Below are 54,388 nucleotides of genomic sequence, written 5' to 3'. Positions count from 1 at the left end.
TCGCCATGGCGCTGATGGGCAACCCCTCGCTGCTGATCCTGGACGAGCCCACCACGGCGCTGGACGTGCGGGTACAGGCCGGCATCCTCGAGCTCCTGGCCGAGCTGCGCCAGCGCCTGGGTCTCGCCATGCTGTTCATCAGCCACGACCTCGGCACGGTCGCCACGGTCTGCGACCGGGTGGGGGTGATGCTGCGCGGCCGGCTGGTCGAGACCGGCCCCTGCGCGGACGTATTCACCCGGCCGCGGCACGACTATACCCGCCGCCTGATCGGCAGCATCCCGAAGCTGAGCGACCCCATCATTGAGCGGCCGGCCCCGGACGGGCCGCCGGCGGTCGAGGTCAGCGACCTGTCCAAGACCTACATTCAGGGTGGCGGCCTGGCGCTGGCATCGGGCGGCGGCACCAGGGTCCAGGCCCTGTCCGACGTCAGCTTCGCCGCCAGCCGCGGCCGCACGCTCGCGATCGTCGGCGAGAGCGGTTCCGGCAAGTCGACCTTCGCCAAGATCATGCTCGGCATCGAGACCACCCCGGACGGCAAGGTGGCGCTGGACGACGGCTATGTGCTGAGCACGGCCAGCGTGACCGCTAGGCCCAAGGAGGTGCTGGCCCGGCTGCAGATGGTGTTCCAGAACCCGGACGCGACCCTCAATCCCAGCCACACGGTAGGCTACGCCATCGGCCGGCCGCTCAAGCTGCTGCGCAAGGCCAGGGGCGACATCAAGGGGGAAGTCCACCGGCTGCTGGCGGCGGTCCGCCTCCCGCCCGAGTTCGCCGACCGCTATCCCTACCAGCTCTCCGGCGGGCAGAAACAGCGCATCGCGATCGCGCGTGCGATTGCCAGCGAGCCGGACATCGTGATCGCCGACGAGCCCACCGCGTCGCTCGACGTCTCGGTGCAGGCCCGCGTCGTCCAGCTCCTGCGCGACATCCAGCGAGACCGCGAGCTGACCCTGGTGTTCATCAGCCACGATTTGGCCCTGGTGCGCAGCTTCGCCGACGACGTGGCGGTGATCTACCAGGGCAAGGTGGTCGACTACGGCCCGGTGTCGAAAGTCTTCACCCCACCGCACCACCCCTACACGGCGGAGCTGATCAGCGCGGTGCCCCAGGTGCCGGTGGCGGCCTGACCACTCCGCCCGCGCAGGATTGCCGCGCGGGCGCTTCGTGCTGCGGCTGCCGGGTCCGCGAGCCGAACCCATGGGTGAAGGCGACGCCGATGAGGCAGATCGCGAACCCGGCCATGCTCATAAGAGTGAGCGGCTCCCCGAACATGGCCCAGGCCCAGATCATCGTCACCGGCGGCGTCAGGTAGATCAGGCTGCCGACCCTGGTTGCGGTCGTCCTGCGCAGGCACAGCCAGTAGAGGCCGTATCCGCCCACCGTCGCGAAGACGATGAACCACGCCACGGCGGCAGCGAAGCCCAGGTCGAGGTCGGGCAGGATCCCGCCATCCCACAGGGCCAGGGGCGCGAACAGGATCGCCGTCGCCAGGCTCTGGATGGCGAGCGATGGCGGGAGCGGCGTCGAATCCGGCACCTTCTTCGCGAGAAGGGTCGCGGTGACCAAGCTCGTCGTCGAGATCGCCGACAGCCCATAGGCCCAGATCGGCGCATGGCCCAGCGCCCCGCCCACCGCGAGCAGAACGCCGCCCAGCCCCAGGGCCAGGCCCAGCCATTGGCGCCGGTCGACCTGCTCATGCAGCACGGGGCCGACGAGTGCCGCGGTGGCCAGCGGCTGGAGTGCGGAGACCAGCGCTGCCGTTCCGGCCGGCACGCCGAGCTCGATCGCCTTCACCCCCGGTGCCAGGTAGCCGAACATGGCGAAGATGCCGAGCAGGGTCTGCAGCAGCAGCGATCTGACGGTCAGGCCCCGCCGCACCGCGCGCCAGAGGAGCGGTGCGAGCAGCAGCGCCACGATCACGAACCGCCAGAACAGGACGAGAAAGACCGAGGACGCATCGGCCGCCAGGCGGGCGCCGATGAAGCCGGAGCTCCAGGCGATGATGAGCCCGGCCTCCAGCAGGACGAGCGGCGCCGCCGTCAGCCTCATGACGCGCCCGGCTGTGCCAGCAGGATCGCAGCCGCATGGCGGGCGCCTGCCACCGCCGCCGCGTCCCCGAGCGTGAACGCGGCGGCCACCGCTCCTTCCAGGAGCAGGAAGATGACGGGCGCCAGCTCTTCCGCCCGCTCGGCCCGCCATCCGCCCTGGAGAAGACGCTGCTCGACCAGCGCCAGGTAGCGCCGCTTGTGGTCCACGGCTGCCTGCCGGATCCGCTCGTCATGGGGATGGTCCGCTGCCGCACGTAGGAACAGGCAGCCATTCCCGCCGCGGCCCTGGCTCCAGTTGCCCAGCGCATCGAACAGCTGCAGCACGCAGTCCGCACCTTCGCCCGCCCGGGCACGCTCCTCCAGATAGGCCAGGAATTCACCGTGCCGATGCTCCAGTGCGGCCACGATGACCTGCGTACGATCCCCGAAATGCCGGTAGAGGGTGCCAAGCGCGACATTGGCTTCATCCACCAGCCGATCGATGCCGACAGCCGCGAACCCTTCCCGATAGAAGACCCGGTTAGCCGCCTCGGCGATGTCACGTCGCTTGCTGCTCATGCCCCAAAGTAGAACGTTCGTTCTATCTTGTGAAGGACCAAGTCGCTGCCAGCGGGCCGACGACCGGTTAGGAATATCGAGCCATTCATGCTATCCTGTGACGTCTGCCCAGGCTGCAGAATCCTGCCGTGTCCCGACCGTCATGCCGTACCATGTTCTGCACAAACGAACCCGAGAAGGGCTGGTGTATCAAACGGTTGCAAGCTTTCGACCCGCAGGACCCGGCGGAGGTGGGCGGTACGGCAGCCGCAGCAACCCTTCCCCTCGCCCGGCCAGACAGATCTGCACGAACGAACCCGAGGACCATCGTCCCCGGGCTCGCCTTGTCAGCTCAGACCGCGATCCTGCCCCCACCCTGCCGGGTGATCACCACCACGGACGGCCGCACCGGCATGTTTGGGTCGAAGTCCGGCCAGCGCGTCGAGAGGTCCTCGTAGTACGACAGCCGGCCGAAACCCTCCCAGTCTTCGCCGCCGTCGCCCGGATGCTGGACCGCCACGAACATGGTCTGGTCGTCCGGTGTGAACAGCGGGCCGCACATCTCCGCGCCCACCGGCACCCGGAAGAACAGCTTGGAGGTGGCCCGCGCCTCCCCTTCCGTGTCCACCGCCCACACCCCGTCGGTACGCCCGGTGGCCTTGGGCGAGTTGCCGTCGGTCGTGACCCAGAGCCGCCCGGCCGAATCGACCGCGCAGTTGTCGGGCATCCCGAACCAGCCGTTCTCCGTGGTCGCGGTCGAGAAGGACGCGCCGACCTCGGCCACGCTCGGGTCGCCGCATTTGAGCAGCACCTCCCAGCGCCCCTCGGTCGCGGCGAAGTCGCCATCCGCTTCCAGAATCTCGATGATGTGGCCGAACGCGTTGGCCGCGCGCGGGTTGGCCCCGTCGACCTGCTCCTCGCCGCGTTTGGTGTTGTTGGTGAGCATGACATAGACCTTGCCGGTCCGCTCATCCGGCTCGACGTCCTCCGGCCGGTCCATCTTGGTGGCGCCCAGCAGGTCGGCGGCCCGCCGGGTCTCGATCACTACGTCCGCTTGGCCGGCAAAGCCGTTCTCGGCGGTGAGCGGCCCCTGCCCATGCACCAGCGGCAGCCATTTCATGCTGCCGTCCGCGTCGAAGCGCGCCACGTAGAGCGTGCCCTCGTCCAGCAGGTCCATGTTGGCCGCCCGGTCGTCCGGGTCGAACCTGCCGGCGGTGACGAACTTGTAGACATAGTCGAACCGCTCGTCGTCGCCGAGATAGAACACCACCCGGCCGTCCTTCGCGACGATCGATTCCGCACCCTCGTGCTTGGTCCTGCCCAGTGCCGTGCGCTTCTTCGGCGTGGATTGCGGATCGAACGGGTCGACCTCGACGATCCAGCCGAACCGGTTCGGCTCGTTCGGCTCCTTCGCCAGGTCGAAGCGCTCGTGGAACCTGAACCACTCATAGGTGGTGTCCGGCACGCCCATGCGCGCATAGTTCGCCGTCTCGGGGTGCCCCTCGGGCAGCTCGCCGCCGAAATAGCCGTGGAAGTTCTCCTCGGCCATGATGTAGGTGCCCCAGGGCGTGACACCGCCGGCACAGTTGTTGATCGTGCCCAGCACGTTGCAGCCGGTCGCATCGGCCACCGTCTTCAGCCGCTCATGCCCGGCCGCAGGGCCGGTGATCAGCATCGGCGTGTCGGCGGTGATCCGGCGGTTGTAGCTTCCGTCCCGCACCACCTGCCAATTGCCCTCGACCTTGCGGATCTCGACGATCGTGCCGCCATGGGCCGCCATCTCGATGTCGACCCGCCGCTGGTCGGCGGGCGCAACCTGGATCTGGAGCTCCTTCTCGACGACCGCCGGGAGGTTCTTCTCCGGGTCGGCCGGCTTCACCTCCTTCTCGACCTCGACGATCTCGACGATGCCCGGGAACATCAGGTGCTCGTTGGTGTACTCGTGGTTGACCACGAGCAGCCCGTGCGCCGACGGATCCTCGGCACCCGGCATCGGGATGTAGCCGACATAGTCGTTGTTGTAGCCGAACTGCCGGGCCTGCGCCTCGGGCGACTGGTTCTCCGGGTCGAAGGGCGGCGAATCCGGAAAGAGCGGGTCCCCCCAGCGCAGCAGCACCTCGGCATCGTAGCCCGGGGCCACGTGATGGCGCTCGTCCACGCCCGCGGCGATCTCCTCGAAGCTGAAGGCCGAAGCGGACGCGGCCTGGGCCTCCCCCGCCGCCAGCAGCGCCGCCGGGCCCACCGTCGCCGAGATCGCCGAGACGGCGAGCGAGCCCTTCAGCATGGCGCGCCGGGAAAAGCGGCTGGCGATGATCTCGCCCATGGTGGGGTTGGCGGTGGGGTTGTGCCCCTCGCCCATCGCATCCTCGAGCTGCGAGGTGCGGAACGTGCGTGCGTCGTGCGTCTCGGCCATGTCGATCCCGTCGCCATCGGTTGCCCGGTTCCCTGGAACCAGTCGAGAGCGGCACTAACCCCCGTCCACGGCTACGGCGTGACGGTGATGTGGCAGGACGGTGATCGCGTTAGGCCGGCATTAACCGGCAGGTGGCATGCTGGGCCACGGGCCCGCACGAGCGCGGGCGCTGGAGTGCCCGATGTTCCAATGGCTCGTCGCCCTGCTGCTCTCGGTCTTCCCCGGCGGCACCCCTGCCGCGGCAGCCGCCCCGGATCTGCCGGACCTGCCGTGCACCGGCTACGCGCAGATCCAGGGCGAGTTGGCCAGCACCTATGCCGAGGCGCCCGTCTCGATCGGGCTGCAGTCGAACGGCCACCTGCTCCAATTGTTCGCCTCATCCGGCAACGACACCTGGACGATGGTGAGCCTGGCCCCGGACGGCCAGGCCTGCGTGGTCGCGGCCGGCTCCGACTGGCAGAGCCTGAAGCCGGCACGGCCGGCACCGGCCGTGCCCGAGGAAGGTGCCTGACCGCTCAGACCGTGGCGAGGTCCACCCAGGCCGCCGATGCATCCGAGCGGTAGGCCGCCTCGACCAGGGCAAACGTCTTCTCGTTGTCCCGTGCCGAGGTCGCAGCCTCCTGCCCGCTCTGCACCGCCTGGACGAAATGGGCCTGGGTGTTGAGCACGCTTTCCTGGACCATGGCCCAGACCGGGTCGCCCCAGTCGGGTGCCACGGGCGCGATCGAGCGGCGCTCGGTGCCGGCCGCGGTGCGGATGGCGAGCGCATAGTCGTGCCCGACCTCCAGATGCCCCTGCGTCCCGTCGATCCGGATCAGGGTCTGCGGGAATGGGTCGGGATCGATCCTCGTGTGGTACGAGCCCAGCACCTCGCAGATCGTGCCGTTCTCGTGCTGGAGCAGGCAGACCGCCCCGTCCTCCCCGGCGATCCCCTGGCGCACCCGCTGGGTCCTGGCCAGGATCCGGGCGACGTCGCCGAACAGGAAGCGGGCGAGGTCGAACAGGTGGATCACCAGGTCGAGCAGGACCAGCCGCTCCACCCGGGCCAGATAGGGCTGGCCCTTGAACACGTCGAAGCCGCACCGCCAGGACAGGCGTGCCGCGAGCGGGGTGCCGATCCGGCCCTCGTCCAGGCAGCGCCGGACCGCCATCATCGGCCCCTGGAAGCGGAAGTTCTCGTGGATCATCAAGGCAATGCCGGCCGCCTCGGCTTTGGTCACGATCCGGCGGACAGTGGCGAGATCGGGGGCGAACGGCTTCTGGCAGATCGTGGCTACACCGGCCTCGGCACAGATCCCGACCAGCGCCTCGTGGCTCTCCATCGTGGTCACCACGTCCACCAGGTCCGGGCGCAGTTCGGCCAGCATGGCGGCGAGGTCGGTGTGGACGGCCGGGCGGCGGCCGCCCTGTTCCTCGATGAGATCGGCGAACGCCTCGGCGCGGCCCCGGTCCAGGTCGCACACGCCCTCCAGATCCACGTCCGGCAGATGATGCCAGGCCAGCAGATGGTTGCGGGCGAAGAACCCGCAGCCGACCATCGCCACCCGGAGCCTGCCCCCAGCCTGCCTTGCCATCGTCGCCGACTTCCCTGCCGCCTGCTGCAGCCGGCAGGGGTGCGGCCCCCTGTCCTGGCCCGGGCGGTTCTGCTAGACGCTGCAATAAGGGGCACGGCAACGCGGCGCCAGCAGGCGTGTGCCGCAACCGGCCCGCCTCGAGTGAAGTTCTGGCGTCAGAAGGACGCCTCAAGGAGGCCAGCTGGATGATCGAACGCCGCATGTTCCTGCTCGCGGCCACGGGAGCACTGCTCCTTCCGGACCGGAGCCGGGCGGACGTCGTGTTCGAGAACGCCACGTTCCGGGTCATGCGCAAGGGCGACGACATCGGCCGGCACCAGATCCGCTTCGAGCCCGACGGCGACCTGGTCAAGGTCACCACGGCGATCGACATCAAGGTCAAGCTGGCCTTCATCACCGTGGCGTCGTTCAAGCAGGACGCGGTCGAGCGCTGGCAGGGCGGCACGCTGGTCGAGGGCCGCTCGCGCATCGTCGATGACGGCGACATCTTCGACGTGAGCTTCGAGGCGAAGGACGAGCAGCTCGTGGTGCAGGGGCCCAAGGGCCGGGTCCGCGTGCCGCTCGGCACGATGACCGACATCGCCTTCTGGAACCAGGAGATCGTCCACGAGACCACCCTGCTCGACAGCAAGACCACCGAGTTGATCAAGACCACCACGACCCCTGGCGTGCCGGATATGGTCGATCTCGGCGATGGCCGGAAAGTGGCCGCGACCCGCTACGAGATGAGCGGCACGCAGGGCCGCACCGGGTCCATCTGGTACGATGAGAGCGGCCGGTTCGTGCGCACCAGCTTCGTCACCCGCGGCGAGCGGCTGGACTACTACCCGATCGGCTGAGCCCCGGCGGCGCTGGCCACCAGCACCGCCTCCTGCCCGTGGAAATGCCAGCTGTCACGGCAGCGCGTGGGTGCGGCCAGGCGCAGGTCCGGGCAGCGCCGGAACAGGGTCGTCAGCGCCACCTGGAGCTCCAGCCGCGCCAGTGCTGCGCCGAGGCAGGCATGGATGCCCGCCCCGAACGCCACGTGCCGCCGGTCCGCCCGTCCGGGATCGAACCGGTCAGGATCGGCGAACCGGCGGGGATCGCGGCCGGCAGCGCCCAGGAGCAGCCCGATCCGTTCGCCCGGCCGCAACTTCACGCCCGCCAGCTCGACCTCGGCCAGCGCATGGCGGCAGAACAGGTGGAGCGGCGGAACGAAGCGCAGCACCTCCTCGACCGTGGCGGCCGCCGCTTCGGGCGTGGCGAAGCGGTCCGCGGGATCGCCCGGCTGCGCCAGCAGCACGGCAACGGCATTGCCCAGTGCGTGGACGGTGGCCTCGTGACCCGCGTTCAGCAGCAGGATGCAGGTCGAGACCAGCTCGTCCTCGCTCAATCCCCCTTCTGCCGGGTCCTGGCCGGCGAGCTGGCTGATCAGGTCGTCCCCTGGCCGGTGTCGCCGCTCCCGGATCAGCGCCTTCAGCCAGGCCACGAAGGCCAGGGTGGCCGCGACAGCCGCGTCCTCGTCGGCCCGGCTGCGCCCCGGCCGGTACATCGCCACCATCCGGTGCGACCAGTCCAGCAGGTCCGGCGCCATCGCCGCCGGCACGCCCAGGAGCAGGCAGATCGTCTCCACCGGGATCGGCGTGCAGTAGGCCGGCAGCAGGTCGAACGGCCGCCCCGCCGGGAAGGCGTCGACCAGCCGGTCGGCCAGTGTCTGCACCTGGTCCCGCAGCGCCTCGATCCGCCTTGGCACGAAGGCCCGGCTCACCTGGCTGCGCAGCCGGGTATGCAGAGGCGGCTCCCGCTCCAGCATGGAGCAGGCCTCGACCGCATAGAATGGCGCCAGGCGACCCGGGATCTCGGGCAGCACCCGCCCGGCGCAGGCCGCCGCCTGCCAGGCGTCGCGGCCAAAGCGCCGGTCGCGCATGACCGCATCCACCTCCGCCAACCCGGCCAGGCACCAGTGGCCGAGTTCCTCCCAGAAGAACACCGGGCAGTGCGCATGGATCGCCCGGTAGGTCGGGTAGGGGTCCAGGAAGAAGTCCGGGTCGCGCGGGTCGAGCCGGACCCGCCTCGTGGCGGGATCGAAGGTGAGCGGCCCTTCCCTCACCGGGGTGCTGGCCTCACCTGCCGCCGGACACGTTGAAGGTGGTGGCGCTGACGTAGCTGGCCTGGTCGGACAGGAGCCAGACCACCGCCTCGGCCACCTCGTCGGCCGTGCCCGCCCGGCCCATCGGCACGGTCGGGCCGAACCGTTCCAGCCGGTTCTCGATCCCGGTGTCGTTCTGCATCTCGGTGTCGATCAGGCCCGGCCGGATCCCGCAGACCCGGATCCCGTCACCGCCCACGTCCTTACCCAGCCCCTCGGTGAGCGCGTCGACGCCGAGCTTGGCGATGCCGTAGGGCGCAAAGCCGCCCGCCCCGCAGAACACCGCCGCCATCGACGAGATGTTGACGATCACCCCGCCCTGGCCGCCGCGCGAGCGGCCCATCCGCCGCACCGCCTCGCGCGCCGTCCAGATCGCCCCCAGCAGGTCGACCTCGATCACCCGGCGGATCACGTCGACCGGCATGTCGGCCAGCGGGCCCGCCTTGTTGACGATCCCGGCATTGGCCACCACCCCGGTGACCTTGCCCAGCGCCGCCTCGGCCTCGTCGAACATCCGCACGACCGCCTCCTGATCGGCGACATCACCGGCGATCGTCACCGCCCGGCGCCCGGCAGCGCGCACCGCCTCCGCGACCTCCTCCGCTGGCCCCGGCTTTGCGGCATAGTTGATCGCGACGTCCCAGCCGTCGCGCGCCGCCAGCCGGCAGATCGCCGCCCCGATGCCACGCCCGCCGCCGGTGACCAGCAGCACCTTGTCCGTCATTCGACCGTCTCCACCAAGCTGGACGCAGCGGCCTTCGCCAGCGCGTCGTTCAGGATCGCCACCCGCCCCGGCGACGCGTCCGGCAGCGCAATGCCAGACGGATCCAGGACCTGGCCGGCACGACTGAGCCGCAGCACGCCGTCTTCCGCCTCCAGGGTCGCCGCCGCACCTTCCAGCTTCCAGCGTGGCTTCAGCTCCGCCGGCCGCGGCCCTACCAGATGGACCATCGCCACCCGGTCATCTTGATACCCGGCCGAGACCACCGTCGCCCGCAGGCCCTCCAGCGCCCGCACTGCGACGCCCACGTTCCGGCAGGGGCCCAGCCACGGCTCGAAGCGGGCCAGCCAGCCCGCCGCCTGCCGCAACGGGTCCGGCCCCGCCGCCTCGTCGACCTCGGCATAGACCGTCCGGCCGAGCTGCTCCGGGATCGCCTGCATCATGTGCCTCACCTGCACCGGCATTTCCTGCCCTTGCCGCAACCGATGGACGGCACCGGCCAGTTCGGTCAAGCATGCTCGGCAAGCGCTGCCACGGCAGCAAGAACCATCGGAGGCTATGCGGATGATCTCGAGGCGCCTTCTCCTGGGCTCGGCGGCGGCAGGCAGCGCGCTGTTCGGCAGCCGGCTCCAGGCTGCGGACTATGTCACCGTGCTGACCGGCGGCACGTCGGGGGTCTACTACCCCCTGGGCGTGGCGCTGGCGAAGATCTACGGCGACACCATCCCGGATGCGCGTACCTCCGCCCAGGCGACCAAGGCCTCGGTCGAGAACCTGAACCTGCTCCAGCAGGGCAAGGGCGAGATCGCCTTCACGCTGGGCGACAGCCTGATCGATGCCTGGAACGGTCGCGAGGAGGCGGGCTTCCCGAAGAAGCTCGACAAGCTGCGCGGGGTGGCGGCGATCTACTCGAACTACATCCAGGTGGTGGCATCCAAGGAGAGCGGCATCGCGTCCATCGCCGACCTGAAGGGCAAGGCGCTCTCGGTGGGTGCCCCCAAGTCCGGCACCGAGCTGAATGCCCGCGCCGTGCTGGCGGCCGCCGGCATGTCCTATGACGATCTCGGCAAGATCGAGTACCTGCCGTTCGCCGAATCGGTCGAGCTGATGAAGAACCGCCAGCTCGACGCCACCTTGCAGTCGGCCGGCCTGGGCGTGGCCTCGATCCGCGACCTCGCCACCTCCGTGCCGATCACGGTGGTGCCGATCGAGGCCGCGCTGATCGAGCAGATCGGCCAGCCCTTCTATGCCGCGACCGTCCCGGCCGGCACCTATGACGGCCAGGACAGCGACGTGCCGACCGCGGCGGTGCCCAACTACCTCGTCACCCACAGCGACGTGCCCGACGAGACCGCCTACCAGATGACCGCCCAGCTGTTCGGCCACCTGGACCAGCTGGCCTCGGCCCACGCTGCCGCCAAGGCGATCCGGCTTGAGGATGCCCTGAACGGCATGCCGCTGCCGCTGCACCCGGGTGCCGAGCGCTTCTACGATGAAAAGGGCATGAAGCGTTGAGCGGTCTGGCAGCAGGCGACGATCCCGGCGCGCTGGCCTTCGGCAAGGGCCGCGCGGGCGCCGCGATCATGGCGATCGCGCTGGCGTTCTCGGCCTTCCAGCTCTGGACCGCCGCCCTCTCGCCGCTGCCGTCCATGGTGGTGCGCAGCGTCCATGTCGGATTTCTCCTGCTGCTGTGCTTCACCCTGCTGGCCGAGCGCGGTCCCGGGCGGTCCCGCCTCGTCGGCTGGGCTCTGGGTGTCGGCGGCTTCGCGCTGGGCCTCTATCACTGGGTGTTCCACGACGCGCTGATCCTGCGCGCGGGCGATCCCACCACCGTCGATCTGGTGGTGGGCGTGCTCGTCATCCTGCTGGTGTTCGAGGCCTCGCGCCGGCTGCTGGGCCTGGCCCTGCCGATCATCTGCACGGTGTTCCTGCTCTACGCCCTGTTCGGCGAATACGCGCCCCGGCCGCTCGACCACCGCCCCTACGACTTCGCCCAGGTGGTCGACCAGATGTTCCTCGGCACCGAGGGCATCTACGGCACCGCGATCTATGTGAGCTCGTCCTTCATCTTCCTGTTCATCCTGTTCGGCGCCTTCTTGGAGCGCGCCGGGATGATCCGGCTGTTCAACGACATCGCCATGGGCACGGTCGGCCACAGTCAGGGCGGGCCGGCCAAGGTCTCGGTGATCTCGTCTGGCCTCATGGGCACGATCAACGGCAGTGGTGTCGCCAACGTCGTCACCACCGGCCAGTTCACCATCCCGCTGATGAAGCGGTTCGGCTACCGCCCGGCCTTCGCCGGCGCGGTCGAGGCCACGGCGTCGATGGGCGGGCAGATCATGCCGCCGGTGATGGGGGCGGTCGCCTTCATCATGGCCGAGACCATCGACGTGCCTTACGTCGAGATCGCGATCGCGGCGACCATCCCCGCGATCCTCTACTTCGGCACCGCCTTCTGGGTGGTCCACCTGGAGGCCGGCAGGCATGGCCTGGTGGGCCTGCCGAAGAGCGAATGCCCGAGTGCGCTGGCAGCCCTGCGGCGCGACTGGTACCTGATCCTGCCGCTGGCGGCCCTGGTCTGGCTGCTGTTCGCCGGCTACACGCCGATGTTCGCCGGCACGATCGGCCTGGCGCTCACTGCGCTGGTGGTCCTGGGCACGCCGGTCAGCCGGGCCATCCCGCAGCACGCCCTGCGCATCCTGTTCTGGATCGCGATCGGCCTGGGTGCTGCCGCGTTCGGCCGCTACGGGATCGGGGTGATCGCGCTCCTGATCGTCCTGCTGGTCCTGGCCTGCCTGGTCGTGAAGGGCGGCCGTGCCACCCTCCTGCTCTGCCGCGATGCCCTGGCCGACGGTGCGCGCCACGCCTTGCCGGTGGGCATCGCCTGCGCGCTGGTCGGCACGATCGTCGGTACGCTCACGCTGACCGGCATGGCGTCGAACTTCGCCGGCTGGATCGTCGACATCGGCCAGAACTCGCTGCTGCTCTCGCTCCTGCTCACCATGCTGGCCTGCCTGGTGCTGGGCACCGGCATCCCGACCATCCCCAACTACATCATCACCTCCTCGATCGCGGGGCCGGCCCTGGCCGAGCTGGGCGTGCCGCTGCTCGTCAGCCACATGTTCGTGTTCTATTTCGGAATCATGGCCGACCTGACCCCGCCCGTGGCGCTGGCGGCCCTGGCCGCCTCGCCGATTGCCGGCGCCTCGCACATGCGGATCGGCTTCACCGCCACGCGCATCGCGATCGCCGGCTACGTGGTCCCGTTCATGGCGGTCTATTCCCCGGCCCTGATGCTGCAGGGCGGCGATTATCTCGCCACGGCCTATGTGGTGCTCAAGGCGCTGGTCTCGATCGGCCTGTGGGGCGGTGCCACGGTCGGCTGGCTGCTGGGTCCGCTGAACTGGCCGGAGCGGGTGTTCGCCGCGGTTGCCGCGACCCTGCTGGTGCTGGCCCTGCCGGTCACCGACGAACTGGGCTTCGGCCTGTCCCTTTTGTTCCTGGGCTGGCACTGGTGGCGGACCCGCTCACGATCTGCCTCGCGCTTGGCGGCCTGATCCTGGATCTGGGCAGCGCCACGATCGAGCTCCGCTGGACCCACAGCGTCCAGCGGAGCCAGTGGACCGAGCAGTGGCAGGCGACGCCCGACGGCCTGGTGGCGCTGGAAGCCACGATCGAGGGCAGCGGTGCCGGCATGGATCCGCCCGAAGGTGCCAGCCGCACCGCTTCCGGCTGGTCGTGGCGCCCGGACCTGCCGCCGCTTCCCTTCCTGGATCTCGCCCGCAGCGACGCCACGGCCGACTGGACCATCTGCCGTGCCGGCCGCTGCGCCACCGTCACCGGGCTCACCGGCCGCCCGGCCGACGGCGAGCCTGCCAGGCTCTCGCCCTGCGAGGGTCACACTACGGACGGGTAGCGGCCCCCATCCATCGCGATCGTGACGCCGGTGAGGTAGCTCGCGCGCGCCGAGGCGAGAAAGGCGACCGCGGCCGCGATCTCCTCGGGCTGCGCCATCCGGCCCAGCGGGATGCCCGCCACCGCCCTACGCCCGGCCTCGTCGGGATCGATGCCGGCCAGCCGTGCTTCTGCCGCGAGCCCTTCTGCCGCCCGATCGGTCGCGGTCAGGCCCGGGTTGACGCCCACCACCCGCACGCCCTGCCCCGCATAGGCAGTGGCGAGCCCGGCGGTCGCCAGCATGAGCGCGGCATTGGCGGCACCACCCGGCAGATGGGTGGGTGCCGCGACCTTGCCGCCGGCACCGATGACGTTGACGATCACCCCGCTGCCGCGCGCCGCCATCCGCTTGATCACCGGGTCGATGACATGGATGTAGGTGAAGTACTTGGCCTCCATGGCGGCCCGCCAGATGGCCGGGGTGAGCTCGTCCGGAGGCGTGCGCCTGGCCGCACCGGCGCTGTTGACCAGGATGTCGAGCGGCCCCAGGCGCTCCTCGGCCGACCGTGCCATATCCAAGGCGGCCTCGGCGTCGGTGAGGTCGGCGCAGAGCCCGATCGCCCCCGGCAGTTCGGTGAGGGCCCGGTCGAGATGGGCCGGCGTACGCGCGCAGATCGCGACCTTGGCCCCTTCCGCCGCGAGCAGGCGCGCGCAGGCCAGGCCGATGCCCCTGGCCCCGCCGGTCACCAGTGCGGTCTTGCCTTCGAGTTCGAGATCCATGGCCGTCCCCTGCGATACACCGCAGCGAGCATGCCTGCTCAGCGGGACAGGGACCAGCGCAGCGCCATGGCAAAGCCGATGCCGAGTGCCGGCCACTGGAACCAGACCGTGTTCATGCCGGAGAACAGGTTGATCAGGAAGAAGAACGCGACGATCAGGACGTAGGTGCGCAGGAGCCGCGAGCCGAGCCCGGCCCGCGCCACTCTGGCCGCGGCAGGCGGCGTGGCGGCCGGGGCCGGCCGTGCGGACGGGGGAGCCCGGCCGTCGGTCACGCGGTAGGCCGGCACCGGCTCCGCGATGTTGTGCAGTTGCTGCGGCCCGGCGAAGTCGAAGCCCACCGCCAGCTTGCCGCGGACATGGTCGTAGACCGTGCCGGAAACCATCACGCCGCCCGGCTCGGCCAGGGCCTGGAGCCTGGCCGCGACATTGACCCCCTCGCCGTACAGGTCCTGCCCCTCGACGATCACGTCGCCGAGATTGACGCCGATCCGGAACTGTAGCCGCTCGCTCTCGCCCGTGCCGTCATCGGCCAGAAGCAGCTCCTTCTGCGCCTCGATCGCGGCCTGCACCGCCTCGACCACGCTCGGGAACTCGGCGATCAGCCCGTCGCCCCAGGTGTTGACCACCCGCCCGCGGCGGCGCTCGATCAGGCCGACGAACAGCGTGCGCAGCCGGCGCAGCCGCTCCAGCGTGCGCACCTCGTCGTTCCCCATCAGCCGGCTGTAGCCGGCCACGTCGGCGCACAGGATGGTGGTGAGCTTGCGTTCGATCTCCGCCGACATGCCCGTCTTCGCCCGGCCGATGATTGCAGGCCAGAGTCGCGCCGGGCGCGGTTCGCGGCAAGTCGATTGCATCGCGCCTGCGGAGCGGCCAATTTGTCGCCCTTCCGTGATCATGGGAAAGGCGATCGGTTGCCATGCAGCGCATCCACGATGTCGGCGGTCTGCCGGCCGGACCGGTGGACCGCAGCCCGCACGACTACGCTCCCTGGGAGAAGAAGGTCGACGCGATCATGCGGCTGATGATCGGGGCGAACCTGTTCACGCTGGACGAGATGCGCCGGACCATCGAGGAGCTAGGGCCCGGCGCCTATGAAGAACTCAGCTACTACCAGCGCTGGATCCAGGCGGCCGCGAACCTGGCGCTGGAGAAGGGGCTGGTGACGCCCAGCGAGCTCGGCCAGGCGATCGAGACGGCCAAGGCGCGTCATGCGGAGGCGGCGTCATGTCCGTGAGCGTCGGCACCCCCGTCCGGGTCCTGCAGATGGACCCGCCCGGGCATCACCGTACGCCGCGCTTCGTGCGCGGCAAGGAGGGCGTGGTGATCGGCCTTGCCGGGCGGATGCCGGATGCGGAGCGGCTGGCCTATGGCGGACGCGGGCCGGACCAGCCGGTCTGGCGGGTGCGCTTCCGCCAGACCACGCTCTGGCCGGACTATGCCGGCGACCCGCGCGACACGGTGGTCCTGGATCTCTACGAGCACTGGCTGGAGCCACGGCGATGACCCACGCGCATGACGGTCACGAGCATGAGCATGGGCATGACGGGCACGGGCATGGCGGGCACGCCCACCCCCATCCCAGGCAGCCGGACATCGAGGACGCGCCGCTGACCTGGCACATGGCGCTGACCGAGGCCATGGCCGAGCTGATCGTGCAGAAGGGCCTGTGCACGCCGGCCGACATCCACCGCACCCTGGAGAAGATCGATGCGGCCAGCCCGGCCGCGGGCAGCCGCCTGGTGGCGCGGGCCTGGCTCGATCCGGACTTCCGGGCGAGGCTCCTCCAGGACGTGAACGCGGCGGCAGGGGAACTCGGCATCGATGCCGGCGGCATCCCGATCCGGGCGGTGGCGGACACGCCGGACCGGCACAACGTCATCGTCTGCACGCTGTGCTCCTGCTACCCGCGCTTCCTGCTGGGCGGCTCGCCGGACTGGTACAAGTCGAAGGCCTACCGGGCGCGGGTGGTGCGCGAGCCCCGGGCAGTGCTGGCCGAATTCGGCCTCCATCTGCCGGACGGCATGCAGATCGAGGTCCACGACAGCACGGCGGAGCTGCGCTACCTGGTGGTGCCGGTGCGGCCGTCCGGGACCGAGGGCTGGAGCGAGGACCAGCTCGCCGCGATCGTCACCCGCGACTGCCTGATCGGCACCGCCCTGCCTGTTGTGGCCTGAAAAAGCCTACTTTTCCTCCCCTGCCCGCGGGACTAGTGTCCGGCCAGCGTGGCCGGGGATGCCGCGGCGATGAGGGAGGTCATAGAATGAAGCTGGTCCGGCGCAGCGCGCTTGCCGCTGCGGTACTTCTTGCGGGCGTGTCGATGGGTGGCCTCGGTGCCCGCGCCCAGGACACCACCATCCTGGCATCCGTGCCCTCGCTGACGTTCCCGTTCTTCGTGCACATGCTCAAAGAGATCAAGGACGAGGCGACCAAGCTGGGTGTCGCCACGATCGACAGCGACGGCCAGAACAGCGCGCCCAAGCAGACCGCCGACGTCGAGGCCGCCATCGTGCAGGGCGTCCAGGGCATCGTGATCAGCCCGTCGGACGTGAACGCGATGGCGCCGGCCCTTGCGACTGCGGTCGAGAACAACGTGCCGGTGGTCACCGTGGACCGGCGGGTGGACGGGGTCGAGGGCATCCTCGCCCATGTCGGCGCCGACAACGTCAAGGGTGGCGAAGCCCAGGGGGAGTGGCTGCTCGCCAACTACCCGGACGGGGCGAAGATCATCAACCTGCAGGGCCAGCCCGGCGCGTCGCCGGCGATTGACCGCAACAAGGGCCTGCACAACGTCCTCGATCAGCACACGGACAAGTACCAGATCGTCGCCGAGCAGACCGCGAACTTCGCCCGCGACCAGGGCCTGTCGGTCACCGAGTCGCTGCTGGCCGGCATGAGCGACCCGCCGGACGTGATCATCGCCGCCAATGACGACATGGCGCTGGGCGCGCTGGAAGCGGTGCGCGCGCGCAACCTGGACGATCAGATCAAGATCGTGGGCTTCGACGCCCTGCCCGAGGCGCTGGCCTCCATCCGCGACGGCGGCCTGGCCGGCACGGTCGAGCAGTTCCCGGGCGGCCAGAGCCGCCGGGCGGTGCAGATCCTGGTCGACTACATCCAGAACGGCAAGGCGCCGGAGGAGAACCCGGTCCTGCTCACCCCGATCGTCCTGACCAAGGACAATCTCGACAAGGCCGAGCGCCTGGGCGAGGTGCAGTAGCCGTTCCTGCCGGGCCGGGTCGACACCGGCCCGGCCCCCGTCACGGCCGAGCCGGCCGGGCGCATCGATGCAGGCAAGGAAAGCCGACCGCTTGACCCCGCTCCTCCAGGTCCAGGACATCAGCAAGGGCTTTCCCGGCGTGCAGGCCCTGACCGGGGTGGCGCTCGAGGTGCGTGCCGGGGAGTGCCATGCGCTGCTCGGCGAGAACGGCGCGGGCAAGTCGACCCTGCTCAAGATCCTGGCCGGCGCGCACCGGCCGGACACCGGCACCATCACCTTCGACGGCCGCCCGGTCGAGATCGCCCGGCCGGCGGATGCCCAGGCACTCGGCATCGTCACGATCTACCAGGAGTTCAACCTCCTGCCGAACCTGACGATCGCCGAGAACGTGTTCGTCGGCCGCGAGCCGACCCGCGGCCCGTTCGTCGACTGGAAGAAGCTGAACCAGCAAGCGCGGGAGGTGACCCGGCGGATCGGCCTGGATATGGATCCGCGCCGCCTGGTCAAGGACCTCTCGGTCGCCGAGCAGCAGATGGTCGAGATCGCCAAGGCGCTCTCGATGGAGGCCAGGCTCGTCATCATGGACGAGCCGACCGCCGCTTTGTCCGAGACCGAGGTCGAGCGCCTGTTCCGGATCATCGCCGACCTCAAGGCGCACGGCATTGCGGTCGTGTTCGTCACCCACCGGCTGGACGAGGTGATGCGCGCCTGTGACCGGGTCACCGTGCTGCGCGACGGCAAGCTGGTGGGCTCGGCCGAGGTGAAGGACATCCGGGTCGACGACATCATCCGCATGATGGTCGGCCGCGAGGTCGAACTGCATGGCCGGGGCGGCCGGGTCGCCCATCGCGGCGCCACCGTCCTGGAGGTGCAGAACCTGACCCGGATGGGCGATGCCAATGACCCGCATGCCGTGCGGGTGCGCGACGTGTCGCTCACCGCCCATGCCGGTGAGATCCTGGGCATTGGCGGGCTGATCGGGGCTGGCCGCACCGAGCTGGCCCGCGCCATCTTCGGCGCCGACCCGATCGATTCCGGCAAGGTCCTGATCGAGGGCCGGGAGGTCGCGATCACGACCCCGCAGGACGCCATCCGCCACGGCATCGGCCTGGTCCCGGAGGACCGCAAGCAGCAGGCCCTGTTCCTCTCGCTCGCCATCCGGCCGAACCTGTCGATGGCCGCGCTGGACGGGCTCACCGAGCGCCTGGGCTTCGTCTCGGGCAGCAAGGAACGCGCGCTGGTCGAGCGCTACCGGCAGAAACTGTCGATCCGCATGGCCAGCCAGGAGCAGCCGGTCGGCAACCTGTCCGGCGGCAACCAGCAGAAGGTGGTGCTGGCGCGCTGGCTGGCGCTCAATCCCAAGGTGCTGATCGTCGACGAGCCGACCCGCGGCATCGACATCGCCGCCAAGAACGAGGTCCATCACCTCCTGTTCGAGCTGGCCGAGGCCGGCATCGCGGTGATCGTGATCTCCTCGGAGATGCCGGAGCTGCTGCGGCTGGCCGACCGGATCGTCACCATGCGCGAGGGCCGGGTCACCGGCGAGCTCATGCGCGACCGGGCCACCGAGGAGAGCCTGATGCACCTGTTTACGCACAACCAGACGGCCGCCTGAGCCGGGAGCATTCTATCGTCATGGCCAGCGCGACCCAGACCGGCGAAACCAGGAATGGCGGCATCGACCTGTTCGGCCTGCTCGCCACCTATGCGCCGTTGATCTTCCTCCTGGTGCTGATGGGGATCTTCGCCTGGCTGGAGCCGCGCTTCCTCCTGCCGCTCAACCTGGTCAACGTCATGCGCCAGGTCTCGATCTACGGCCTGCTGGCGCTCGGCATGACCTTCGTCATCCTGACCGCCGGCATCGATCTGTCGATCGGCGCCATCGTGGCGTTCGCCGGCCTGGCCGCGGCCGCGGTCGCCAAGGGCGGGCTGGAGAACCGCTTTGCCGCCGGCGCCGATGCCTCCGCCCTGGGCTATGGCTGGCCGCTCGCCATGCTGGTCGCGATCCTGTTCGGCACCTTCGCAGGCGCCCTCCAGGGCTTTGCCATCACCCGGCTGAAGGTCCCCCCCTTCGTGGTGACGCTCGGCGGCATGTCCGCCTTCCGCGGTGCCGCCCTGCTCATGGCCGGCGGCGGTCCGATCTCCGGCTTCGATCCCGGCTACACCTGGTGGGGCCAGGGCTACCTGTTCACCCTGCCGCTGATCGGCCGGATCCCGGTGCCGGTGGTGGTGTTCCTCCTGTTCGCCGTGCTGGCCCATATCGTGCTGAGCTACACGCGCTACGGCCGGCATGTGTACGGCGTGGGCGGCAACCCGGAGGCCGCGCGCCTGTCCGGCCTGAACGTGCGCGGCATCACCATGTCGGTCTACGTGCTGATGGGCTTCATGGCCGGCCTGTCCGGCTTCATCCTCTCCGCCCGGCTGAACTCGGCCGAGGCGGTGGCCGGCATGGGCTACGAGCTGATCGTGATCGCCTCGGTGGTGATCGGCGGCACCAGCCTGTTCGGCGGCATCGGCACGATCTTCGGCACGGTGATCGGCACCATCCTGATCGGCGTGCTGCAGAACGGCCTCGTGCTCAACAATGTCAGCCCCTACGTCCAGCAGATCATCATCGGCCTGATCATCGTGCTGGCCGTGGCCTTCGACACCTTCGCCAAGTCACGGCGGCGGCGGGCCTGAGGGGGCTGTCAGCGCATCACGCAGGAGCAGGGACCGGCTGCGCTTGGTAGATGGTCCGAAGGTCGAACTGGATGGCCGTCAGGAGCCGGGGGTTGCGCACCACCCGGCGCACCGTGAGGTCGACCGGGCGCCCGAGCAGCGCCTCGAGGTCGAACAATAGCTGGAAGTAGGCGACCGATGGCTGGACGCCGCCATAGTCCGGCAGATAGTCCACCAGCAGATCTATGTCGCTCCTGGCCGGGTCGAAGTCGCCCCGCGCGGCCGAGCCGAACAGTTCCAGCCGCCGCACCCCATACTTGCCGCACAGTGCCCGGATCTCCGGCAGTCTGGCTTGACCGTCGGATACATCGCTCCTGCTCCCGGGCAGACGAGCCTGCCCCCCTCGACCATGCACCAGATGATGGCTGCCCGGTCAGTGGCCGATGGTGCGGTGCGGGAGGTCAGGCCGGCAGCACCTCGTCCTTCAGCCGGTACCAGGCATAGGCCGCCGCCAGCGCCGGCACGCGGAGGGACGGCAGGGGGAAGCGCTGTGGTGTGCGCTGGAAGCATTGCGGGAACGGCTCGTTGAAGCCGGCCCCGGCGATGCGGGCCGCCAGGAACTTGGCGGCGTAGCCGGACATCGCCACCCCGCTGCCGTGGCAGCCGAACAGGAAGCCGGTGTGCCGGTCCTCCGGGAACAGCCCGACCCTGCCCACCAGGTCGGCGGTCAGGCAGACGAAGCCGCGCCAGCGATGGGTGATCTCGACCTCCTTCCAGGCCGGGAACACCTGCGTCAGCCGCTTGTGCATGTAGTCGCCGTAGCGCTGTCCCGCCGCCTCGGTGGCGCTGGTCCCGCCGCGCCCGCCGAACAGGAGCCGTCCATCCTTCAGCAGGCGGATGTAGAACAGGAGGTTGCGGCTGTCCGCCACCGGCACGTCGGTGGTGTAGCCCTGCGCCTGCCGCTCCGCTTGCGTGAGCGGCCGGGTCACCAGGATGTTGGACAAGGCCGGCAGGGTCACCCCGTCGAAGCGCCCGTCCAGCCCCTCGGTGGTGAAGCCGTTGGTCGCGACCACCACGGTCCGGGCGCGCAGCCTGCCGCCATCCCTCGTGTGCAGCACGTGCTGGCCGCTGCCGTCGCGCTCCCACCGGACCACCGCGGAGTGAGGATGTACCCGCCCGCCATGGCTGCGCGCCAGGCCGAGCAGGCCGTAGGTGTATTTCAGGGGATGGAGGCCGGTCCCGTGCGGCACGTAGATCCCGCCATGCGCCTCGGGGCTGGCATAGCCCCGCTCCCGCAGCTCCTCCCTGGTGAAGACCGGCCAGTCCTCGCCGAACTGCGCCTTCATCGCGGCACTCTTGGCGCGCAGGCCCGCCATCCGGTCCGGCCGGTGCGCCACGATGTACTCGCCGCGACCGGCCAGATCGATCTCCAGCCCTTCGCTCCTGGCCACGTCGATCACGTAGTCGCACGCGGCTTTCTGCGCCTCGAACACGGTGCGGGCGTCGTCCTGGCCGAACGCGCGGGCGAGGTCGTCCAGCGAGCGCTTGGTGTAGCCCATGCTGACGAAGCCACCATTGCGCCCCGACGCCCCCCAGCCGATCTTGCCGGCATCCAGGGCCACCGCCTCGATCCCGTGGCGGCGGGTCAGGTGCCAGACCAGGGACAGGCCGGCGATGCCGCCGCCGATCACCGCGACCTCGGTCGTGGCCTCGCCGGTCAGCCTGCCATCGTCGTCGGGTTGTGGGCCGGCGGTGGCTTCCCACAGGCTCGGCACTGGCCGCTCGGTCGCGTAGATCGCGTCGTCGTAGATCCTGCTGCCGATCAGCGCCGTCATGAGGGCCACCTGGAAATCCGTCCGGGGCCGGACGATAGGCGCCTGCCGCCCTGGCGCAACCACCTGGACGACAGAAGGGCGTCCCGAGGCTGGTTGCCCGAGACGCCCCTTGTCGGCCTGCTCAGTAGTGACCGGCCAGCACGTCCTCCTCGCGACGGGTACCGATGGCCCCGCCCACCGCGGCGGCGATCGCCCCGATCACCAGCGCCCCGAAGCTCCACAGGGAGGCCGACGACAGGGTCTCGGCCGTCGCCTCGGTCGCTTGGCGCGCGGTCTCCTCGGCCTGCGTGCGCAGCTGCTCCGCCTCGTCCTGGAGCTGCTGGATGCGGGCCTCGGCCTCCTCCGGCGGGATGCCAGCCTGCTGCGCCACGATCTCCACCGCCCGCTGCCGGGCCTGGTCGGCGTCCTGCTGGCCGGTCAGCACCTGGCCCAGCAGGCCGGTCAGCTCGCGGCGCGCCTCTTCGGGCTCGGCCGGCACGTCGTTGCGGCGCAGGAGCTGGCCGACCCGCTGCTCGATCTGCTCAGGGGTGATCCCGGTCGCTTCGGCGGCCTGCGGCACCGCGGCGGCCACCGACTGGGCGGCGCCGGAGACTGCGTTGCTCATGAGGTTGAAGGCGCCGCCGAGCGCGGTGCCGGCCAGCGAGCTCAGGAGCCAGACCGAGACCAGCAGCACCGATGCCCAGGCGATCAGGCCGTGCAGGATCCCGTCGCGCCGCTCATAGACGCCGGACAGCCTGGCCGCGACATAGCCCGCACCGACCGTGGCGATCAGCCCGCTCACCACCCACCAGATCGCGGCACCCGTGCCGAGCGAGCTCAGCTGCGGCGTGCCCTCGGTCATCGGCTCGATCGTGGTGAGGCCGATCCCCAGCCCCAGCATCGAGAGGACCATGTGGATCGCCAGGGCGAACACCACGCCGGCGATGATCGCGCCCCAGGAGATCCGCTTGCGTGGCCGCGGCCCGCTCAGCGGCTCGGCCACCGCCAGCCGGTCGGTCCTGCCGAGTGTTGCCATCTTCGTCTGCTCCTGCATGGTTCCGCCCGGCGCGCCCGACTACGGCACGCTTCGGCGCTCCGCGTGAGCGCGGAGGTGCGCGTTCAACCAATGATTTCCTGGACGGTTCCGCTGAATTCTTCCATGGCGAACAGGTAGCGGCGAACCGGAAACCGCCGGCAGGCAGGCGGCACCCGGACCGGAAAGGATCATCCAGCTGGCAGAGCCATCACGCGACGTCGTTCTGGAGGGGCTGCATGCCCTCAAGCACGCCCTGCGCTTCGGTGGCCGGGTGCGCGAGGCGCTCACCCCCGACCCTGCCAAGGTCAGGGAGCTGGCGGCCCAGCTCTGCCCGGACCTCCTTGCGGAGCTGGACGGCCTGCTGGTGCAGGTGCCGACCGCGCGCTTCGCGGCATTGGCCGGGGGCGCCGTGCCGACCGGGGTGATCGCCCTGGCCGAGCCGCGCAGCCAGCCGCTCGCCGACGTGCTGGCGGTCAGCGGCAGCCCGATCGTGCTGCTCGACCGGCCGACCCATCACGGCAATGTCGGGGCGGTGGTCAGGGCCGCGGCGGCGGCGGACGCGGCGGCGGTGCTCACCACCGGCCCGCACGACCCCTGGCACCGCTCCTGCCTGCGCGGCTCGGCCGGGCTGCATTTCGCCCTGCCGGTCATGCGCATCGACGACCTGCCGCACCAGACCGGGCGGCCGCTGGTGGCGCTCGACCCGGACGGGGCCCCGCTCCGGCCGGGCTCGGTGCCGGACGATGCCATCCTCCTGTTCGGCTCGGAGCGGCGCGGGCTGGACGAGCGCTGGCGGCGGCGCGCGGAGCGGACCTTCTGCCTGCCGATGCGCCCGGGCGTGTCCAGCCTGAACCTCGCGACCTCGGTGGCCGCGGTGCTTTATCGCTGGCGGATCGACCGGGAGCGCGAGGGCGAGGCGCTCAGGCCGCGTCGTCGAAGCTGACCCGCCCGATCCAGGGCAGATGGCGGTAGCGCTCGGCCCAGTCGATCCCGTAGCCGACCACGAACCAGTCCTCGATGGTGAAGCCGATATGGTCGGCCTCGAACGGCACCTGGCGGCGCGACGGCTTGTCCAGCAGCGCGCAGGTCCGCACCGAGTTGGCGCCATGGGCGACCAGCAGGTCGCGGGTCCAGGCAAGGGTGCGCGCCGTGTCCTGGATGTCGTCCACCAGCAGCACGTCGCGGCCCCCGACACTGTCCGGCATGGCGCCGATCACCTTGACCGAGCCGGAGCTGCTGGTGCCGAGCCCATAGGAGCTGACCTGGAGGAACTCGATCTCCGGGCGCATCCCGTGCCGGTCCAGCGCGCGGGCGAGGTCGGCCATGAACACGAAGGCGCCTTTCAGGAGCCCCACCACCGTCACGTCCTTGGGCACCTCGGCGGCGATGGCCTCCGCCAGCTCGTCGACCCGGCGGGCGATGGCATCCGCCTGGAACAATGGCAGGACCCGGTGCGGGGGGTCGTCACGCAATGCTCGCTCTCCACAGGCAGGGCCCGGCCGTGGTACCCGATCCAGCCAGGAACGTCAGTCGCTCAATCACCCAGGAAGGGCGAACGATGCTCGATCATCTTTCCATCCGGGTGGCGGATCTGGCCAGGTCCCGCCGGATGTACGACGCCTGCCTGCCGGCACTCGGCTACCAGGTCGTGATGACCATCGACGACGCGCCCGACTTCAAGGGTGTCGGCTATGGCGGCGACAGCCACGAGCCGGGCTTCTGGATCGGCGCCTCGACAGATCCCGCCGACCCGCCGCCCGTGCCGATCGACGGCATGCACGTGGCCTTCGGCGCCAAGGACCGGCATTCGGTGGATGCCTGGTACCAGGCAGCTCTCGCCCATGGCGGGACGGACAACGGCCCGCCGGACATCCGCGCCCACTACCACCCGAACTATTATGCCGCCTATGTGATCGACCCGGATGGCTACCATCTGGAAGCGGTCTGCCATCTGGCCGCCTGAGCCATGCCCGAGGAAAGGCCCCGCCCATGCCCGCCGCCGTCCGGATCGACTTCGTGTCCGACATCGTCTGCCCATGGTGCGCAGTCGGCCTGTACGCCCTGGAGGAGGCGCTCCGGCGCCTGGAGGGCGAGGTGAAGGCCGAGATGCACTTCCAGCCCTTCGAGCTGAACCCGCACATGCCGAAGGGCGGCCAGGAGATCGTCGAGCACCTGACGGAGAAATACGGGATCACGCCCGAGCAGGTCGCGGCCAATGCCGAGGTGCTGCGCCAGCGTGGCGCTGCGGTCGGCTTCGAGTTCCGTGCCGGCGCCCGCCAGCGGACCTACAACAGCTTCGACGCCCACCGGCTGCTGCACTGGGCGGAGTTGGAGAACCGGGCGACCGCCCTCAAGCACGCGCTGCTGCGCGCCTACTTCACCCATGGCGAGAACATCGCCGACCACGCCGTGCTCGCCAGGCTCGCAGCCGAGGCCGGGCTGGACCAGGCGCAGGCGGAAGAGATCCTGGGCAGCGACCGTTATGCCTCGGAGGTGCGGGCGCAGGAGCAGCGCTTCACCGGGCTCGGCATCAGCGCGGTGCCCTCGGTCATCCTGAACGGCCGCCACCTGATCCAGGGCGGCCAGCCGCCGGAAATGTTCGAGCGGGCATTGCGGCAGGTCGCAGGCAAGGCCGCCTGATCCCCCACCGGCCCACACGGCAACGGCGCCGCCCCTCTACAGGAGCGACGCCGCTATCGGTTCAGGATGACGGGCCACCCGGAAAGGGCAGTCCGCCTGCCCTTCAGATGGTGCCCCGGCCGGTCCGGTCGGTGCCGAGGCCGGTCGTGCGGTCGTCCTCGATCTCGGCCTCGGTCTCGCGCACGGTGTCGCGGACGGTCTCGGTGCGGTTCTCGACCTCGCGATGGAGGCCGATCTCCTCCTTCACCCGCGCCACCTTGTCGACCACCGCCTCCTCGCTGCGCTCGGTGGCCTCGATGGTGCGCTCCTGGAACGCGTCGTCGCCGACGGTCGCAGCACGGTCGACCGGGCGGCGGTCGATGGTGACCCGCTCCTGGTGCAGGTTCACGTCCGCCTCGACCGGCCGCTCGACCACATAGGTGCGGATCCGCACCTTGCCGCCACTGACGTCGCGCTTGCCGACCCGCAGCTCCTCCTGGGCGAGCTGGACGGTCTGGTCGTCACCCGTGGTAGCGAGCCGATCGCTGCCGCCGAGATCGCCCGCATACCCGCCGGTCCCGGCCGTCGAGCCAAGGCCCGACGTGTCGCTCAGGCCGGCCGAAGCCGTACCGGCGCCGGCCAAGCCGGTGGTATCGGTGGTGTCGGTGAACGTGCTGCGGGTGCCGAGATCGCTGGAGCCCGCGCCATAGGCGCTGCCCGCCGTGCCGGCACCGACCGCCGCGGTATCGGCGCCATAGCTGCTGTCCGAGCGATAGCTCTCGCTGGTCCAGCCCTCGTTGCGCCAGTTGGCGCTGCGCTCGTCGAGGTCGATCGGGTCCGCCCGGTCCATGATCTCCTCGGCCTCGCGCTCCATGCCTTCGGGCACGTTGGCGATCAGCAGGTAGCCGCCGCGCCGCATGCCTTCCGAATAGAGCGAGCGATCCTCGTCGGGCATGAACAGGTCGCCCAGGCTCGCCCAGAAGCCCTTGCTCTCCTGCTCGACCGGCTGGCTGAGGTCATCCGTGCCACGGATGGTGATGTTCTCTTCCTGGATGCTGATCCCGATCAGCCCCTCGCGGGCAGCCTCGGCAGCGCCGCGCGTGTCATACAGAGCAGTGACGGTACTCATTTCGGTTCTCCTTCAATCGTCTCGGACGCAGCGGGGAGTTCTTCCCGCCGGATGGTCGCGTGCTCGGACCGCAGCGGCACTACCTGCCGCACGAGCTGCTTTTGGGCGGTGCGGGTGATCCGGAGCTCTTCCTTCAGGACAAGCTCCGTCCGCATCACGAGCCGTTCCTCGACCACGGGCACGATCACGACGCCATCCTCCTCCCGTATCGGAGGTACGGCCTCGATCACGGCGCCGACCGGCACGCGCTCGACCTGGATTTCTTCATGATCGAGCCAGGCTTCGACGGCATGCTGGCGGGTCTCGACTTGCGTCTCCACCACGACACGAGCACGATCTACTTGACGCACCCCAACTTCGACCTGCTCTTCGAGCAGTTCTACTTTCTGGTCGGCAGACGGAGTGCTGATCGCGTTGGACATGCCGTGTAAACGGCACTCGCCAGCGATAGTTCCGCAGATAGTTTGCTGTGATCGGCCAGTATCCGGCTGATTTCACACTATCGATTGCGCACAAGATTTTTACACGAGCCGGCGCAACTACTTGTTCTTCTCCCAGTGCGGCCGTCCCGGTCCCGCGGAGCGGCCGGCCCTGCCCTCGCACCGTGGGGGCAGCAGGCAGTTTCCCGCGCCAGCGGAAGGCGCTAAGTCCCAAAAGGACAGCGCAAACGAGTGTCCAGTGCCGATCCGCCCCGAGCGCCGCTACTTCTATCCGATCGACTGGCCGATCATCAGCCGGCAGATCCGCTTCGTGCGCGCCCGGGGCCGCTGCGAGGCCTGCGCCCGCCCGCATGGCCGGCTGATCTGCCAGTTGGCCGACGGGCGCTGGTTCGACGAGATGAGCGGACAATGGCTGGACGACCAGGGCCAGCAGGTGCCCTGGCCCGACATCGTCGACCTCGCCTTGCAGCGGCAGCGGCGCATCTGGCTCGGCACTGCCCACCTGGACCACGATCCCGGCAATTCCAACGGCGGCAACCTGAAGGCGTTCTGTCAGCGCTGCCACCTGCGCCACGACCGGGCGGCCAATATCCTGCGGCGGCGGGCGCGTGCCCGCGCCAGGCGCGCCCTGGGCGACCTGTTCACCGGACCGAACCCGATCCTGTGAATCCGGCTCAGGCCGAGGCGGGGCAGGCCACGCCGGTGCCGCCCAGGCCGCAATAGCCCCAGGGTTTCTTCGCCAGGTACTGCTGGTGCTCGTTCTCAGCATAGTAGAAGCGGGTAGCCCCGCCGATCGTCGTGGTCACCGGCCCCAGCCCGCGTGCCGCCAGCCGCATCTGGTAGGCCGCCAGCATCCGCCCTGCGAGCGCCCGGTCGTCCGGGTCATCGAGGAAGATGCAGGAACGGTACTGGCTGCCGACATCGTTGCCCTGGCGCATGCCCTGGGTCGGGTCGTGCCCCTCGAAGAAGCGGCGCAGCAGCTCGGCGAGCGTTACTTGGTGCGGATCGTAAACAACCTGGACGGCTTCGGCATGGCCGGTGCCTTCGCTGCACACTTCCCAGTAGGTGGGATTGGGCGTGGTGCCGCCGGCATAGCCGACCGCCGTCACCCAGACGCCCGGGACCTGCCAGAACAGCCGCTCTGCCCCCCAGAAGCAGCCCATGCCGACCAGCAGGGAACGGCAGCCTTCCGGCCAGGGCGGCGCCAGGGAGCGGCCGCTCACATGGTGGAGCCCCGGCAGTTCCAGCGGCTCCGCGCGGCCGGGCACCCAATCGGTACCGGCAGACCACTTCCTGCGGAGGAACGAGAAACCGAACATGGCTGTTCCGATCCGGCCCCGGCCTGATCGGGATGGGTCGTCAGGCGCTTCCTGCCGGGGTCATGTACTCGATCCGGCCGAGCAGCCCGACGCGGCGGCGCTGGATCGGCGGCCGCGACGCCCAGAAGCTGACCCGACGCTCGATCCGCTCCACCCGCGCATCCCAGGGTGAATAAAGACTGGTTCCGGACAGCGTCGCTGTCTCCGGCTCCAGTTGCGCCTCAGGCCTGCGTACCAGCACCCTTCCGGCCTCCCCTGAATAGCCATGCCCGACTAATGTCGTTGGCCGGCCTGCCGCGGGAATAGTGTATACTGCGTCTTGCCAGACACAGTATCCATTAGCCCGGGTAGCGCAAATAGGGCGCCGCATTGCAAATCGGTCATGTGCCGGCGAGCAGCGCATCACGGAGCAGCGGCAGCAGCCAGACCAGGATCGGGAAGGTGACGACCGTCGAGACCACGATGGTGGCGCCGGCCTCGCCCACCGCCGTGTCGTAGCGCACCGAGAACAGGTAGGCGTTGATCCCGGCCGGCATCGCCGCGGTGACGATCGCCACCGCCCGCGCCATCGGGTCGAGCGGGACCACCCAGGTGGTCATGGCGAACACCAGGAGCGGGAACAGCAGGTTCTTGAACAGGCACAGCACCAGCGCCTCCCGCCACAGGGCGCCCAAGCGGAAGCGGGCGAGGTTGGCGCCCAGCGCGAACAGCGCCATCGGCATCGCCGCCTGGCCGAGAAAGGCCGCGGTGCGGTCCAGGGCCGCCGGCACCGGCACGGGCGAGAGGCGCAGCAGCAGCCCGGTGGCGAGGCCCACCAGGATCGGGTTGGTGATCAGGCTGCGGGCGACCGAGCTCGGCAGCTTGCGCAGCTCACCGGCAGCACCGATGCCGAGCTCGGCCGACACGGTGGTGAGGGTGAACAGCGTGGCGCTGTGGAACGCGATCAGCAGGAACAGCGGCACGGCCCCCTGGTCGCCGAACACGCCGATGGTGATCGGCACGGACAGGACCAGCACGTTGCCGAAGCAGGCGGTGATGCCGAAGATCGCGGGCTTGGCGCCGCGCGCCGCGAAGAAGTGCCGGCCGACCCAGGCGGACAGGCCGAACACCGCGAAGGCGCAGCCGAAATAGACCAGGACCAGCCGCCACTCGACCTGGGCGGGCAGCTCCACGGTGAGCATCTGCCGGGCCAGCATGATCGGCAGGGCCACGTCGAACACGAAGCGCGAGATGCCCTGGACCTGCTGGTCCTGCACCAGCCGGACGCCGGCCAGGACGCGGCCCAGCAGGACCAGCGCATAGACCGGCACGAGATGGTCGATGAGGATCTGGGACAAGGGGCACCGCCTGGCTGGGCGGCCAGCTAGACCAGCGCCATTGGACCCGGCAAGCAGGGCCGGCGCATGGCGGCCCTGCTGATCAATCGGTCAGACGAGGCTGCCGTGGCAGGCCTTGTACTTCTTGCCCGAGCCGCAGGGGCAGGGCGCGTTGCGGGACACCCGCCCCCAGGTGGACGGATCGTCCGGATCGATGGCCATGCTCCCGGCCTCGACACCGGCGGCACCGGCCATCGCCATGGCCGAGTTGCGCGCCAGGGCGGACACGCCGCCGGACCTGCCACGCGGAGCATCCAGCTCGGTATCCGCGAACTGGGTCGGCGGCGGCGGGGGCGGCTCGATGCGCACCTCGAGCTGCATCATGACCTGGGTCACCATCTGGCGCAGCTCGACCAGCAGGGCGTCGAACAGGTCGAACGCTTCCCGCTTGTACTCGTTCAGCGGGTCCTTCTGGCCATAGCCGCGCAGGTAGATGCCCTGGCGCAGATGGTCCAGGTGGAGCAGGTGGTCCTTCCAGACATGGTCCAGCACCTGGAGCAGCAGGCTCTTCTCGGCCTGACGCATCACGTCCGGGCCGTAGCGCTCGACCTTGGCGGCATAATGGGCATCGGCGGCCTCGCTCAGGCGCCGGACGATCTCCTCCTCGGCGATCCCCTCCTCCTTGGCCCATTCGGCCACGGGCAGGTCGAGGGCCAGGTAGCGGCGCACGTCGGCGGTCAGGCCCTCGGTGTCCCACTGCTCCGGATAGGCCTTCTCGGGGATGTGCTTGCGCACGATCTCGTCGATGGTCTGCGCGCGCATGTCAGTGATCGTGTCGGCGACGTCCTCGGCCTGCATCAGCTCGAGCCGCTGCTCGTAGATGACCTTGCGCTGGTCGTTCATGACATCGTCGAACTTCAAGAGCTGCTTGCGGATCTCGAAGTTGCGCGCCTCGACCTTCTGCTGCGCCTTCTCCAGCGCCTTGTTGATCCAGGGATGGACGATCGCCTCGCCTTCCTTCAGGCCCAGCTTCTGCAGCATCCCGTCGATGCGCTCGGAGCCGAAGATCCGCATCAGGTCGTCGTCGAGCGACAGGAAGAACTTGGAGCGCCCGGGGTCGCCCTGCCGGCCGGAGCGGCCACGCAGCTGGTTGTCGATCCGCCGGCTCTCGTGGCGCTCCGTGCCCAGCACGTAGAGCCCGCCCGCCTCCTTGACCCGCGCCTGCTCGGCCTCGACCTCGGCCTGGATCCGCGCCGCCCCTTCCGGATCGGGGTTGTCGCCCAGCTCGTGCTGGATGCGCATCTCGGCATTGCCGCCGAGCTGGATGTCGGTGCCGCGCCCGGCCATGTTGGTGGCGATGGTCACCGCCCCCAGCCGCCCCGCCTGGGCCACGATATAGGCTTCCTGCTCGTGGTAGCGGGCGTTCAGGACCTGGTGCGGGACCTTCTTCTTCTTCAGCTCGTCGGACAGCATCTCCGACTTCTCGATCGAGACCGTGCCGACCAGGATCGGCTGGCCCTTCTTGTGAGCCTCCTCGATCTCCAGGACGATCGCCTCGTACTTCTCGCGCGCCGAGCGGTAGACCTCGTCGTCCTCGTCCTGGCGCACCAGCTTGCGGTGCGTCGGGATCACGGCCACGTCGAGCTTGTAGATCTCGGCGAACTCGGCGGCCTCGGTGGCGGCCGTACCGGTCATGCCGGACAGCTTCTCGTAGAGCCGGAAATAGTTCTGGAAGGTGATCGACGCGAGGGTCTGGTTCTCCGGCTGGATCGCGACCTTCTCCTTGGCCTCGATTGCCTGGTGCAGCCCCTCCGAATAGCGGCGCCCTTCCATCATGCGCCCGGTGAACTCGTCGACGATGACGATCTTGCCGTTCTTGACGACATATTCGACATCGCGGGTGAACAGGTGATGCGCCCGCAGCGCCTGGTTCACGTGGTGGACCAGGCTGACATTCTCGATGTCGTAGAGATCCGGCGCCTTGAGCAGGCCGGCCTTCTCCAGAAGCTCCTGGATATGCTCCTGGCCCTGCTCGGAGAGCGAGACCGAGCGCTGCTTCTCGTCCTTCTCCCAGTCACCCTCGACCAGCAGCGGCATGATCGCGTCGACTGCGCGGTAGAGCTCGGAACTGTCCTCGGCGGGCCCGCTGATGATCAGCGGCGTGCGCGCCTCGTCGACCAGGATGCTGTCGACCTCGTCCACGATCGCGAAGCCGTGCCCGCGCTGGACCATCGAGTCGACGCTGTGCTTCATGTTGTCGCGCAGGTAGTCGAAGCCCAGCTCGTTGTTCGTGCCGTAGGTGATGTCGCAGCGATAGGCGTCGCGCCGCTCCTGCTCAGGCGTCTGCGGCACGACCACGCCGACCGTGAGGCCCAAAAAGCGGTGGACCTTGCCCATCCAGCCGGCGTCACGCCTTGCCAGGTAGTCGTTCACCGTGACGACGTGGACGCCCTTGCCGGTCAGCGCGTTCAGGTAGGCCGCCAGCGTCGAGACCAGGGTCTTGCCCTCGCCCGTGCGCATCTCGGCGATCTTGCCCTGGTGCAGCACCATGCCGCCGATGAGCTGCACGTCGTAGTGGCGCTGGCCGAGCGTGCGCTTGGCCGCCTCGCGCACGGTGGCGAACGCCTCGACCAGGAGGTCGTCCAGCGTTTCCCCGCCGGCCAGCCGGCTCTTGAATTCGTCGGTCTTCGCCCGAAGTTGCTCGTCGGTGAGGGCCACCATCTGCGGCTCCAGCGCATTGATGGCGTCGACGTTCTTCTTCAGGCTCTTGATGACACGGTCGTTGTGCGACCCGAAGAGCCGCCTTGCGATGGCGCCGAACATGCCGCTGGGAAATCCCGCCAAAGAGTGGACCAGGCGCAGCCTGCGCCCGACCAGGGTCGGTGAGCTACGCCGTCATCCCAAAGGTGTCAACGCGACCCTGCTTGTGCAAGCCTGCCTGTGATGGCACCAGTCCATTCCGCTCAGGCCATCTTCCGGCCAACGACATGAAGAGGAGCACCATCGGTGCGTCTAGCGGTATTCGGCGTTTCCTTCCTCCTGGCCACGAGTGCGCTCGTCCATGCCCAGGAATCGGCGCCCGCCCCGGCCGAGGCCCAGACCCAGGCCGCCCCGGCCACGCCTGCCGGGGACCCGGTGGTCGCCCGGGTGAACGGTGAGGAGATCCGCCGTTCCGACGTCCAGCGCTTCCAGGAAAGCCTGCCCGAGCAGTATCGCAGTATGCCGCTCGAGATGGTGTTCGACCCGCTGCTGAACCGGGTGATCGACACCCGCCTGCTCGCCGAGAAGGCCGAGGCCGACGGCATCGCCGCCGAGCCGGCCGTGCAGGCCAAGGTTCAGGAAGCGCAGCAGGGCATCCTGCGCGACGAGCTGCTGCGCCGCGCAGTCGACGCCGCGACTGCTCCGGAGCAGCTCCAGGCAGCGTTCGATGCGGCCAAGGGCGAGGAGGGTTTTACGCTGGAGGAGGTGCGCGCCGCGCACATCCTGGTGGAGACGCCCGAGGCGGCCAGCGAGATCATCGCCCGGCTGGACAAGGGCGAGGCATTCGCCGAGGTGGCGAAGAGCACGTCGAAGGACCCGGGCAGCGCCCAGCAGGGCGGCGAGCTCGGCTGGTTCACCCGCGACAAGATGGTCCCGGAGTTCGCCACCGCCGCGTTCGCCATGGAGCCCGGCAGCTATTCCAAGGAGCCGGTCCAGTCGCAGTTCGGCTACCACGTGATCCTGCTGGAAGAGAAGCGGACTCGCGAGCCGAGCATGGAGGAGATGCGCGAGGAGCTGTTCCAGGAGAACGCGCGCAAGGCGATCGAGGCGACCGTGGCCGACGCGCGCGAGGGTGTCACGATCGAGAAGTTCAACCCGGACGGCTCCACCCCCGCACCCGCGGGCGAGGCAGCGCCCACGGAGGGTGGTGCTGCGGCGCCGGCCGAGTAAGACTCCCGGCCGAGCAACGCTTCACACCGAGAACCGTCGATGAGCCTTCCCGTCTCGCCGCTGGCACCCGAACGCCTGCCGGACCTTCCTCCGATCGCCGGCGTGCGCTTCGCCAGCGCCGAGACCGGGATGCGCTACAAGAACCGCAAGGACCTGCTGCTCGCGGCGTTCGACCCCGGTACCGCCGTGGCCGGGGTGTTCACCCAGAACGTCGTGTGCGGCCACCCGGTCACCTGGTGCCGCCAAGTCCTGCCGGGCGGCCGCGCCCGAGCACTGGTGGTCAATGCCGGCAACGCCAACGTGTTCCGCGGTGCCGAGGGCGACCGGGCGGTGCGGGTCGAGGCGGAGGCGGCCGCGGCTGCCCTGGGCTGCCCGCCGGAGGAGGTGTTCGTCGCCTCCACCGGGGTCATCGGCATGAAGCTCGACGCGGAGCTGATCGCCCGCCATCTGCCGGAGTTGGCCGGGCGGCTGGACCCCGCCGCCATGGCGGATGCCGCGCATACCATCGTCACCACCGACACCTTCCCCAAGGGGGCGGTGCGCCGGGTCGAGATCGACGGCCGCACCGTCACGCTCGCCGGCATTTGCAAGGGTTCCGGCATGATCGCGCCCAACATGGCGACCATGCTGGCCTTCCTGTTCACCGACGCGGCGGTGGCCCCGGGCGCGCTCCAGGCCATGCTCCAGGCGGCCGCCGACCGGTCGTTCAACTGCGTGACCGTCGACAGCGACACCTCCACCTCCGATACGCTGCTGTGCTTCGCCACCGGCAAGGCCGGCAACCCGCCGATCGAGGCCGAGCATGGCCCGTTCGCCGATGCGCTCGTCGAGCTGTGCACCGACCTGGCGATCCAGGTCGCCAAGGACGGCGAGGGTGCGCAGAAGCTGATCACCGTCACGGTGGAAGGTGCTGCCGACGACCGGTCGGCGCGCCGGCTGGCCATGGCGGTCGCCGATTCGCCCCTGGTCAAGACCGCGGTGGCCGGCGAGGACGCCAACTGGGGCCGGGTCGCCATGGCGGTGGGCAAGGTCGGCCTGCCGATCGAGCTGGACGCCCTGACCATCGCGTTCGGCGGCATGGCGGTCGCCAAGGACGGCGGTGCCGTCGCCGACCTGGACGAGACCCCGGTGACCCGGCACCTGAAGGGCCGGGACGTGCGCATCGACGTCCGCGTCGGCAGCGGGCCCGGCCGGGCCAGGGTGTGGACCTGTGACCTCACCCACGGCTACATCGACATCAACGGCAGCTACCGTTCCTGACCGTCCAGCCGCGTCTGCAGATCCCTTGCCCTCTCCTGTAAATGTAAAGCCGATCGTCCTCGTGGTCGCCTGCGCGCTCGTCGATCCCGACGGGCGTGTGCTGGTGGCCCAGCGCCCCGAAGGCAAGCCCATGGCCGGCCTGTGGGAGTTCCCCGGCGGCAAGGTCCAGCCGGGCGAGAGCCCGGAAGCAGCATTGATCCGTGAGCTGGAGGAGGAGCTGGGTGTGTCCACCCATGCGAGCTGCCTGGCCCCCCTCACCTTCGCCTCGCATGCCTATGAGAGCTTCCACCTGCTGATGCCGCTCTATGTCTGCCGCCGCTGGCACAACGAGCCGGTGGGCCGGGAGCACCAGGCGCTGCGCTGGGTCCGGCCGCAGCGCCTGCACGAGCTGGTCATGCCTGCCGCCGACCTGCCCCTGATCGCCCCCTTATGCGACCTGCTCTGACCCATGGAGATGGTCGTCGGGGTGGCACTCCCCTTCTTCGCCGTGCTGATGTGCGGGTTCCTGGCGCGGCGGCTGCGCATCCTGGACGATTACGGCGTCCGCGGGCTCAACGCCTTCGTCTACTGGTTCGCCCTGCCGGCCCTGCTGTTCTGGCGGGTCGCGGAAACCCCGTTCGCCCGGCTCTCCGACCCGACCTTCTACCTCGTCTATGAGGGCAGCGGCCTGGTCCTCTACGGCTTGGTCTTCGCTTTGGTCCATCTGGTGCTGCGCCGCTCGCGCGCCGAGAGTGCGCTGGCAGCACTCGCATCGAGCTGGGGCAATGTCGGCTACATGGGCGTGCCGCTGCTGCTGGCAGCCTACGCGCCCGAGCAGTCCATGCCGGCGGTGATCGCGACCGCGCTGGACAATATCGTCCTGCAGACCCTGGCCGTGGCGATCATCGAATCCAGCGGCGGCACCAGCGGCCGGCGCTTGGGCATGCTCGGCATTCTGCGCGGGATCTTCACCAATCCCCTGATCGTCGCGGTGATCGCCGGCTTCGTGGTCGCCTTCCTGGAGCTGGAGCTGCCCTCCCCGATCCTGGGCTTCCTCGCCCTGCTCGGCCCGGCATCCGGCCCCGGCGCCCTCTTCGCACTCGGCGCCACGCTCACCGGCGGCTTCGGCCCCAGCCGCGACCTGGGCCTCGCCGGCACCATCGTCATCGCCAAGCTGGTGGGCCTGCCCGCCCTGATGATGTTCACCCTGACGCTGATCCCCCTGCCCGACGACCTGGTCGAGCCGACCCTGATCACCGCGGCCCTGCCGACCGCCGCCAGCGTGTTCGTGCTGGCCCAGCGCTACCAGATCCTGGAGCGGCCGATCGCGCTCGTGGTGTTCGCCAGCCACCTGCTCGCCATCGCCACGCTGACCGGGCTGCTCGTGCTGCTGTAGCGGCTGTGATGAACCAGCAGGTGGCCAGTGCTTCCTGCCAGAAGCACCCATCTCCTGACAGCTTGCGGCCTTCTTCCCTCGTCATGGCCGGGCTCGACCCGGCCATCCAGTCTTCTCGGCCGTTTCTGGATGGCCGGCTAAGGCCGGCCATGACGAAGAAGAAGGAGCGGCAGATCAGCAGGTTCTGCCCAGCCTCGCATATCAGCGAGGCTGACAGTCCATGACAGCCCCTAACCGGCACCCGTCCCCAGCAGGTTGTCCTCCCACCGCGCCTTGATGTGCGGCAAAGGCAGCTCGTCCGCAGCCCCGTCCAGCAGTTCCAGCACCCGCGGCGGCGTCAGCGGGATCTCGCGGACCGGACGGCCGGTGGCGTTGGCGACCGCGCAGGCCACCGCGGCCGCGACGTTCAGGATCGGCACCTCGCCGGCACCCTTGGTACCCAGAGGGCCGATCGAAGGCGCCCCCTCGTAGAGGTCGATCTCGACCGGGACCACGTCCTGGGCCAGCGGCACCCGGTAGGTCTCGAAGCCCTGCTGGCGCACCTGGCCATCCGTGCCGATCGTCACCTCCTCGTGCAGCGCATATCCCAGGCCCTGCACCACCCCGCCCTGGATCTGACCGCCGATGGCGCGTGGGTTGATCGCCCGGCCGACATCCTGGACGACCCGGTAGGCCAGGACCTCCACCTGACCGGTCTCCGGATCGACCGCCACCTCGCATTCGTGCACCGCGAACACCGGCAGGTCGAGCGCGTCGACCAGATGGCCGGCCGTGCAGCCCGGCCGCGACGCCGTACCCGGTGCGGTGAACGCTCCGCTGCCCGAGATCGGCCCGGTCACCGCTTGAGCGCGCTGGGCCACCGCCGCGATCGAGACCTTCAGTTGCGGCGCCCCCACCACCTGGACATGACCCGCCTCCAGCACGAGGTCGTCCGGGGCCGCCTCCAGCATGTCGGAGGCGATCTGGAGCAGCTTCTTGCGCACCTCCTGGCAGGCGGCGACGCTGGCAGCGCCCAGCGACACGGTGGTTCGCCCCCCGCCCACGCCCACGTCATAGCCCGCGGCATCGGTGTCGGCCTGGCGCACGACCACGTCCTCCGGGCGCAACCCCAGGGAATGGGCAACGATCTGCGGCAGGGCCTGGACCATCGCCCCTGAGCCGATCTCCACGCCCGAGGTCACCACCGTGGCGGTGCCGTCCGGGTTGAGGTTCACGGTGGCAGCCGACGGGCCCACGAGGATGAACCAGGTGCCGACCACGGTAGCCCGGCCGACCAGCCGCCCGTCGCTCACCGCCGGCCTCTTCCGCGACTTCGCCCGCAGCGCCGCCATGCGGTCCAGCATGGGCCCCAGCACGTCGCCCTCGAATACTTGGCCGGTGGCGCCGATCGCCCCGTCGCCGATCACGTTGCGCTTGCGGAACTCGACCGGGTCCATGCCGACCGCCTGGCAGATCTCGTCGGTATGCCGCTCCAGCGCGAAGACGTTGTAGGTGCCGTTGCAGGCGCGGAAGGCACCGGTCGGCGGGGTGTTGGTGTAGATTGCCCGGCTCACCAGGCGCACCGCCCCCAGCCGATAGCTCCCGCCCAGCGTGTGCGCGGTCATGCTGGCGAGAAAGGGCTGCTCGCCGCCATAGGCGCCGCAATCCATCAGCACCACCGCCTCCCGCCCGACGATCTCGCCCGACGCGGTGACCGCCGAGCGGATCCGGATCTCGGCGTTCTCGCGGCAAAGTGCCGTCAGCATCTCGTCGCGCCGGCTGTTCGCGAGCCGGACCGACCGACCAGATGCCCGCGCCAGCAGGGCCGCGAACGGCTCCAGCCCGAACGCGAACTTCAGGCCGAACCCGCCGCCCACGGCCGGCACCACGACCCGCACGTCCGCCGGGCGCACGCCCAGCAGGCTGGCGGTCGTGTCCCGCACCGTCCAGGGCGCCTGGGTCGAGGTCTCGATCAAAAAGCGCCCGTCCTCGAAGGTCACGACACAGGCACGCGGCTCCAGCGAGGCCTGGTTCTGCCGGCCCACCCGGAACGTGCTCTCCACCACGGTGACGTCCGGCCGGGCGAACGCCGCCGCCACGTCGTCGCGCACCACGGTCGCCTCCCAGGCGACGTTGCCGGCGCGCTGGCCGCCCGGCACGAATTGCGGGTAGTCACGCCAGTCCGGGTGGACCAGCGGCGCATCGGGGGCGAGCGCCTCGGCCATGGTCAGCACCGGCGGCAGTGGCTCCAGCTCCACCACGATCGCGGCCGCGGCAGCCCGCGCCTGCTCGGCCGTGTCGGCTGCCACTGCGGCGATCGGCTCGCCGACGAAGCGCACCTCGCCCGTGGCGAACAGCGTCTGGTCGCCCGCCACCATGCCGGAGCGGCCGGGTGCATCCGCACTCCCCACCACCGCGCGCACGCCGGGCATCCGCCGTGCCGGCTCCAGGTCGACCCGGACGATCCGCCCCGCCGGCACTTCCGCGCGGCGCAGCGCCGCATGGAGCATGCCGGGCCGCGCCCGGTCCACCGTGTAGCGGGTCTGGCCACGCAGCTTGTCCGTGGCGTCGCGCCTCGGCAGGTCCAGGCCGATCATGGAGGCGTTCATGGCGTGGCTCCTTCCGGCTGGCGCAGCGCCGCACCGGCTGCCAGTGCGGCCGCGATGATCCGCTCATAACCGGTGCAGCGGCAGATATTGCCGGCGAGCGCCGTCCGGATGTCGGCCTCCGACGCATCGGGCCGGCGCTCCAGGAGGCCGGTCAGCGCCATCAATATGCCGGGAAAGCACATGCCGCACTGGACGGCATCCTGCTCCAGCATGGCAGCCTGCAAGGGCGACAGCCCATTCCCCGCCCCCAGCGATTCGACGGTGCGCACCGCCCTGCCCTCGGCCAGGCCCACGGGCAGGAGGCAGGAGGCCACCGGCTGGTCGTCCACCAGCACCGTGCAGGCGCCGCAGAACCCCTCGCTGCAGGCCTGCTTGGCCCCGGTCAGGAACAGTTCCTCGCGCAGCACCTCGACCAGCGGCGTCAGCGGCGCCGCGGCGATCGTCCGCGCCTCGCCATTGACCGTGATCTGCATCGCCATGGCTCCTCCCCTCCCGCTCAGGCCAGGGCAGCGGCGACCGCGCGCCGCACCAGCGCCGGCAGCACCCGCACCCGATAGGATCCCGGCACCTCGACGCCGTCACGCGCCTGGAATCCGTCCAGCACTCCCTTGGCCGCCTCTGCGGCCCCGTCCGGATCGAGGGCCTGGCCCTGCAGCCGCTCCTCCAGCTCGGGCCAGCGCCGCGCCACCTTCTCCACCGAGCCCACCGCCAGCCGCACGGCCTCCACCCGGTCGGCGCCATCGAGCGTGGCCGCGAGGCTCACCATCGCCACCGGATAGTCACCGGCCACGCGCAGCGGCAGCCGCGCATGTGCCGAGCGCACGGCCCGGCGCGGCACCACCAGCCCGGTCAGGACCCGGCCGGGCTCGAGGTTCGCGCGCATCGCCAGGAAGTCGGCAAGATCCAGCCGTTCCGTACCACCCGGCCCCGCCACCTCCACGGCAGCTTCCAGGCAGAGCAGGGCCGGCACCAGGTCGGCGGCAGCGAAGTCATGGGCACAGAGATTGCCGCCCACCGTGGCGACCGCACGCACCGAGGGATTGGCCGACCGCCCCGCCGCCTCGGCCAGTACCCGGCATTCCGGCAGGTCGGCCAGTACTGCCGCCAGCTCGGCATGGGTGGCGCAGGCACCGATCCGGACTTGGTCGGGCTCGACCGTGATCTGCCGCAGCTCGGCGATCCGGGACAACCCGACATAGGCTCGCCCGTCGCGACCCTCCTGCCCGGCCGGCCGGCGCATGATCCAGGTGGCACCGGCCATGGGTGCGCCGGCAGCACCGCGCTCGGCCAGGGCCGCCAGCGCATCGGGCAGGGAAGTCGCGAGGTAAAGCCCACCGCCGTTCGCCGATCCCGCCATCGCCCCCTCCCGGTTCCGCCGAGCCCGATACAGCCAGTATTCCTGCCGGACTGACGTTCTGTCTTGGTGTCTTCAGCGGCGATGGCGCCAGATCCGGCCATCCATCGCCACTTGCCGGTCGCTGCCCGTGCAGCTTCTTCGAGCCATTTTAGAAAAGCAACGGTCGTGCCGACGCCGGCCACGGGCGAGTCCAACCGTGCCGCCAGCATCCAGAGCGGCTTCCGTAGAATTCCACGGAATTCCACACTTGGATTCTTGCACTAAGAACCACTTCCACAACAGTCTCGCAAGGTTGGCGACGGGATCGCGCACAGCTCGGAGGAAGCTGTCCGATTTCCGGCAAATGATCGCCGAGAGCGACCCAAGACGTCGCCAGAGGACAGGGAGTTCCCGAACATGGACGCGCGGCTTCGGATGCCTGCGGGATTGCGGCGCAGGATGGGCTCGCTGGTGGCCAGCCTGGTGGTGGCGGGCGGGCTCGTCGCGGCAGGTGCGCCGGCCGGTGCTGCCGAGCCGCCCGACCTGAACGCCATGCTGGGCTCGATGGGCCTGGCACCGCTGGCAGCCCAGGTCAGCGACCGGCCCGAGGATGTCCGTGGCGTGCTGCAGAGGCGGTTCGACGAGGTCCGCAAGTCGATCGATCGCTGCCGGACCTTTCTCGGCCGGAACTTCCCGAACACGGCGGCCGATGCCATCCTGAAGGGCGTGGCGGTGAAGCCCGGCGGGTTCGATGCGGCGGTCGAGGCGGCCCATGCCCGGCTCAGCGATGCGGCCAGCAGCGGCAGGATCGCCAGGCGCGACCTCGATGTCTGCGTGCGGCTGGTCGACATGCCGATCGGCGGGCGCACCCAGTATGTGCGCAGCCTGGAGCAGATCGACCGCTCCCTCTACAAGTGCGACAAGGTCCTGGCCGCCGGCGCGCCCAGCCAGGATGCCGTCGACGTCCTGCGGACGCTCGACCGCCGGGCCGGCTCGCCGACCTACACCGAGCAGGGCACGCTGGCCGCCCTCGACCGCGCCATGGGCCGGCCCACCGGCCTGACCAGGCTGGACCTGGATACCTGCGCTGCCGCCTACAATGTCGATGCGGAGCTTCTGCCGCGCTCGCAGGTGGTCGGCGATTTTCCGAGCTGTCCGACCGGCACCAACTACTGCCAGGGCACAGAGGTGGGCTTCATCTGCTGCGGCGGCAACATGCCCGTCTGCGCGCAGTCCTGCGACGAGGACGGTGACTGCGAGCCCTATTGCGAGCCGAGCCTGAGCTGCTTCCCGGGCGACGCCACGGTCCTGACCGAGGCCGGCGACCGCAAGCCCATGGCTGACGTCCGGGTCGGCGACCGGGTCCAGGTGGTCCATGCCGACGGCACGCTGGGCTTCGAGGACGTCTACCTGCAGACCCACCAGGATGCGGCGATCACCCAGACCTATGTCCGGCTGACGCTCGATTCCGGCCGTTCCCTCGTCCTGTCCCCTCGCCACTTCATCCCGACCGCCACGGACGGCTCCGCCTGGGACAGCCGGCTGATCGTCGGCGCCGATGAGGTGCAGGCCGGCGACCGGGTCTGGTACCTGGGCGAGGACGGCCAGATGCGGCTCGGCACGGTCGCCACTGCTTCCCGCGAGGCCGCCACCGGCGCCTTCAACCCGCTGACCATGCAGGGCAGCATCGTGGTGGACGGCGTGGTCGCATCCGCCCACAGCGACTGGTTCCTGGACGGCTATGTCTCCGCCCATGCCCAGGCGGGGATCTACCAGGCGATGTTCGCGCCGGTGCGCGGCATCTACACGCTGATCGGCCCGGAATGGACCCGCACGATCGCCGAGGACTGGGGCGTGGTCGACGCGGCGCGCGAAGGCACCGGCTCGCCGGCCGCAGCACCGCTCGGTGCGGCGGCGCTGGGCGGTGGCCTGCTCGTCGCCCTTCTGGGACTCCATCTCGTCCGCCGGCGCCGTGCCAGGCTGGCCTGATCCGGCCCTCCAGGAGGCCAGCATCGTCGACCGCTTCGCCGGCTACCGGCGGCTGCGGCGGCGGCTGGCCTCCGCGGCCCGCCGGGGCATGCTCGACCTGCTGTTCCGCGAGCGCCCGGGCACGCCCGCGATCGACTTCAGCGGCTATGACTATCTGGCCCTTGCGGCCCACCCTGCCGTGCGCGCCGCCGCCAAGGCCGCAATCGACCGCTACGGCACCTCCGTCTCGGCCAGCCGGATCGTGTCCGGGCAGATCGGCCTCCATGCCGAGCTCGAGCGGCGCCTGGCCACTTTTCTCGGCACCGCCGACTGCCTGGTCCTGGTCAGCGGCTACCTCACCAACGTCACGGTGATCGACCATCTGTTCGGCGTGCCCGACCTCGTGGTGCACGATACCGGCGCCCATAACAGTATCCTGACCGGTGCTCGCCTGTCCGGCGCCACCCAGCTCTGCTACCCCTGCCAGGACTGGGAAGCCCTCGACCGCCTCGTGGGGCCGGTCCGCCCCCGCCACCGGCGCGGCCTGCTGGTCGCCGAGGGCCTCTACAGCATGGATGGCCTGGTGCTGGACCTGGCGGCGGCCCGGGCGGCCTGCCAGCGCCACGACCTGCTGCTGATGGTCGACGAGGCCCATTCGCTGGGCACGCTGGGTGCCACCGGACGGGGCATCGTCGAGCACGCCGCCCTGCCGGGTACTACGGTCGACATCCGCATGGGCACGCTCAGCAAGGCGCTGGCGAGCTGCGGCGGCTACCTGGCCGGCGATGCCGGGCTGATCGAGTATCTGCGCTACCTGGCACCCGGCTTCATCTTCAGCGTCGGCCTGCCCCCCGCCGATACCGCGGCCGCCCTGGCGGCACTGGACGTGCTGGAACGCGAGCCCGAGCGGGCGGCGGAACTGCAGGAGCGGATCCTGCTGTTCCGCCGCCTGGCCGATGCCCACGGCCTGCCCCTCGCCGGCGATCCCGGCTCGCCGATCGCTTCTTTGGTGGTGGGCAACCCGGAAGCCTGCATGGCGCTGGCCGGCGAACTGGCGACGCTGGGCGTGCACGTGCCGCCGGTCCTGCCGCCAGCCGTGCCCGCCGATGCGGCACGGCTGCGCTTCTTCGTGACCCTCCACCACCAGCCGGCCCAACTGGCCAGGGCGGTGGAGCAACTGGCTCGAGCCTGGCGGAGCCGGCCGCATCTGGCGCGGGCCGCATGAACGGCCACGCCATCATCAGTGGCGGCTCCAGCGGCATCGGCCTCGCGGTCGCGCGGGAGCTGGCCGGCAGCGGCTGGCGCCTTTCGCTCCTGGCCCGCGACCGAGGCCGCCTGGCAGAAGCCGCCGAGCTCCTGGCCGCCGACGGCGCCATGGCCGTGCGGATCCGCCCGGTCGACGTCGCCGACCAGCCGGCCCTGGCCGCAGCCGTGCAGGATGCCGTGACGGCCCTGGGCCCGCCATCCCTGCTGATCGCCGCCGCGGGCATGGTGGTGCCCGGCCACTTCGCCGAGCTGGAGGATGCCGCCTTCACCCGGACCATGGCGGTGAACTATCTGGGCAGCCTGCATCTGGTGCGCGCGGCCCTGCCGGCGCTGCGCCTCGTGCGTGCTCCGCGGATCGTGCTGATCTCCTCCGGCGCCGGCCTTATCGGCCTCTACGGCTATTCCGCCTATGCCCCGACCAAGTTCGCGGTGCGGGGCCTGGCCGAGGCGCTGCGCAGCGAGCTGGCGCCCGAAGGCATCGGCGTCTCGGTGGTGTACCCGCCGGACACCGGCACGCCGCAGCTCCATGCGGAGCGCCGCCTGCGGCCGCTCGCGACCAGCCGGATCGCCGCCGGCGCCAAGGTCCAGCCGGCCGATGCGGTGGCCCGGGCGATCCTGCGCGGCATCCGCCGCAACCGGTTCGTGATCGCACCCGGCTGGGAAATGACCGCGCTCGCCCGGCTGCACAGCCTGCTGGGCCCGCTCCTGCACCGCTTCTGGTTCGACCGGGTGATCCGCGCCTGCCACCGGCAGCCTCCCCCTGGGCCTATGTCGCAGATCACTTGCCAATCGCCTCAGGATGACGGAATATTCTGACGCCGGTTCCTCCAGGCCTGTTCTTCCTATCTTTCCGACACCCGGCAATAGTCATCGTTCGGAAGGCCTGTTGTCTGCTCGTCTTTGCATGATGCCGTCGTCCCGCCGGCCGGTCGGACGTCCATGTCGCAGCAACAGGGGTAACTTCATGGCGATCGCTTCCCTGCCGCCCCGCCCCCACCTGCCGGTGCGCATGGCGCCAGCCCCCCCGCCGGCCCTCGGCCCGGCCGCCATCGACCTGCTGTTCCCCAGCGCCAGGACCGGGCACCGCCAGGCCTTCATCCGCCACTGGCCGGCACTGGCAGATCGCTACGGCCTGGACGGCCATCCCTGGCGCCGCGAGTTCTTCCTGGCTCAAGTCGGCCACGAATCCGGCGGACTCGCCATGCTGGAGGAGAATCTCCACTACGAGGCCAGGCGGCTGCTGGCCGTGTTCCCCGGCCATTTCCGGACGCTGGAGGAGGCGCAGGCCTGTGCCGCGGCACCCGAGCGACTGGCCAACCGGGTCTATGCCGGCCGGCTGGGCAATGGCCACGAAGCCAGCGGCGACGGCTACCGCTATCGCGGCCGCGGCTATCTCCGGCTGACCGGCCGCGAGACCTATCGGGAGGTCGCCCGGCTCACCGGCCTGCCGCTGGAATCCGAGCCGGACCTGGCCGGCCATCCCGACCATGCGCTGCATTGTGCCGCGGCGTTCTGGGCCTGGCGCGGGCTGAACGAGCTGGCCGATGCCGGCCGGTTCGAGGCGGTCACCCGCCACCTCCATGGCACGCTGCACGGGTTGGAGGACCGCCAGGCCTGGCTGGACAAGGTCCGCCGCGTCCTGACCGTCCCGCCCGCCGAGATGCTGCTGGACGTCCCCGCCGTGCTCCGGCTCCAGCGCGCCCTGCAGCAGCAGGGCTATGCCGAGCTCGGTGCCGCCGATGGCCAGGTCGGCCCGCGCACGCTCGCCGCGGTCGCCCGGTTCCGTCAGGACCACGGCCTGGGCCCGGGCGGGATCGACCGCCACTGCCTCGACAGGCTCGCGTCGGTCTGAGCCGGCCCTGGCCCGGCGCCGCCCGCCCCGGACATCCATGCCCCGGACAGCCACACCATGCCCGTCTGGATCGGCTTCTCCCTGGTCGAGTGGTGCATCATCGCCATGCTGGCCCTGTTCCTGCCGCTGGCGGTGTTCTTCGGCCGGGGCAGCGTGCGCCAGCGCCGCCTGGCGACCCTGGACAATCTGGAGGCGGCGGCACGCCGGGCATTGCCCGACCATCAGCAGGTCGAGGTGCCGCTCCTGGCGCTGGTGCGGGCGCGCTATGCGCCGACTGTGATGCTGGGCCCGGATGGCCGCCCGGACGCAAGGGCGGACCTCTACCGTGCCGTGCGCGAGGGGCTGGCCTATGCCGTATCGAGCGCCAGCTTCGTGATGCTGTGCCTGGCCGGCTTCTACCTCCTGCTGGGCGTCGGCCGCAGCATCGCAGTCGACCCCGGCATCCTGCTCCAGGGCCTGTCCGATGCCGCCGCCGGCTCGCCGGAGGCCGCCGCGTACCGCACGGTGACCGCGCTGGTGGTGGGGGCGGCCTTTCTCGGCGCCTATGTCTGGTCGATCAACTACCTGATCCTGCGGGTCGCCAATTTCGACCTGTCGCCGCTCGACTGGCTGCGGGTCTCGGTCCATCTGCTGCTGACCTGCCTGGTCGCCGGCGTGTTCCGCCACGTGGTCGCCGCCGGCACCGATCTGGAGCTGGCCGCGGCCCTGGTGCTGCTCGCGGCCTTCCTGATGGGCATGTTCCCCTCGCTTGGCCTGAATGCCCTGGTCGACCGGCTGCCGCCCAGCTTCCGGCTGAAGCGGATCGTGCCGGAGGGCGACCGGATCGCCCGGGAGTTCCCGCTCGACCTGATCGACGGAATCGATGCCGGCATCCGCTTCCGGCTGGCCGCCTACGAGATCGACGACGCGCAGAACCTCGCCACGGAGAACCCGCTCAGCCTCCATGTCGGGACACCCTACAACCTGTTCCAGATCATGGACTGGATCGCGCGCGCCCAGCTCCTGGTAACGGTGGGACCGGCCCGCTACCTGGCCCTGCGCGAGCGCAACCTGTCCGACATCCATGCCCTCCTGGCCATGGGCGAGACAGAGGCCGGCCGCGCCTTCCTCGCACCCGCCCTGTTCGATCCGGTGCCGCCCGACGAGGTGGTGATCCGCTATCTGGCGACGCTGGCCGACAGCCTGCACGTGCGCCGGCTCCGCGCCCTCGCCCGGTTCCTCGCCCAGACCATGGACCCGCCCGCCAAGCCCGGCCCGATCGCCCCAATCCGGCCGACCGTGGTGCATCCGCCGCACCTGCGCGCCGGGGAGCGCAGCGGCGGCACGCCGAAGCTCAGTTGATCACCCGGTAGCGGCTGGCGTCGTTGCTCTTGCTGCCGCTCTTGCTGCCCAGGCCGCCGGCCAGGCGGATCAGCCGCTTGTGCACCGGCTGGCCGCGCCACTGGTCATAGACCCAGATCCCCCGATGGTCCTGGCCGATATAGATGGCGGCATGGTTGCCGGTGCGGCTCGTATAGGTGCCGTCCCGCTCGAAGGTGGCGATCGCCACGCCCGGCCGCAGGCCGGCATTGCCGTGGACCTTCGCACCCGGCCGCCATTCCGCGGTGCGCGGCACGCCCGATGCCGCCTTCACGAAGTCGACGCAGTGCCCGGGCCCGACCACCCGGCCCAGATGCGCCTGCGGCCGCTCCGCGACATAGGGTCCGGCCGCCAGCGCCGACGAGGCCAGGCAGGCGAGGCCAGCGGCCAACACGGTCATGGTTCTGGACATGGCGTTCCTCCGGACGGGCGGCCGTCCGTTCTCGACGGACGATCTAGCCTGCGGGACAGTAATCCTGCACGGCGCGGCCGGCTCCCTCAGCATCGCACCTGTCTTGTCATGTGGTGATGCCGGCCCGTCATGACCACACCCCTGCCGTGACTTCGGGGCCGCGTTCGAGCCAAGAACATGTGCGGCACCCGTTCCCGGGCCCGCCACGATCGACAGGACCGAATCCGGCTGACGGCAAGACCAGCATCAATCCGGACAGGGCGATGTCCTGGCCTGGAACGGAACTGGCTTCATCGGGCAGGTCCGGATGCGTCACCACTGCCGCCAGCCGGTCGACAGTAATGCTACCTCATTTCTGCCAATCTTATTGATCTCCGGCAATGCAATTCGCTTCGTTTGACTAATATGCGCAAGCAAGTTGTTGAATTTAATTCAGTTGACCGAGCTCAATGCTTGCAACAGTCTCATCCGGACATTTGATGTCATACCGAATGTTCATCATGCCCGCCCGAGAACATGGGCGCGCCTGCATATTGGCATTGGAGGATCAGCCCATGTTCCACCGGCGCGGCCTGCCGGCGCGACGTGCGCTCGGCATCACGCGACGCGGCCTCCTGCGCGCAGGCGGCCTTGCGGCCGCCGCCGCCCTGCTGGGGCCGGCTGCCGGTGCGCAGGCGAACCCTGACCTGATCCCGTGGTACGAGATCCGGGCCTATGACGGCGACCTGCCGCCGTTGCCGCGGACCTGGACCAAGGCGCGGCCGCCCTGGCGGACCGGGCGTGGTCGCAGGCGCTGAACCGGTCGAGCCGCACGAGGGCATCCCACCATGGTACTTCCCGAATACCGGCTGATCGGCTGCCCGATCTATGCCTCGACCCAGGCCAACATCCGCTGGCCGGCCGGACATTACTTCTCCTTCCAGGCGGCCAAGAGCGGCACGGTCCGACGGTTCCTGTGGCAGACCCAGGGTGCCCGCCAGCATGCCGAGCCCGACGACGGGCACTGCAAGGGCAATTTCGGCCGCTACCTGATCAAGTTCTACCGCTGCACCGACTGGACCCAGCCCAAGGGCGCGCAGATTGCGGCGGGCGTGCTGGCGCCGGGGACGGACGGCTATTATCCCGGCCGGCACGTGAACGGCTTCGACGGCTGGAACCCCCAGGGCTCGCCGGTGTCCGGCCCGATCGACAGCCCGGAGCTGGTGGGCGGCCTGCATGTCCAGGCCTGGATGAACCGGGTCCAGCCGCTGAACGGCGTCTCGTATTATAGCGGCACCGCCTTCGTCTATATCGACGTGCTGGCCACCAATGGCGGCCCCTGGAACGTCACCGAGGGCGAGTGGATCCTCGCGGAGTTCGTCAATACCGCACCCGATCCCGCCAATAACTTCTCGTTCGACAACAACGCGTTCTCGGCGTCCGCCGCCCATCCGGGCCTCGAAGCCTCCCGCTCGCCCATGGACCGCCTGCTCGCGGTGCGCGAATACCTGCCCGCCACCCAGCAGCCCAGCACCAACCAGACCGCCGGCGGTGCGCGCGGCATGACCCCGTTCTACATGCTGGGCTATTCGGACGACACCTGGTACGGCCAGCCCTGGTACTATCGGGGCCGCTACACCGGCGGCAATCCCAGCGGCGGCCTGTTCGACGAGCACCCGACCAACCCCAGCGGCACCCCGCCGGCCACCGCCAGCCGCGGCCCCGCCCTCCTGTTCTACGGCACCAAGCGCCTGCGCCAGGTCCTGACCCCGCCGTCGGACTTCGGCGGCGAGACCGTGGACGTGATCTCCGTCCATGCCTGGCGCTGGACCAGCCTCGCCGGCTACACGCAGAACCGGCGCCTAGGGGTGCGCATCCTGCGCGTATCCAGCACGTCCGGCCGCACCGTCTCGCCCTATACCCAGGTTTGGCCGCCCACCAATGCCAGCGGCAGCGACGTGTTCCGGGTCGGCACCGGCAGCGACAGCGGCCCGTTCAAGGCCTTCCCGGCCGACACCTTCGTGGCGTTCGGCCAGAACGTGGTGCCCGGCACCACGCTCTCCATCACGCCCTCCAACCTGACCAGCCGCACCTCGCCCACGCTCACCCAGTTCGAGCAGGCGGTGCCCAACATCCGCTACGGCCGGCTCACCATCAGCCCGAGCCTGCGCCTGGAAAGCCGCTATCGCTACGTGATCGAGCTCGCCGCCGAGAGCGGCTCGGCCTACGCCATGCAGTTGCAGAAGAACCCGCACCGCTACCTCAACCTGCTGCGCACCAAGTCCGACAACACGCTCGACACCAGCCAGGGCCGCGCCCTGATGCCCGGCCAGACCGCCACCGGGACGCGCCGCCCCGTGATCAGGATCCCCCAGGTGTGGCCCTGCAACCCCCATGCGGTGCCAACCTTCAGCCAGGACAACAGCAACAATTCGGGCCGCTACTATAATGCGTCCGGCAAGCTATATTCGGGCACCAGCTGGACCGAGTTCAACGACCACATGCTCCCGGTCTGCCTGGATCCGCCTGTGTGACGCTGGAGACGAATCATGGCCACGATCATCGGCACCTCCGGAAACGACGATCTCACCGGCACGGCCTCCAAGGACACGATCTATGGCCGCCTGGGCGACGACCGGCTGGCCGGCGCTGAAGGGAACGACGCCATCTATGGCGAGGGCGGGGACGATCACCTGCTGGGCCAGGAGGGCGACGACCGCGTCTATGGCGGGCTCGGCAACGACCTGCTGGAAGGCGGCCTCGGCGACGACCTGCTGAACGGCAACGACGGCGACGACATCCTCGACGGCGGCGAGGGCGATGACGACCTGCGCGGCCGGGTCGGCAACGACCGGCTGTCCGGCGGTGCCGGCAACGACGTGCTCAAGGGCGACGATGGTGACGACCTGCTGAACGGCGACGTGGGCGACGACCTGCTGCTGGGCGGCGACGGCAACGACGACCTGCGCGGCGGCTTGGGCGACGACACGCTCCATGGCGGCATCGGCAACGACTATCTGGACGCCGGCGGCGGCACCAACGTCCTGTCCGGCGAGTTCGGCGACGATGTCGTCACCGCCTACAGCCACGACACGATCGACACCGGCAGCGGCGACGACCGGGTGAGCCTCCTGGGCTCGGCCAGCCTGGACGCCACCATCACCTTCGGCGAGGGCGCCGACACGCTCACCATGGACTATTCCGGCGGCAACCAGGAGTTCGCTGGCGGCGGGGTGACCACGATCACCGACTTCACCCATGGCAGCGACCGGATCGGCACGCTGAACTTCGCCATCATCGACGACATGGGCCTGGAGACGCTGGGCTTCGCCGCGCTCGACAGCAACCGGGACGGCATGGTCGACGCGCGCGACGCCGGGGTGAGCCTGGCCGAGGACACGCTCACGATCGACCTGAGCGTGGCGCTGACCACGGTGGCCTCGGTGGGCCGGCCGGGCTTCCATGTCGAGGCACCGATCGTCCTGAACCTGCAGGGTGTGACCGACCTGCGCCCGGACGACTTCGCCGCCTGACCGCCACGGCCGGCGCGTTCCGCGGGAGGCGCCGCCCCGGCTAGCCTCCCGCAGCCGGCTCCCGCCGGAGCGAAACCACGCCCAGCGCCACCGCGTGCTCCATCAGCGTGTAGAGGAACAGCACCATGCCCAGCCCCTCCAGCGCCTCCTCCGCATTGGTCAGCATCTGGTAGGTCATGGTGAAGGTGCCGGTCTCGGCGGCGAAGCTCCCGCCGATCATCTCCATCCCGATGGCACCCGCCACGAAGACGATGCCCGACAGGAGCATCAGCAGGGCAGTGCGGCGCGGCAGCGCCAGGAGGAAGGGAATGTAGGACAGGCCCACCAGGGCGCAGAAGATCATGCCCGGGATCACCCAGGCGAAGTGGAATACCCCACCCAGCGCCCAGCGCGCCTGGATCATGCTCACCAGCCGCTCGTGGAACGACATGGCCTCGTCCGCCGAGAGCAGGACGAAGATCGCCGACAGGATCAGCCACCCCCAGACCCGCCGCCGGCTCGCCAGCGCGATCATGTACAGCAGGGCGGCGTTCAGGAAGATGATCGCGGCCGATGCCCAGCTGTAGAAGCTGAGCTCGCTGTTGGTCTCGAGCAGCCATTTCGTGCTCTTCACCCACTGGTCGCGGCTGACCTGGCCGCCATGGGAAAGGTAGATCAGCAGATCCTGCCCTACGCTCGCCAGCACCAGCAGGCCCATCACGATGGCAAACGGCAGGGTGAACAGCCCGGCCTGCGACAACTTCACCAAGCATCTCCTCCGGACCGGCGAGCCGGACACCACTCCCCAAGCGGCAGGCAGCGCCGCTAGAACGGCCAGGGCCGGCGTCCTTACCCCGGCCGAGCCACCGAGGAGTTCGCCATGCCGCGTCCCGGCCCCATCGAATATGCGGACGCCAGTCCGCAGGCCCGTCTCGTTTATGACGAGATCATGACGACCCGGAACGTTCCAGACGTCAACAACTTCTGGAAATATCTGGCCAACGACCCGAAGACGCTGGCCCGCACCTGGGAAAGCATCAAGGAGGTGATGGCCGAGGGCGCCCTGCCGCCGCTCGTGAAGGAACTGATCTACATCGCGGTGAGTGTCACCAATGGTTGCGAGTACTGCATCGCCTCCCATTCCGCCGCCGCGGCCAAGGCCGGCATGACGCCGGAAATGTTCGCCGAGATGGTGGCGGTGGTCGGCATGGCGAACGAGACCAACCGGCTGGTGACGGCCTACCGCGTCCCGGTCGATCCCCAGTTCGGCTGAGCCGGCTCAGCCGCCCCTGGCGCCGCGCAGCCTCCCCCACAGCCGGCGCCAGCCGCCCGGCTGCCCGGCTGTGGGGCGTCGCGGCAGCCGGGCGGCGGCCACGTCCCGGCAGAACGCGGCATAGCCGGCACTGGCCGGGATCGGCACGCCCACCTCCTGCGCATAGGCCGTGAGTGCTGCCGGCTCCATGGCCTGGCCGTGCTCCTGGCACCAGCGGCCGAACGACAGTTCCTGGCCCCACCAGCCGGCCGCCTTCGGCTGCAGGGCCCGGACCATCCACGCCGTATCGCCGGGGGCCGCGGGTGCTGCCAGCTCTGCCCAGATGTCCGCATAGAGATAATCCGGCCGGCGCCCGCCCGTGGCCTCCAGCACCCGCTCTGCCAGGTCATCGCCCAGCGCATCGGCCTGGACGACCACGACCTTGTCCCGCCTGGGCCAGTAGTCCATGCCGGCAGCGGCGCCGGCCACGGCGATCACCTCCGCTGCCCGCTCCACCACCACGACCCGCAGCACTTCCGGCCGAAGCGATGCGGCATGGGCGTACATCGCCATGCCCAGCCCTGCCACGACCACCACGCCCGTCGCCTGATGGACGTGGAAGGCGTGGCTCTCCAGCTCCATCAGGCTGGTCGACATCCAGGCAGTGCGGCCGTGGTGGAGGACGTGGCGCTCCGGCTCCAGGACCATGCCCGGCAGATAACCTTCCACCGGCCCGCGCCCGTAGCGCGCCACCCGCCACGGGCCAACGGCGGCATCCCGGTAGCGCGGGATCGGGAACAGCCCGAAGCCGTAGCGCGCCAGCATGGCCCGGTGGCGCTCGGGATGGGGGAAAGGCGATGGATCGGCCATGGCGGGTCCGCTCTAGGCTGGCGCTGCCCCCTCGCCAAGAGCCGCCCGGTCCCCTGGTGCCGCCGCCTCACCCCGGGATCCGGTCCGGTTCACCGAACGATCAGGGATGGCAAAGCGTTCGCTTTCCTGGTTGAAGCCTCGTCAGCCGACGCTGGCCGTCCCACAAAGAGGCGGCTTCGGCCGAGCTGAAGACGCCACGAATTGGGGAGCGCGCTCTTGTCCATTTCCCCGAACAAGGACCGCCCGAAGGCGGCGGCCCCGGCCCATCTGATCCCCGACACCGATCCCTACCATCTGACCCCGGAAGGTATCCAGGAGCCGCCGGTCGGCTGGCGGCACAGCCTGAAGCATCTGGGCCCAGGCCTGATCCTGTCCGCCTCCATCGTCGGTTCCGGCGAGCTGATCGCCACCACCACGCTGGGTGCCACCGCCGGCTTCGCCCTGCTCTGGCTCGTGATCTTCTCCACGCTGGTGAAGGTCGCCGTCCAGGTGGAGCTGGCACGCTGGACGATCTCGACCGGCCAGCCGGCGCTGACCGGCTACAACAAGGTGCCGCCGAAGCTCGGCCCGGTGGGCTGGATCAACCTGCTCTGGGTCCTGATGGCCCTGTCCAAGATCCTGCAGATCGGCGGCGTGCTGGGCGGCACCGCGGCCTCGCTCAGCATCCTGTTCCCGATCGGCGGCGATCCGCTCGGCATGACCTCCCTGTCGATCTGGACCTCGGTCACCGTGGTCGGCAGCATCGCCCTGCTCTACTCGAGCCGCTACTCGCTGATCGAGCGGGGTGCCGTCTTCCTGGTGGTGATCTTCTCCGTCGTCACCATCGTGATCGCGCTCGGCCTGCCGTTCACGCCGTTCGCCTACAGCGTCGAGGACGTGCTGGGCGGCTTGGCCTTCGCCATCCCGGCCGGCACGATCGGTGCCGCCATCGCCATGTTCGGCATCACCGGCGTGGGTGCGGACGAGCTGACCTTCTACACCTACTGGTGCATCGAGAAGGGCTATGCCCGCAATGTCGGCCCGAACGACGGCAGCGAGGCCTGGGAGCGCCGCGCCAAGGGCTGGATCTCGGTGATGTACAAGGACGCGTTCGTGTCCTGGGCGATCTACACCTTCGGCACGCTGGCCTTCTTCATCATGGGTGCGGCGGTGCTGCAGCCGCAGGGCCTGGTGCCGGTCGGCAACGAGATGATCACCACCCTGTCGCGGATGTACACCGACACGCTGGGCGAATGGGCGGCGATCCTGTTCCTGGTGGGCTCGTTCGCCGTGCTGGGTTCGACGCTCTGGGCGGCGATCCCGAGCTGGTCGCGGATGTACGTCAACTTCCTGTCGGTGGTGGGCGTGCTCGACTGGCAGGACACCAAGGTGCGCACCGCCTGGATCCGCGGCTTCACCGTGGCCCTGCCGATCATCTGGGGCCTCGCCTACCTGACCATCCAGTCGCCGGTGCTGATGGTCCAGATCGGCGGCGTGATGACCGGCGTGTTCCTGCTCGGGACGGTGGTCGCGGTCTGGTACCTGCGCAAGACCGAGACCGACCCCCGCATCTATGGCAGCGGCCTGTTCAACGCCGCCCTGGTGATCAGCAGCATCGCGATCATCCTGCTGGGCATCTACAGCGCACTCAACGTGTTCGGCGCGTTCAAGTAGCACCGACGCCCGGCCGGTCTCCCCTCGTCCCCAAGGCCGAGGGGAGGCCGCCAGTGCCTAGGTGTACGGTCCCGGGATGTGGTGTGACGGGTCGAGCCTGAACCGATCGGGCTCTTTGGCCCAGGTC

Annotated in this window: 55 protein-coding genes (1 of these 55 cut by a window edge); 30 read left to right on the top strand and 25 right to left on the bottom strand. The window is 69.9% G+C overall.

Annotated features, from left to right (window positions below; translation table 11 throughout):
* A protein-coding gene (locus tag HLA95_RS21400; RefSeq protein ID WP_191058492.1) for a dipeptide ABC transporter ATP-binding protein crosses the window boundary here: on the top strand, nucleotides 1-1,130 show its 3' portion. Its footprint begins 496 nt before the window's first position; the window shows 1,130 of its 1,626 coding nt (coding positions 497-1,626); its start codon lies beyond the left edge, outside the window; it ends in the stop codon at nucleotides 1,128-1,130.
* On the opposite strand, the gene HLA95_RS21395 is transcribed toward HLA95_RS21400, so the two are convergent.
* The 3 genes from HLA95_RS21395 to HLA95_RS21385 form a co-directional block, all read right to left on the bottom strand.
* A complete protein-coding gene (locus HLA95_RS21395; RefSeq protein ID WP_191058491.1) occupies nucleotides 1,096-2,052 on the bottom strand; it encodes a DMT family transporter in 957 nt (318 codons plus the stop codon). The two genes, HLA95_RS21400 and HLA95_RS21395, sit on opposite strands and share 35 nt — an antisense overlap.
* Nucleotides 2,049-2,609, bottom strand: a complete 561-nt coding sequence (locus HLA95_RS21390; RefSeq protein ID WP_191058490.1) for a TetR/AcrR family transcriptional regulator — start codon at nucleotides 2,607-2,609, stop codon at nucleotides 2,049-2,051. Before HLA95_RS21390 ends, HLA95_RS21395 begins: the two co-directional genes overlap by 4 nt.
* 331 nt (nucleotides 2,610-2,940) lie before the next feature.
* The gene (locus tag HLA95_RS21385; RefSeq protein WP_191058489.1) at nucleotides 2,941-5,001 is read right to left on the bottom strand and encodes a PhoX family protein; all 2,061 of its coding nucleotides are present in this window, start codon (nucleotides 4,999-5,001) and stop codon (nucleotides 2,941-2,943) included.
* A 181-nt stretch (nucleotides 5,002-5,182) separates the two neighbouring features.
* Here HLA95_RS21385 and HLA95_RS21380 point away from each other — a divergent pair, with 181 nt between their 5' ends.
* On the top strand, nucleotides 5,183-5,512 hold the full coding sequence (locus tag HLA95_RS21380; protein ID WP_191058488.1) for a hypothetical protein: 330 nt from the start codon (nucleotides 5,183-5,185) through the stop codon (nucleotides 5,510-5,512).
* 4 nt (nucleotides 5,513-5,516) lie between these two features.
* Here the strand turns inward: HLA95_RS21380 and HLA95_RS21375 are convergent, their stop codons facing one another.
* Nucleotides 5,517-6,575, bottom strand: a complete 1,059-nt coding sequence (locus tag HLA95_RS21375; RefSeq protein ID WP_191058487.1) for a Gfo/Idh/MocA family protein — start codon at nucleotides 6,573-6,575, stop codon at nucleotides 5,517-5,519.
* Between the two features lie 185 nt (nucleotides 6,576-6,760).
* On the opposite strand from HLA95_RS21375, the gene HLA95_RS21370 reads away from it, so the two are divergent.
* On the top strand, nucleotides 6,761-7,414 hold the full coding sequence (locus HLA95_RS21370; RefSeq protein ID WP_191058486.1) for a DUF6134 family protein: 654 nt from the start codon (nucleotides 6,761-6,763) through the stop codon (nucleotides 7,412-7,414).
* Here the strand turns inward: HLA95_RS21370 and HLA95_RS29210 are convergent.
* From HLA95_RS29210 to HLA95_RS21355, 3 genes are read right to left on the bottom strand one after another with little or no spacing between them, the layout of a single operon-like run.
* Complete coding sequence (locus HLA95_RS29210) at nucleotides 7,399-8,664, bottom strand: cytochrome P450 (protein WP_191058485.1); 1,266 nt, start codon at nucleotides 8,662-8,664, stop codon at nucleotides 7,399-7,401. The two genes, HLA95_RS21370 and HLA95_RS29210, sit on opposite strands and share 16 nt — an antisense overlap.
* Before the next feature lie 13 nt (nucleotides 8,665-8,677).
* Nucleotides 8,678-9,427: an SDR family oxidoreductase gene (locus tag HLA95_RS21360; RefSeq protein WP_191058484.1), complete on the bottom strand. Its 750-nt coding sequence runs from the start codon at nucleotides 9,425-9,427 to the stop codon at nucleotides 8,678-8,680.
* Nucleotides 9,424-9,882, bottom strand: a complete 459-nt coding sequence (locus HLA95_RS21355) for a hypothetical protein (RefSeq protein WP_191058483.1) — start codon at nucleotides 9,880-9,882, stop codon at nucleotides 9,424-9,426. Before HLA95_RS21355 ends, HLA95_RS21360 begins: the two co-directional genes overlap by 4 nt.
* 109 nt (nucleotides 9,883-9,991) lie before the next feature.
* Between HLA95_RS21355 and HLA95_RS21350 the strand changes: the two genes are divergently transcribed.
* From HLA95_RS21350 to HLA95_RS21340, 3 genes are all read left to right on the top strand, one after another.
* Complete coding sequence (locus tag HLA95_RS21350; RefSeq protein WP_370467511.1) at nucleotides 9,992-10,939, top strand: TAXI family TRAP transporter solute-binding subunit; 948 nt, start codon at nucleotides 9,992-9,994, stop codon at nucleotides 10,937-10,939.
* Nucleotides 10,940-11,007: 68 nt separating this feature from the next.
* Complete coding sequence (locus HLA95_RS21345) at nucleotides 11,008-12,981, top strand: TRAP transporter permease (protein ID WP_191061593.1); 1,974 nt, start codon at nucleotides 11,008-11,010, stop codon at nucleotides 12,979-12,981.
* The gene (locus HLA95_RS21340) at nucleotides 12,939-13,340 is read left to right on the top strand and encodes a DUF1850 domain-containing protein (RefSeq protein ID WP_191061591.1); all 402 of its coding nucleotides are present in this window, start codon (nucleotides 12,939-12,941) and stop codon (nucleotides 13,338-13,340) included. Before HLA95_RS21345 ends, HLA95_RS21340 begins: the two co-directional genes overlap by 43 nt.
* Here the strand turns inward: HLA95_RS21340 and HLA95_RS21335 are convergent.
* Nucleotides 13,322-14,098, bottom strand: coding sequence for an SDR family oxidoreductase (locus tag HLA95_RS21335; RefSeq protein WP_222184456.1), 777 nt, complete (start codon nucleotides 14,096-14,098; stop codon nucleotides 13,322-13,324). The two genes, HLA95_RS21340 and HLA95_RS21335, sit on opposite strands and share 19 nt — an antisense overlap.
* Before the next feature lie 38 nt (nucleotides 14,099-14,136).
* The gene (locus HLA95_RS21330) at nucleotides 14,137-14,880 is read right to left on the bottom strand and encodes an adenylate/guanylate cyclase domain-containing protein (RefSeq protein WP_222184454.1); all 744 of its coding nucleotides are present in this window, start codon (nucleotides 14,878-14,880) and stop codon (nucleotides 14,137-14,139) included.
* A 134-nt stretch (nucleotides 14,881-15,014) separates the two neighbouring features.
* On the opposite strand from HLA95_RS21330, the gene HLA95_RS21325 reads away from it, so the two are divergent.
* The 6 genes from HLA95_RS21325 to HLA95_RS21300 all read left to right on the top strand — a co-directional run bounded on the left by HLA95_RS21325 (nucleotide 15,015) and on the right by HLA95_RS21300 (nucleotide 19,997).
* Nucleotides 15,015-15,332: an SH3-like domain-containing protein gene (locus tag HLA95_RS21325; RefSeq protein ID WP_191059736.1), complete on the top strand. Its 318-nt coding sequence runs from the start codon at nucleotides 15,015-15,017 to the stop codon at nucleotides 15,330-15,332.
* Nucleotides 15,323-15,601: an SH3-like domain-containing protein gene (locus tag HLA95_RS21320; RefSeq protein WP_191059737.1), complete on the top strand. Its 279-nt coding sequence runs from the start codon at nucleotides 15,323-15,325 to the stop codon at nucleotides 15,599-15,601. Before HLA95_RS21325 ends, HLA95_RS21320 begins: the two co-directional genes overlap by 10 nt.
* The gene (locus HLA95_RS21315; RefSeq protein ID WP_191059738.1) at nucleotides 15,598-16,272 is read left to right on the top strand and encodes a nitrile hydratase subunit alpha; all 675 of its coding nucleotides are present in this window, start codon (nucleotides 15,598-15,600) and stop codon (nucleotides 16,270-16,272) included. The genes HLA95_RS21320 and HLA95_RS21315 overlap by 4 nt, the downstream gene beginning before the upstream one ends.
* 86 nt (nucleotides 16,273-16,358) lie before the next feature.
* On the top strand, nucleotides 16,359-17,315 hold the full coding sequence (locus HLA95_RS21310; RefSeq protein ID WP_222184452.1) for a substrate-binding domain-containing protein: 957 nt from the start codon (nucleotides 16,359-16,361) through the stop codon (nucleotides 17,313-17,315).
* A 91-nt stretch (nucleotides 17,316-17,406) separates the two neighbouring features.
* Nucleotides 17,407-18,930, top strand: coding sequence for a sugar ABC transporter ATP-binding protein (locus HLA95_RS21305; RefSeq protein WP_222184450.1), 1,524 nt, complete (start codon nucleotides 17,407-17,409; stop codon nucleotides 18,928-18,930).
* Nucleotides 18,931-18,950: 20 nt separating this feature from the next.
* Nucleotides 18,951-19,997 (top strand): ABC transporter permease, encoded by a 1,047-nt coding sequence (locus HLA95_RS21300; RefSeq protein ID WP_191059740.1) that lies wholly within the window; start codon nucleotides 18,951-18,953, stop codon nucleotides 19,995-19,997.
* A gap of 16 nt (nucleotides 19,998-20,013) precedes the next feature.
* Here the strand turns inward: HLA95_RS21300 and HLA95_RS21295 are convergent, their stop codons facing one another.
* From HLA95_RS21295 to HLA95_RS21285, 3 genes are all read right to left on the bottom strand, one after another.
* A complete protein-coding gene (locus tag HLA95_RS21295) occupies nucleotides 20,014-20,391 on the bottom strand; it encodes a nucleotidyltransferase family protein (protein WP_223861511.1) in 378 nt (125 codons plus the stop codon).
* A 46-nt stretch (nucleotides 20,392-20,437) separates the two neighbouring features.
* Nucleotides 20,438-21,811 (bottom strand): NAD(P)/FAD-dependent oxidoreductase, encoded by a 1,374-nt coding sequence (locus HLA95_RS21290; RefSeq protein ID WP_191059741.1) that lies wholly within the window; start codon nucleotides 21,809-21,811, stop codon nucleotides 20,438-20,440.
* 121 nt (nucleotides 21,812-21,932) lie between these two features.
* On the bottom strand, nucleotides 21,933-22,826 hold the full coding sequence (locus tag HLA95_RS21285; RefSeq protein ID WP_222184449.1) for a hypothetical protein: 894 nt from the start codon (nucleotides 22,824-22,826) through the stop codon (nucleotides 21,933-21,935).
* A 187-nt stretch (nucleotides 22,827-23,013) separates the two neighbouring features.
* Between HLA95_RS21285 and HLA95_RS21280 the strand changes: the two genes are divergently transcribed.
* On the top strand, nucleotides 23,014-23,769 hold the full coding sequence (locus HLA95_RS21280; protein WP_370467510.1) for a TrmH family RNA methyltransferase: 756 nt from the start codon (nucleotides 23,014-23,016) through the stop codon (nucleotides 23,767-23,769).
* Here HLA95_RS21280 and hpt read toward each other — a convergent pair.
* Nucleotides 23,747-24,298, bottom strand: a complete 552-nt coding sequence (gene hpt / locus HLA95_RS21275; protein ID WP_191058217.1) for a hypoxanthine phosphoribosyltransferase — start codon at nucleotides 24,296-24,298, stop codon at nucleotides 23,747-23,749. The genes HLA95_RS21280 and hpt overlap by 23 nt on opposite strands.
* An 86-nt stretch (nucleotides 24,299-24,384) precedes the next feature.
* Between hpt and HLA95_RS21270 the strand changes: the two genes are divergently transcribed.
* Both HLA95_RS21270 and HLA95_RS21265 read left to right on the top strand, forming a co-directional pair.
* Nucleotides 24,385-24,789 (top strand): VOC family protein, encoded by a 405-nt coding sequence (locus HLA95_RS21270; protein ID WP_191058218.1) that lies wholly within the window; start codon nucleotides 24,385-24,387, stop codon nucleotides 24,787-24,789.
* Nucleotides 24,790-24,815: 26 nt separating this feature from the next.
* Complete coding sequence (locus HLA95_RS21265) at nucleotides 24,816-25,466, top strand: DsbA family oxidoreductase (protein WP_191058219.1); 651 nt, start codon at nucleotides 24,816-24,818, stop codon at nucleotides 25,464-25,466.
* 103 nt (nucleotides 25,467-25,569) lie between these two features.
* On the opposite strand, the gene HLA95_RS21260 is transcribed toward HLA95_RS21265, so the two are convergent.
* Together HLA95_RS21260 and HLA95_RS21255 are read right to left on the bottom strand one after the other, a co-directional pair.
* On the bottom strand, nucleotides 25,570-26,574 hold the full coding sequence (locus HLA95_RS21260) for a YsnF/AvaK domain-containing protein (RefSeq protein WP_191058220.1): 1,005 nt from the start codon (nucleotides 26,572-26,574) through the stop codon (nucleotides 25,570-25,572).
* Entirely contained in the window at nucleotides 26,571-26,996 is a 426-nt protein-coding gene (locus HLA95_RS21255) for a YsnF/AvaK domain-containing protein (protein WP_191058221.1), read from the bottom strand. The genes HLA95_RS21260 and HLA95_RS21255 overlap by 4 nt, the downstream gene beginning before the upstream one ends.
* A gap of 256 nt (nucleotides 26,997-27,252) precedes the next feature.
* Here HLA95_RS21255 and HLA95_RS21250 point away from each other — a divergent pair, with 256 nt between their 5' ends.
* Nucleotides 27,253-27,681, top strand: a complete 429-nt coding sequence (locus HLA95_RS21250; RefSeq protein WP_191058222.1) for a hypothetical protein — start codon at nucleotides 27,253-27,255, stop codon at nucleotides 27,679-27,681.
* 7 nt (nucleotides 27,682-27,688) lie between these two features.
* Here HLA95_RS21250 and msrA read toward each other — a convergent pair whose 3' ends face one another.
* The 4 genes from msrA to secA all read right to left on the bottom strand — a co-directional run bounded on the left by msrA (nucleotide 27,689) and on the right by secA (nucleotide 32,472).
* Nucleotides 27,689-28,333, bottom strand: coding sequence for a peptide-methionine (S)-S-oxide reductase MsrA (msrA, locus tag HLA95_RS21245; protein ID WP_191058223.1), 645 nt, complete (start codon nucleotides 28,331-28,333; stop codon nucleotides 27,689-27,691).
* A 40-nt stretch (nucleotides 28,334-28,373) separates the two neighbouring features.
* Nucleotides 28,374-28,574: a hypothetical protein gene (locus tag HLA95_RS21240; protein WP_191058224.1), complete on the bottom strand. Its 201-nt coding sequence runs from the start codon at nucleotides 28,572-28,574 to the stop codon at nucleotides 28,374-28,376.
* A 139-nt stretch (nucleotides 28,575-28,713) separates the two neighbouring features.
* A complete protein-coding gene (locus HLA95_RS21235; protein ID WP_191058225.1) occupies nucleotides 28,714-29,670 on the bottom strand; it encodes an AEC family transporter in 957 nt (318 codons plus the stop codon).
* A 90-nt stretch (nucleotides 29,671-29,760) separates the two neighbouring features.
* Nucleotides 29,761-32,472 carry a preprotein translocase subunit SecA gene (gene secA / locus HLA95_RS21230; RefSeq protein ID WP_191058226.1) on the bottom strand — a complete coding sequence of 904 codons (2,712 nt, stop codon included), beginning with the start codon at nucleotides 32,470-32,472 and terminating at the stop codon, nucleotides 29,761-29,763.
* A gap of 183 nt (nucleotides 32,473-32,655) precedes the next feature.
* Between secA and HLA95_RS21225 the strand changes: the two genes are divergently transcribed.
* The 4 genes from HLA95_RS21225 to HLA95_RS21210 are packed head-to-tail and all read left to right on the top strand — an operon-like array spanning nucleotide 32,656 to nucleotide 36,214.
* The gene (locus HLA95_RS21225; RefSeq protein WP_191058227.1) at nucleotides 32,656-33,579 is read left to right on the top strand and encodes a peptidylprolyl isomerase; all 924 of its coding nucleotides are present in this window, start codon (nucleotides 32,656-32,658) and stop codon (nucleotides 33,577-33,579) included.
* 39 nt (nucleotides 33,580-33,618) lie between these two features.
* The gene (gene argJ / locus HLA95_RS21220) at nucleotides 33,619-34,839 is read left to right on the top strand and encodes a bifunctional glutamate N-acetyltransferase/amino-acid acetyltransferase ArgJ (protein WP_191058228.1); all 1,221 of its coding nucleotides are present in this window, start codon (nucleotides 33,619-33,621) and stop codon (nucleotides 34,837-34,839) included.
* 25 nt (nucleotides 34,840-34,864) lie between these two features.
* A complete protein-coding gene (locus HLA95_RS21215; RefSeq protein ID WP_191058229.1) occupies nucleotides 34,865-35,284 on the top strand; it encodes a (deoxy)nucleoside triphosphate pyrophosphohydrolase in 420 nt (139 codons plus the stop codon).
* Between the two features lie 3 nt (nucleotides 35,285-35,287).
* Complete coding sequence (locus HLA95_RS21210) at nucleotides 35,288-36,214, top strand: AEC family transporter (RefSeq protein ID WP_191058230.1); 927 nt, start codon at nucleotides 35,288-35,290, stop codon at nucleotides 36,212-36,214.
* 230 nt (nucleotides 36,215-36,444) lie between these two features.
* Here HLA95_RS21210 and HLA95_RS21205 read toward each other — a convergent pair whose 3' ends face one another.
* Genes HLA95_RS21205 through HLA95_RS21195 form a run of 3 tightly spaced genes read right to left on the bottom strand, consistent with a single transcriptional unit; the run spans nucleotide 36,445 to nucleotide 40,159 of the window.
* Nucleotides 36,445-38,802: a xanthine dehydrogenase family protein molybdopterin-binding subunit gene (locus tag HLA95_RS21205; RefSeq protein WP_222184443.1), complete on the bottom strand. Its 2,358-nt coding sequence runs from the start codon at nucleotides 38,800-38,802 to the stop codon at nucleotides 36,445-36,447.
* Nucleotides 38,799-39,281 carry a (2Fe-2S)-binding protein gene (locus HLA95_RS21200; RefSeq protein WP_222184441.1) on the bottom strand — a complete coding sequence of 161 codons (483 nt, stop codon included), beginning with the start codon at nucleotides 39,279-39,281 and terminating at the stop codon, nucleotides 38,799-38,801. The genes HLA95_RS21205 and HLA95_RS21200 overlap by 4 nt, the downstream gene beginning before the upstream one ends.
* A gap of 17 nt (nucleotides 39,282-39,298) precedes the next feature.
* Nucleotides 39,299-40,159, bottom strand: a complete 861-nt coding sequence (locus HLA95_RS21195) for an FAD binding domain-containing protein (protein WP_222184439.1) — start codon at nucleotides 40,157-40,159, stop codon at nucleotides 39,299-39,301.
* Between the two features lie 396 nt (nucleotides 40,160-40,555).
* On the opposite strand from HLA95_RS21195, the gene HLA95_RS21190 reads away from it, so the two are divergent.
* The 5 genes from HLA95_RS21190 to HLA95_RS21170 all read left to right on the top strand — a co-directional run bounded on the left by HLA95_RS21190 (nucleotide 40,556) and on the right by HLA95_RS21170 (nucleotide 46,565).
* Nucleotides 40,556-42,127 (top strand): Hint domain-containing protein, encoded by a 1,572-nt coding sequence (locus tag HLA95_RS21190; RefSeq protein WP_222184438.1) that lies wholly within the window; start codon nucleotides 40,556-40,558, stop codon nucleotides 42,125-42,127.
* Nucleotides 42,111-43,331, top strand: coding sequence for an aminotransferase class I/II-fold pyridoxal phosphate-dependent enzyme (locus HLA95_RS21185; protein ID WP_222184436.1), 1,221 nt, complete (start codon nucleotides 42,111-42,113; stop codon nucleotides 43,329-43,331). Before HLA95_RS21190 ends, HLA95_RS21185 begins: the two co-directional genes overlap by 17 nt.
* Nucleotides 43,328-44,188, top strand: coding sequence for an SDR family NAD(P)-dependent oxidoreductase (locus HLA95_RS21180; protein ID WP_222184435.1), 861 nt, complete (start codon nucleotides 43,328-43,330; stop codon nucleotides 44,186-44,188). Before HLA95_RS21185 ends, HLA95_RS21180 begins: the two co-directional genes overlap by 4 nt.
* 148 nt (nucleotides 44,189-44,336) lie before the next feature.
* Nucleotides 44,337-45,224 carry a peptidoglycan-binding protein gene (locus tag HLA95_RS21175; RefSeq protein WP_222184433.1) on the top strand — a complete coding sequence of 296 codons (888 nt, stop codon included), beginning with the start codon at nucleotides 44,337-44,339 and terminating at the stop codon, nucleotides 45,222-45,224.
* A gap of 57 nt (nucleotides 45,225-45,281) precedes the next feature.
* Nucleotides 45,282-46,565 carry a hypothetical protein gene (locus HLA95_RS21170; RefSeq protein ID WP_191061801.1) on the top strand — a complete coding sequence of 428 codons (1,284 nt, stop codon included), beginning with the start codon at nucleotides 45,282-45,284 and terminating at the stop codon, nucleotides 46,563-46,565.
* Here the strand turns inward: HLA95_RS21170 and HLA95_RS21165 are convergent.
* Nucleotides 46,558-46,995: a BPSL0067 family protein gene (locus HLA95_RS21165; protein ID WP_191061800.1), complete on the bottom strand. Its 438-nt coding sequence runs from the start codon at nucleotides 46,993-46,995 to the stop codon at nucleotides 46,558-46,560. The genes HLA95_RS21170 and HLA95_RS21165 overlap by 8 nt on opposite strands.
* A 554-nt stretch (nucleotides 46,996-47,549) precedes the next feature.
* Between HLA95_RS21165 and HLA95_RS21160 the strand changes: the two genes are divergently transcribed.
* The 3 genes from HLA95_RS21160 to HLA95_RS21150 are packed head-to-tail and all read left to right on the top strand — an operon-like array spanning nucleotide 47,550 to nucleotide 50,507.
* Nucleotides 47,550-47,792 carry a hypothetical protein gene (locus HLA95_RS21160; protein ID WP_222184431.1) on the top strand — a complete coding sequence of 81 codons (243 nt, stop codon included), beginning with the start codon at nucleotides 47,550-47,552 and terminating at the stop codon, nucleotides 47,790-47,792.
* Nucleotides 47,793-47,822: 30 nt separating this feature from the next.
* Nucleotides 47,823-49,508, top strand: coding sequence for a hypothetical protein (locus HLA95_RS21155; RefSeq protein ID WP_191061177.1), 1,686 nt, complete (start codon nucleotides 47,823-47,825; stop codon nucleotides 49,506-49,508).
* Between the two features lie 15 nt (nucleotides 49,509-49,523).
* Nucleotides 49,524-50,507: a calcium-binding protein gene (locus HLA95_RS21150; protein WP_191061178.1), complete on the top strand. Its 984-nt coding sequence runs from the start codon at nucleotides 49,524-49,526 to the stop codon at nucleotides 50,505-50,507.
* 40 nt (nucleotides 50,508-50,547) lie between these two features.
* On the opposite strand, the gene HLA95_RS21145 is transcribed toward HLA95_RS21150, so the two are convergent.
* Nucleotides 50,548-51,252, bottom strand: coding sequence for a DUF8692 domain-containing protein (locus tag HLA95_RS21145; RefSeq protein WP_191061179.1), 705 nt, complete (start codon nucleotides 51,250-51,252; stop codon nucleotides 50,548-50,550).
* Nucleotides 51,253-51,366: 114 nt separating this feature from the next.
* Here HLA95_RS21145 and HLA95_RS21140 point away from each other — a divergent pair, with 114 nt between their 5' ends.
* On the top strand, nucleotides 51,367-51,759 hold the full coding sequence (locus HLA95_RS21140) for a carboxymuconolactone decarboxylase family protein (protein WP_191061180.1): 393 nt from the start codon (nucleotides 51,367-51,369) through the stop codon (nucleotides 51,757-51,759).
* Between the two features lie 6 nt (nucleotides 51,760-51,765).
* On the opposite strand, the gene HLA95_RS21135 is transcribed toward HLA95_RS21140, so the two are convergent.
* Nucleotides 51,766-52,608 (bottom strand): hypothetical protein, encoded by an 843-nt coding sequence (locus HLA95_RS21135; RefSeq protein ID WP_222184429.1) that lies wholly within the window; start codon nucleotides 52,606-52,608, stop codon nucleotides 51,766-51,768.
* Nucleotides 52,609-52,830: 222 nt separating this feature from the next.
* Between HLA95_RS21135 and HLA95_RS21130 the strand changes: the two genes are divergently transcribed.
* Nucleotides 52,831-54,261 carry an Nramp family divalent metal transporter gene (locus tag HLA95_RS21130; protein ID WP_322100157.1) on the top strand — a complete coding sequence of 477 codons (1,431 nt, stop codon included), beginning with the start codon at nucleotides 52,831-52,833 and terminating at the stop codon, nucleotides 54,259-54,261.
* Nucleotides 54,262-54,388: the final 127 nt, after the last annotated feature.

This window comes from Geminicoccus harenae (assembly GCF_019800005.1).
GTDB lineage: Bacteria > Pseudomonadota > Alphaproteobacteria > Geminicoccales > Geminicoccaceae > Geminicoccus > Geminicoccus harenae.
Note: the sequence above shows the minus strand (reverse complement) of the source record. Positions and strands in the feature narration are given on the sequence as shown.

What these genes read in the sequence shown, in the direction of transcription:
- HLA95_RS21285 (WP_222184449.1), bottom strand. Translation starts at nt 22,826, where the DNA reads ATGGCAACACTCGGCAGGACCGACCGGCTGGCGGTGGCCGAGCCGCTG.
- HLA95_RS21205 (WP_222184443.1), bottom strand. Translation starts at nt 38,802, where the DNA reads ATGAACGCCTCCATGATCGGCCTGGACCTGCCGAGGCGCGACGCCACG.
- HLA95_RS21375 (WP_191058487.1), bottom strand. Translation starts at nt 6,575, where the DNA reads ATGGCAAGGCAGGCTGGGGGCAGGCTCCGGGTGGCGATGGTCGGCTGC.
- HLA95_RS21330 (WP_222184454.1), bottom strand. Translation starts at nt 14,880, where the DNA reads ATGTCGGCGGAGATCGAACGCAAGCTCACCACCATCCTGTGCGCCGAC.
- HLA95_RS21325 (WP_191059736.1), top strand. Translation starts at nt 15,015, where the DNA reads ATGCAGCGCATCCACGATGTCGGCGGTCTGCCGGCCGGACCGGTGGAC.
- HLA95_RS21370 (WP_191058486.1), top strand. Translation starts at nt 6,761, where the DNA reads ATGATCGAACGCCGCATGTTCCTGCTCGCGGCCACGGGAGCACTGCTC.
- HLA95_RS21210 (WP_191058230.1), top strand. Translation starts at nt 35,288, where the DNA reads ATGGAGATGGTCGTCGGGGTGGCACTCCCCTTCTTCGCCGTGCTGATG.
- HLA95_RS21195 (WP_222184439.1), bottom strand. Translation starts at nt 40,159, where the DNA reads ATGGCGGGATCGGCGAACGGCGGTGGGCTTTACCTCGCGACTTCCCTG.
- HLA95_RS21140 (WP_191061180.1), top strand. Translation starts at nt 51,367, where the DNA reads ATGCCGCGTCCCGGCCCCATCGAATATGCGGACGCCAGTCCGCAGGCC.
- HLA95_RS21165 (WP_191061800.1), bottom strand. Translation starts at nt 46,995, where the DNA reads ATGTCCAGAACCATGACCGTGTTGGCCGCTGGCCTCGCCTGCCTGGCC.
- HLA95_RS21155 (WP_191061177.1), top strand. Translation starts at nt 47,823, where the DNA reads ATGGTACTTCCCGAATACCGGCTGATCGGCTGCCCGATCTATGCCTCG.
- HLA95_RS21310 (WP_222184452.1), top strand. Translation starts at nt 16,359, where the DNA reads ATGAAGCTGGTCCGGCGCAGCGCGCTTGCCGCTGCGGTACTTCTTGCG.
- HLA95_RS21320 (WP_191059737.1), top strand. Translation starts at nt 15,323, where the DNA reads ATGTCCGTGAGCGTCGGCACCCCCGTCCGGGTCCTGCAGATGGACCCG.
- HLA95_RS21335 (WP_222184456.1), bottom strand. Translation starts at nt 14,098, where the DNA reads ATGGATCTCGAACTCGAAGGCAAGACCGCACTGGTGACCGGCGGGGCC.
- HLA95_RS21290 (WP_191059741.1), bottom strand. Translation starts at nt 21,811, where the DNA reads ATGACGGCGCTGATCGGCAGCAGGATCTACGACGACGCGATCTACGCG.
- HLA95_RS21395 (WP_191058491.1), bottom strand. Translation starts at nt 2,052, where the DNA reads ATGAGGCTGACGGCGGCGCCGCTCGTCCTGCTGGAGGCCGGGCTCATC.
- HLA95_RS21385 (WP_191058489.1), bottom strand. Translation starts at nt 5,001, where the DNA reads ATGGCCGAGACGCACGACGCACGCACGTTCCGCACCTCGCAGCTCGAG.
- HLA95_RS21380 (WP_191058488.1), top strand. Translation starts at nt 5,183, where the DNA reads ATGTTCCAATGGCTCGTCGCCCTGCTGCTCTCGGTCTTCCCCGGCGGC.
- secA (WP_191058226.1), bottom strand. Translation starts at nt 32,472, where the DNA reads ATGTTCGGCGCCATCGCAAGGCGGCTCTTCGGGTCGCACAACGACCGT.
- HLA95_RS21180 (WP_222184435.1), top strand. Translation starts at nt 43,328, where the DNA reads ATGAACGGCCACGCCATCATCAGTGGCGGCTCCAGCGGCATCGGCCTC.
- HLA95_RS21315 (WP_191059738.1), top strand. Translation starts at nt 15,598, where the DNA reads ATGACCCACGCGCATGACGGTCACGAGCATGAGCATGGGCATGACGGG.
- HLA95_RS21190 (WP_222184438.1), top strand. Translation starts at nt 40,556, where the DNA reads ATGGACGCGCGGCTTCGGATGCCTGCGGGATTGCGGCGCAGGATGGGC.
- HLA95_RS21265 (WP_191058219.1), top strand. Translation starts at nt 24,816, where the DNA reads ATGCCCGCCGCCGTCCGGATCGACTTCGTGTCCGACATCGTCTGCCCA.
- HLA95_RS21345 (WP_191061593.1), top strand. Translation starts at nt 11,008, where the DNA reads ATGGCGATCGCGCTGGCGTTCTCGGCCTTCCAGCTCTGGACCGCCGCC.
- HLA95_RS21135 (WP_222184429.1), bottom strand. Translation starts at nt 52,608, where the DNA reads ATGGCCGATCCATCGCCTTTCCCCCATCCCGAGCGCCACCGGGCCATG.
- HLA95_RS21175 (WP_222184433.1), top strand. Translation starts at nt 44,337, where the DNA reads ATGGCGATCGCTTCCCTGCCGCCCCGCCCCCACCTGCCGGTGCGCATG.
- HLA95_RS21150 (WP_191061178.1), top strand. Translation starts at nt 49,524, where the DNA reads ATGGCCACGATCATCGGCACCTCCGGAAACGACGATCTCACCGGCACG.
- HLA95_RS21360 (WP_191058484.1), bottom strand. Translation starts at nt 9,427, where the DNA reads ATGACGGACAAGGTGCTGCTGGTCACCGGCGGCGGGCGTGGCATCGGG.
- HLA95_RS21255 (WP_191058221.1), bottom strand. Translation starts at nt 26,996, where the DNA reads ATGTCCAACGCGATCAGCACTCCGTCTGCCGACCAGAAAGTAGAACTG.
- HLA95_RS21200 (WP_222184441.1), bottom strand. Translation starts at nt 39,281, where the DNA reads ATGGCGATGCAGATCACGGTCAATGGCGAGGCGCGGACGATCGCCGCG.
- HLA95_RS21260 (WP_191058220.1), bottom strand. Translation starts at nt 26,574, where the DNA reads ATGAGTACCGTCACTGCTCTGTATGACACGCGCGGCGCTGCCGAGGCT.
- HLA95_RS21170 (WP_191061801.1), top strand. Translation starts at nt 45,282, where the DNA reads ATGCCCGTCTGGATCGGCTTCTCCCTGGTCGAGTGGTGCATCATCGCC.
- HLA95_RS21160 (WP_222184431.1), top strand. Translation starts at nt 47,550, where the DNA reads ATGTTCCACCGGCGCGGCCTGCCGGCGCGACGTGCGCTCGGCATCACG.
- argJ (WP_191058228.1), top strand. Translation starts at nt 33,619, where the DNA reads ATGAGCCTTCCCGTCTCGCCGCTGGCACCCGAACGCCTGCCGGACCTT.
- HLA95_RS21390 (WP_191058490.1), bottom strand. Translation starts at nt 2,609, where the DNA reads ATGAGCAGCAAGCGACGTGACATCGCCGAGGCGGCTAACCGGGTCTTC.
- msrA (WP_191058223.1), bottom strand. Translation starts at nt 28,333, where the DNA reads ATGTTCGGTTTCTCGTTCCTCCGCAGGAAGTGGTCTGCCGGTACCGAT.
- HLA95_RS21270 (WP_191058218.1), top strand. Translation starts at nt 24,385, where the DNA reads ATGCTCGATCATCTTTCCATCCGGGTGGCGGATCTGGCCAGGTCCCGC.
- HLA95_RS21300 (WP_191059740.1), top strand. Translation starts at nt 18,951, where the DNA reads ATGGCCAGCGCGACCCAGACCGGCGAAACCAGGAATGGCGGCATCGAC.